Genomic DNA, 55,199 nt, shown 5'->3' with positions numbered 1-55,199 from the left:
CGGAGCAGGCCCGCACTTTCTCCAGCGCCTCCGTCATGGCGGCGCTGAGCGGCGCGAAGAGCTGCTCCTTTTTCTTGATGAGATGCAGCGCGGCACGTCGAGCCGAGCGGGGACCCAGCCCCGGCACCTTGGCCAGGAACTGTATCAGGCGTTCGATCTCGGGACCTGCGATGCGTTTGGACATGGGTGTCGGCGAATGGCGAGTGGAAGGCGGGAATCAGGAGAGCAGGTCTATTCTTGTTATGCTGCTACGCCATTCACCGAGCTATGCCTATTGGCTCAAGGTCAAAACGGCAATTTCATCCCCGGCGGCAGGGGCAGGCCGGCGGTCATTTCCTGCGTTTTCTTCTGCATGGCCACCTCGACCTTCACCTTGGCGTCGTTGTGGGCAGCCGGAATGAGGTCCTCGAGGATTTCCACCTCCTCTTCCTTGAAGAGCGAGGGATCGATCTGAAGCTTTTTCATCTCGAACTTTCCCGACAGCGTCACCTTGACGGCGCCGCCGCCCGACTGGCCTTCCACCTCCATCTGGGCGATCTCCTCCTGCATGGCCTGGAACTTGGCCTGCATCTCCTTCGCCTTGCCCATGAGGTTCATCAGGTCGCGCATGTTCGTCTCCAATCAGAATTCATCGTCATCGGCCGGATCCGGCTCCGGCGGAGGCAGGGTTTCAGCAGCTTCCTCCGCCGCCGCCTCCGGAATGCGCACATCGAGGATGCGCGCGCCGGGGAACTGCTGCAGGATCGCGGCGACGGTAGGGTCTGCGCGCGCGTCGGCGAGCGCCGTCTCGCGCCGGCCGCTCTCCTCCTCGGCAAGCGTCCTGCCGCCGGGCTCGTTGGAAAGCGACACGATCCAGCGGCGCCCGGTCCATTTCTGCAGGCGGCTCGTAAGGTCGCCGAGGAGCGTTTTCGGCGCATCCTCCGTGAGGTTGACGGAGAGCCGTCCCGGCTCAATTGCGACCTGCCGCACGCAGCGCTTGAGCAGAACCTTGAAGGCCATGTCACGATTGGCATCGGCCAGCTCGGCGATATCGGCCAGCGACTTCACGGGAACGCTGGCTTCCTCCGCTTGCGCGGGAGGGGCGGGCGGAGGAGGGGCCAAAGGCTCAGCGGGCGACGTCTGTATGAGCCGCATGGTCTGCCCGCCGCCGCCCGTCGGCATGCGCTGGGCGGAGACCGCCTGTGCGCCGGCGCTGCCGACCGGCAGTGGGTTGGCGGCCGCCGGACCCGGACTTGTGGAAGGATAACTGCCCGGCGAAGCGTTGTTCCCCGTAGGCAATTCTTCCAGCGCCTTCAGCGCCTCGTCGAGACTGGGCAGGTTGGCCGCATGGGCGATGCGGATCAGAACCATCTCGCCCGCCGCAATCGGACGGCTGGAACCCTGCACCTCCTGAATGCCCTTCAGGAGCATCTGCCAAGTGCGGGAAAGCACGCGCACGGAGAGGTTTCTCGAAAACTCCAGCCCTCGCGTGCGCTCCTCCTGTGAAAGCGAGGCGTCGTTCGCAGCTTCCGGCACGAAGCGGAGGCGCGTGACGAGATGGTTGAATTCGGCGAGGTCCGTCAAAACCGCCGCAGGGTCTGCCCCCGCGTCATATTGCGCTCGGAATTCGGCCAGCGCCGCCGCCACGTCTCCGCTCATCAGGCGTTCGAACAGGTCAATCACCCGCGCCCGGTCAGCGAGCCCCAGCATGTCGCGCACTGTCTCCGCCGTCACCCGGCCGGAGGAATGCGCGATCGCCTGGTCGAAAATGGACTGCGCATCGCGCATGGAACCTTCCGCCGCCCGGGCGATCATCGCCAGCGCCTCATCCTCCGCTTCCACTCCTTCCAGCGCGCCGATGCGTGCGAGGTCGGCCTTGATCAGGCCGGCATCGATGCGTCTGAGATCGAAACGCTGGCAGCGCGAGAGGATGGTGATGGGAACCTTGCGGATCTCGGTGGTGGCGAAGATGAATTTGACGTGCGGCGGAGGCTCTTCAAGTGTCTTCAACAGGCCATTGAAGGCCTGGTTGGAGAGCATGTGCACTTCGTCGATGATATAGACCTTGTAGCGGGCCGACACCGGTGCGTAGCGCACCTGCTCGATGATCTCGCGGATATCGTCGATGCCGGTATGGGATGCGGCATCCATCTCCATCACGTCGACATGGCGGCCTTCCAGGATCGCCTCGCAATGCTCGCCGGGCAGGGCAAGATCGATCGAAGGCCGGTCGACCGTCGGAGTCTTGTAATTGAGCGCGCGGGCGAGAATGCGGGCCGTCGTCGTCTTGCCGACGCCGCGCACGCCCGTCAGCATCCAGGCTTGGGCGATCCGGCCGGTGGCAAACGCGTTGGTGAGCGTGCGCACCATAGGCTCCTGGCCGATGAGACCGGAAAAATCGCGCGGACGGTATTTGCGCGCCAGCACCCGGTAGGCGCCGGCTTTCCCTCCCGCCGTCTGCGCGACATCATTCATCCGGCGTCCACGCTCCCTGTCGATGGTCTGGTGGCGAGTCGTCGCCCTCAAGGGCGAGTTTCCCCTTGGATGCACGGCCGCGTCAATGGGCAGCGGAACAGGTGGGGAGAGGCGGGAGGCTGGCACGATGACCCGTGCCGGAGCTCGTTAGGGCTGCTTCCTTCCGGACCTGACCCGGTTGGCGAGTGGCGCGTCCACCACCAACCTCCCGCGCTCCATATCGTCAATCCGGGCGGTAAATGCAAGGCCGGATGCAGGAAGGGCTTGCAGGCAGTCTTGCCGCACTCTAGCGTCTCCGGCGGCAAGCTATGGGGATAGGCATGCTGCCGGGCAGCAAGGGAGGGTTCGTGCTCGATCCGCGGCTGGAAGGGGAAAGCCTTCCAATCGTGTGGCTCGGACTTTGCGAACTGCGCCTGCGCGACGAGCGGCGCTGGCCGTGGCTGGTGCTTATCCCGCAGCGCCCGCAGGTCGAGGAAGTGCATGATCTGACGCCCCGCGACCAGGCGATGCTCTCCTTCGAGACCAATCTTGTCTCCAAGGCGCTGAAGGACCTCACCGGCTGCACCAAGATCAACTGCGGAGCGCTTGGCAACATCGTGCGGCAGCTCCATGTGCATGTGATCGCCCGCAACGAGGGCGACCCCGCCTGGCCCGGTCCCGTCTGGGGTTTCGGGGCGCGCGAGCCCTACCGGCGGGAGGAACTGCACCAGCTGGCGGAGAAGATCAGAAGCCACCTGTAAGGCCGCTGCCGGCGCGGTCGCGCTGCGCCTCGATCGCTTTCTTGAAAGGCCCGGGCTGGGTCTGGCGCTCTCCCCAGGGCGCGTATATCGGCCGGTGCTATGCCGCCCGGGCCTCCTCCCGCACCTGGTAGTCTTTCACCGCGGTGAAAGTGATCGCCTTCCAGCGATCGGCCTCGTATTTCAGGCCGAATTCATGCGGTGCCAGGAAGACCGGGTCTTCGTCGAGGTCCCGCGCGATGTCGCCGCGATGGGCCGTGATGAAGCGTTCGAGCTCCGCCTTGTCCTCGGCGGAAATCCAGCGGCAGATCGAAAAGCGCGCCATTTCAAAGTCGACAGGCAGGGCATATTCGTTCTTGAGCCGCTCGCGCAGGACGTCGAGCTGCAGCGCGCCGACGACACCGACGATGGCGGGCGAGCCGTCCTCCGGCATGAAGAGCTGCACCACGCCCTCTTCCGCCATCTGCTGCAGCGCCTCCTTCAGCTTCTTGGCCTTCATGGCGTCGGAAAGCCGCACGCGGCGCAGGATTTCGGGCGCAAAGTTCGGCACGCCACGGAAAAGGATGTCCTCGCCCTCGGTCAGCGTGTCGCCGATCCTGAGCGTGCCGTGGTTGGGGATTCCGACAACATCGCCGGCGAAGGCCTCGTCGGCGGTGATGCGGTTCTTGGCAAAGAAGAACTGCGGCGCGGAAAGGCTGATGGGCTTTCCCGTGCGCACCAGCTTGGCCTTCATGCCGCGCTCCAGCCTGCCTGAGCATACGCGCACGAAGGCGATGCGGTCGCGGTGGTTGGGGTCCATGTTAGCTTGGATCTTGAAGACGAAGGAGGTCATCTTCGCCTCCGTCGCCTCTACCTTTCGAGTATCCGCCTCCTGCGCGCGCGGAGCGGGGCCGATGGCGCCGAGCGCTTCGATCAGGTCGCGCACACCGTAGTTCCGGAGCGCCGAGCCGAAATAGACTGGCGTCAGGTGCCCTTCGCGGAACGCCGTCTCGTCGAACGGCTTGCAGGCCTCCTTGGCCAGCAGCATCTCCTCGACGAAAGCCTCGCGTTCGTGCTCCGGCAGCATGCCGGATACGGCGTCAACCTCCGGCCCGTTCACCTTCCTCGGCTCCACATCCTCGTCCGAGTGGCGGATCGTATTCTCCGCAAGGTTGTAGGTGCCCGAAAAACTCTTGCCCCGGCCGATCGGCCAGGTGATCGGCGCGGTGTCCAGCGCCAGTTTCTGCTCGATCTCGTCGAGAATCTCGAATGGATCGCGGCTTTCGCGGTCTAGCTTGTTGACGAAGGTGATGATGGGGATGTCGCGCAGCCGGCACACCTCGAAAAGCTTCAGCGTGCGCGGCTCGATGCCCTTGGCGGCGTCGATCACCATCACGGCCGAGTCGACCGCCGTTAGCGTCCTATAGGTGTCGTCGGCGAAGTCCTCATGGCCGGGCGTGTCGAGCAGGTTGAAGACACGGCCGTCATATTCGAAGGTCATCACCGAGGTGACGACGGAGATGCCGCGCTCGCGCTCGATCGCCATCCAGTCCGACCGCGTCTGGATACGGTTCTTCTTCGCCTTCACCTCGCCGGCGAGCTGGATCGCGCCGCCGAACAGCAGAAGCTTCTCGGTCAGCGTGGTCTTGCCCGCGTCCGGGTGCGAAATGATCGCGAAGGTGCGGCGGCGCGCCACCGCGTCGGCCAAACTTTCTGGCATATCCGGAAATCCTTTTGACGGCCGGCTCTTACCAGCCACGGCCGCACCTGTCGAATGGAAATCTCCCCGTATGTAGTGCCTGCCGGCGGGGATTGCAGGCCCGGATTGCCGTTGACCGATTAATTAGTAGATGCTAATGATTAGTAATGACTAATGAGTATGCGCAGATCACGGCGCTGGCTGACCCGACCCGAAGGGCGGTCTTTGAACTCGTGGCGGAGCGGCCGCGCTCCGTGGCGGAGATCACGCGGGCCCTGCCGGTCACCCAGTCGGCTGTCTCGCAGCATCTGAAGGTATTGCGGCAGGCGCAGCTCGTCCGAGCGGAGCCGAGGGGCGCCAGCAACATCTATCACATCGATCCCGATGGGCTGGCGCGCCTTCGCGCGGAGCTAGACCGGTTTTGGAGCAAGACGCTCGCCGCCTACAAGATGGCCGTCGAGCAACCACCAGAGGAGCCGAAATGAGCACGCATGCAGCAGACACCTCCGTGAGACGTTCCGTCGTGGTCGAGGCGCCCATCGAGCGCGCGTTCAAGGTCTTCACCGAGGACTTCGGCAGTTTCAAACCTGCCGAGCACAACTTGCTTGCCGTCCCGATCGCCGAGACGGTGTTCGAGCCGCGGGTCGGCGGCCATATTTACGACCGTGGGGTTGATGGCAGCGAGTGCCGCTGGGCGCGTGTGCTGGCCTACGAGCCGCCCCACCGCGTGCTGCTCAGTTGGGACATCAGCCCGCAGTGGCGGATCGAGACCGATTTGGACAAGACCAGCGAGTGGGAAGTCCGGTTCACCGCCGAAACGGCGAACCGCACCCGGGTGGAGATCGAGCACCGGAAGCTGGAACGGCACGGCGAAGGCTGGGATGGCGTGCGCGACGGCGTAGCGGCGGATCAGGGCTGGCCGCTCTATCTGCAGCGCTATGCCGACCTGCTGGCGCGCCAGACCTGAAGGCGCTGGTCGATCGGCTCGGGACGAAAAACCTTCGCCAGCCGACCAGGTGAGTACCAACGGGTCGCCGGGCGCGGGACAAGGCTCTCGGCTCGTGAAAAGCGTTGAAAAGCGCGGCGGCGGAGGGCGCCGGAATTGACGCTTCCGCCCTTCGGCGTCAGATAGGGGCATGGTCCCTTCACAAACCAATATGCCGGTCATCGGCCCGACTGTCGGCGTCGTGCGCCTGCCGCACGCTCAAGATCTCCCCTTGCCCTCCTACGAAACGGCGGGAGCGGCGGGCATGGATCTGCGTGCGGCCGTGCCGCAAGACCGGCAGATCATCCTTCTGCCGGGCAAGCGCGCGCTGGTGCCGACGGGCTTCATCCTGGAGATTCCTGAAGGTTTCGAGGGCCAGGTGCGGCCACGCTCCGGGCTGGCGCTTCGGCACGGCATCACCTGCCTCAATGCGCCCGGCACGGTGGACAGCGACTATCGCGGCGAGGTCCAGGTCCTGCTCGTCAATCTGGGCGAGGATGATTTTTCCATCACGCGCGGCATGCGCATCGCTCAGCTCGTCATCGCACCTGTGACGGTGGCTAGGGTCGAGGAGCGGCTTGGCGCCGGCGAAACGGCTCGCGGCGGCGGAGGATTCGGCTCCACCGGCACGCTCTGAAACCTGTCCTGTGCTGTCAGGATGCTGCCGTCTGGCCCTTGACTTGGCGCGGCTGGAAATCCTTGATCGCCCCTCCAGTCATTCGGAGGGACGGCCATGGCTGACATTGGATCCACCTTTCGCGCCCTGCACGAGCGCGCCTTCATCATACCCAATCCATGGGACATCGGCACGGCGAAGCTGCTTGCGGCGTTGGGCTTCAAGGCGCTCGCCACCACCAGCGCCGGTTATGCATTCTCGCGCGGGCTTCCCGACGGTGGCGTCGGCTTTGAGGAGATGATGCATCACTGCCGCGAGCTCGTTCAGGCGACGCCGCTGCCGGTCTCTGCAGACCTGGAGCGCGGCAAGGGCGACAGCCCGGACAGTGCGGCCGAGACGATCTTCGCGGCCGAGGCGGCAGGGCTTGCCGGCTGCTCGATCGAGGACTTTTCGGGCGATCCGGCGAATCCGATTTACGATTTCTCCCATGCGGTCGAGCGGGTGACCGCGGCCGTGGAGGCAGCGCGCGCCCTTGACCGCGACTTCGTCTTCACCGCCAGGGCGGAAAACTTCCTCCACGGCCGCCCCGATCTCGACGACACGATCCGCCGGCTGCAGGCCTTCGAAAAGGCGGGCGCGGACGTGCTCTACGCGCCCGGCCTGACCGAGGTTTCGCAGGTGCGCGCCATTTGCCAGGCGGTCAGCCGCCCCGTCAATGTGCTCGCTGTTGCGAATTTCTCAGTGGCCGAACTTGCGGAAGCAGGAGCCAGGCGCATCTCGCTCGGCTCCAAGCTCACCAATCTCGCCTTCGGGGCGGTCGAGCGTGCCGCCGGCGAGATGCTGGAAAAGGGGACGTTCACCTTCGCGCGCGAGATCACTCCCTTCGCTCGCCTGCAGGAGATGTTTTCCAGGCGGGACTAGGCGGCTCGCCTAACCGAAAGTCGGAGCGCGCGGACGGTTTTCACCGCCGCGCCGTCCCGCTATGGTGCGCCAGCCCATCGCGGCCCTGCGCCGCGGTGGTCGCGCTCCGTCAGGGAGTGCGGGATGGCGTTGGAGGAGAAGAACATGCTTGGCTTGAAGAAGAAACATCTGGCTGCCGGCGCTGTCGCGCTCGGCCTCGGCTTGCAGGCGGCCACTGCCGGCGCGCAGGAATTCATTAACGTGCTCACCGGCGGCACGTCCGGCGTCTACTATCCCTTGGGCGTCGCGCTTTCCGAAATATACGGCGAGAAGATCGAGGGATCGCGCACCCAGGTCCAGGCCACCAAGGCTTCGGTCGAAAACCTGAATCTGCTGCAGCAGGGCCGCGGCGAGATCGCCTTCGCGCTCGGCGATTCCGTCAAGCTCGGTTGGGAGGGCGACACGGAGGCCGGTTTCCCAGGCAAGCTCGACAAGCTGCGCGGCATCGCGGCGATCTATCCCAATTACATCCAGATCGTCGCCAGCACCGATTCCGGCATCAAGACGCTCGAGGATCTTAAGGGCAAGAGCCTTTCGGTTGGGGCGCCTGCGTCCGGCACCGAGCTGAACGCCCGCGCCATCTTCGCGGCCGCGGGCATGAGCTATGAGGATCTGGGCAAGGTCGAGTACCTGCCTTTCGCCGAATCCGTAGAGCTGATCAAGAACCGGCAGCTTGATGCCACGCTTCAATCGGCAGGTCTCGGCGTTGCCTCGATCCGCGATCTCTCCACCTCGCTCGCCATCACCGTCGTGGCGGTGCCGGCCGAAATCGTGGAAAAGATCGGCGCGCCCTATATGTCGGCCACCATCCCCGCCGGAACCTATGAGGGCCAGGCCGAGGATGTGAACACGGCTGCGGTCGGCAACATGCTGGTCACACACGCCGATGTCTCGGACGAGACGGCCTACCAGATGACCAAGCAGCTCTTCGAGAATCTAGACCGGCTGACCGCCGCGCACGCGGCGGCCAAGGAGATCAAGCTGGAAACCGCGACCGAGGGCATGCCGATCCCGCTCCATCCGGGCGCCGAGCGCTATTACAAGGAAAAGGGCCTGCTGTAAGCCGAGACGGCTCGTCCGGCTCCGCCCCCTCTGGCAACCGCCAGGCCGGAGGGGGTGCATCGCCCTGTTCCCTAAAGTCTAGGACCGCATGACCGACACCCCTCACCCGAAAAACATTCTCGCGCCCGCGGACGAGGTCCCGACCGAAGGGCTCCCCACGGGATGGGGCGCCGGTTTCTGGGGGACGGCGGCCTACTCCATCGCCATCGCCTTCTCCCTGTTCCAGCTCTGGACGGCGGCCTATGGCACCCTACCGAGCCAGGTCGTGCGGGCGATGCATGTGGGTTTCCTGCTGCTCCTCGGATTCGCGCTGCTCGGCAATCTCAGAACCGAATCCAAGGTGACGCGCTCCATCCTCTGGATCCTTGGCGTGCTCGGCTTTCTCACCGGCGTCTACAACTGGATCTTCTACCGGGATCTGCTGATGCGCGCCGGCGGCTTTCATACCACGCCGGATCTGATCGTCGGGGTGGTGCTGATCGTCCTGGTCTTCGAGGGCGCGCGCCGGCTGATGGGCCTGCCGCTCACCATCATCTCCGGCATTTTCCTGGCCTATTGCTTCTTCGGCCAGTACATGCCCGGGCCGTTCATCCATCGCGGCTACGATTTCGCGCAGATCATCGAGCATATCGGCTTCGGTACCGAAGGCATCTACGGCACGCCGATCTACGTGTCGGCCGCCTATATCTTCATCTTCGTCGTGTTCGCCGCCTTCCTTGAGCGCGCCGGCATGATCGCGCTGTTCAACGATTTCGCGCTCGGCCTCGTCGGCGGGGCGCGCGGCGGGCCGGCCCAGGTCTGCGTGCTGTCCTCTGCCCTGATGGGCACCATTTCCGGTTCGGGCGTGGCCAATGTGGTCGCGAGCGGCCAGTTCACCATCCCGCTGATGAAGCGCTTCGGCTTTCGCTCCGAATTCGCCGGCGGAGTCGAGGCGACCTCCTCGATGGGCGGCCAGATCATGCCGCCGGTCATGGGCGCCGTCGCCTTCATCATGGCCGAGACGCTAAACGTCCCCTATGCCGAAATCGTCAAGGCGGCGATCATCCCTGCCTTCCTCTATTTCGGCGTCTGCTTCTGGACCGTGCATCTGGAGGCCGGCAAGGCGGGCCTCAAGGGCATGAACAAGTCCGAATTGCCCAACCCTTGGGCGGCCCTGCGCAAGCACTGGCCGCTGGTGCTGCCGCTCGCCGTCCTGGTTTACCTGCTGTTTGCCGGCTACACGCCGATCTTCGCCGGCACGATGGGCCTGGCGCTCACCGTGGTGCTCATCCTCGGCACGCCGATTGCCGCTCTGATAGGCCCGTTCGCCTTCCGTGTGGTGTTCTGGATTGCGCTTGGCCTCGCGGCCGCCTCCTTCATCCGCTACGGCGTCGACCTGCTGGCGATCGTCCTGCTGGCTCTGATCGTCGGCTGCCTTGCCTTCAAGGGCGGCCGCGAGACGCTGCTGATCTGCCGCGAGTCGCTTGCCGAAGGCGCCAAGAATGCGCTGCCGGTCGGCATCGCCTGCGCCATTGTCGGCGTCGTCATCGGCACGCTGACACTGACCGGCATCGCCTCCACCTTCATCGGCGCCATCATCGCCATCGGCAGGGACAATTTGTTCCTGTCGCTGGTCCTGACAATGATCACCTGCCTCGTCCTCGGCATGGGCATTCCGACCATTCCGAACTACATCATCACCTCGTCGCTGGCGGGCCCGGCGCTGCTCGAACTCGGCGTGCCCTTGGTCGTCAGCCACATGTTCGTGTTCTACTTCGGCATCATGGCCGATTTGACCCCGCCGGTGGCACTCGCCGCCTTCGCGGCAGCGCCGATGGCCAAGACCTCTGGCCTCAAGATCGCCGTCCAGGCAACGAGACTCGCCGTTGCCGGCTTTGTCGTGCCTTTCATGGCCGTCTACACGCCGTCGCTGATGCTGCAGGAGGGCGGAGCGATCGCCGCGGCCTGGGGTTATCCGGTCGAGGTCCTCTATGTCGTATTCAAGGCTTCTCTGGGCGTGGCGCTGTGGGGCATGGCCTTCGTTGGCTTCTGGCTGCGCCCCATGGCGCTCTGGGAGCGCGTGACCGCCTTCGCCGCCGGCCTGCTTCTGGTGCTGGCGCTGCCATGGACGGACGAGCTCGGCTTCCTGCTTTCCGCGCTTCTCCTTGGCCTGCACTGGTACCTCGCGCGCGGCAAACGGGCCGAGCCGCCGCAGAAGCTCGTCGAGGAGTAGCGGTGTCGGCCTGCCTGTTCGCTGCCGGCAAGGCGCTGACGCTCGCTTCCGGCCTGTTCACGCTCTCCTGGATCCATTCGGTCGAAAAGCTTGAATGGCGGGAGACGTGGCAGGTTACGCCGGCTGGCCTGCAGATCATGGAAGCCCGGGTTAAAGGCTCGGGAGCCGGAATGGAGCCGCCGCCGGATGCGCGCATTCTCGATGGATGGTGGGTCTATGTTCCGAAGCTCGGTCCGATTCCGGAGCTTCGCCTTGCCGCATCCGGCGCCACCGGGAGCCCCTGGCGCCTCTGCGCCGACGGAAGGTGCCTTGACCTGGGCGCCGCACCAGGCGCCCCCGTCCTCCTGAGGTCCTGTAGCGTCGCCCGCTAGGCGTGAGCGGACTGGCCGCCGCCCCGACGCCGCGCGCAAGCCGGACCCGGCCCCCGCATATAGTGGCGCTCCGGATGATATCGCGGCGCGAAGAAGTCACGGACGGCCTTTACGCAGGCAACGATCAACTTGATGAACCCCATGGTCGCGTGTCCCGACTGTCTGAACGTCCCTCCGAGCGCAATTTAGTAAAAACGCATGAATACTCGGTGAACGCGTTTGTTAACTGGGCTCCAGAGACACCCGGTCCGTGGCGGAAAATGGGACTGATCTGGGCGCCGCTGTGGCGGTGGGACGATCTTTCACGACCGTGGCTGAAATGTCACAGACTGGGAGGCCGTACACACGGCGAAGGTTGGAACAGAGCAGCCCCGCGAGGTGTTAGACCCATGAGCCAGGGCGGAGGCAGTTGCCGCCCGGTCGAACACGAGAAGAAGAGGAACGAGACGATGGGTCTGTTTTCGAAAGAGATCAAGAGCATGGACGATCTATTCGTCCATACCCTGCAGGACATCTACTATGCTGAAAAGCAGATCATGAAAGCCCTGCCCCAAATGATCCAGAAGGCCAGCAACAGCCAGCTGAAGCAGGGCTTCGAGCATCATCTGAAGGAGACCGAAGGCCAAATCCAGAACCTGGAGCAGGTGTTCCAGAAGATGAATATGCAGGCCAAGGGCGTGAACTGCCCCGCTATCGACGGCATCATCGAGGAGTCGAACGAAATCGCCGGCGAGGTCGAGGATCCGCAGGTCCTGGACGCCGCCCTTATCGCCGCGGCGCAGGCGGTCGAGCACTATGAGATCACCCGCTACGGCACGCTCGTGACCTGGGCTGAGCAGCTCGGCCATAAGGAATGCGCGGAACTGTTGAAGAAAAACCTCGCCCAGGAAAAGGCCACCGACCAGAAGCTGACGCAGCTTGCCGAGAGCCGCATCAACCTGGCCGCCGCCGAGTAGCCTTCAGCTGACCATGTGCGCCTTTCTCCGCCCGCCGCCTGAGGCGGCTCGGGCGGAGGAGGGGTCACCGGATAAATATCTCGAATTTTCGCCGGCCGATCGGCGTGAAGCGCAGGATGCGGCTGTGCTGTTCCCGCTTTGCCCAATCCAGCCCCAGCATGCGGTCCAGCAGCGCCGCTCCAATGCCGCCTGCCAGATGCGCGCGGCGCACGCTCCAGTCGAGGCAGGTGCGGCACACCGGCCGGCGGTTCTTGCCAAGCCCGCCTAGGTCGATTCCGAAACGCGTAAAATAGTCCGCGCCTGCATCGCTGATCTCGGCGCGCTCGCCTTCGATTAGGATGAGACCTTTGGCGACGAAGCGGTCGAGCATCATCACCCCCATCTCTCCCGCCAGGTGATCGTAGCACACGCGCGCCTCGCGCAAGGCTTTGTCGCGCGGCCCGGGCAGGACGCGTTTTGGCCCTACCGTCGCCGCTACGCCCATGATGCTCTCCAGCATCGCTGCGACGCTTTGGTCTGAAAGCGCATAGTAGCGGTGCCGCCCCTGCCGCTGCATCCTGATGAGGCCACCGTCAGCAAGCTTGGCCAGATGCGCGCTGGCAGTGGGCAGGCCCACGCCGGCCTCCAGCGCCAGTTCGCTCGCTGTGAGCGCCGTTCCGCCCATGAGAGCGGCCAGCATGTTCGCGCGGGCAGGATCGCCTACGAGGCTGCCGATCTGCGCCAGGTCCGTTCCTGCTTTCATACTTCGATCCTAAGCAAACTATCGCCGTCAGACAACTGCTATTGCTTCTCTCGAAGGAGCAAGACGATGCAGACATCCCCCGCCGTCAAGCGGACCCAGGCCGGCCTCTGCCGCAGTCGCTTTCGCCGTTCTGTCTCCACTCTCCTCCGGTTCATCCTCCGCCTCGAGGCGCGCCGGCGGCAGCGCCTGCACCTTTCGGAACTCGACGACCACCTGCTCGCGGACATCGGTCTGAGGCCTGAGGACGTGCGCCGAGAATGCACAAGGCCGTTCTGGCGCTAGCTCATTCTATCAGTGGAGATGGGGCTATAGTTCGTCCGCCGTCGAAGGGTGGTTGAAGCCGTGGCCAACCACGCGGAGCGCTCATTCGAGGGCTCGAAGCCGCGCTAGTTCAGCGATACCTCATCGCCGGGAAAATCGAGCGAGAAGGCGGGAATTTTCACCTCCAGCATGCCGCCTTCTGCGGTTCGCATGGTGTAGTGCCCCACCATGATGCCGGAGGAGGTGCCAAGAGGGCAGCCGGACGTGTAGCGGAACGTGCCTCCCGGCTCCAGCTCGGGCTGCTCTCCCACCACTCCGTCCCCGCGCACCTCCTCCACGCGGCCCATCGCATCGGTGATGCGCCAATAGCGCGACAAGAGTTTCACCGTTGTCGAAGAGCGGTTGGCGATGGTCACCTGATAGGCCCAGAAGTAGCGGCTTTCGTCGGGGTCGGATCGTTCCGGCAGGAAGAACGGCTCGACGCAGACTTCTATACCGTGGGTTACCGCTCGATACATGGGCACTGTCCCCGCAAGGCTCCGATCTCGGCAGCACACCGATATGTGACAGGTGATATGTATCCCGCGGCGATATAGATCAATGTCATTGGGCAGGAGCGGGAGCAGCACCGTGATCGATGGCTGGGGGCGAAGGAAACTGGAGCCGCTTCTTTCAATGCTGGCGCGCCGCCTGGCGGATGCAGGCATCTCCGCAAACGCCATCACCGTCGCCGGCCTTGCCCTCGGCCTTTCAGCGGCGCTGGCCGTTGCCTTCGGCCACTTCTGGGCGGCGCTGGCGCTCATCCTTGTGAGCCGCCTCGGCGATGGGCTTGACGGGGCGGTGGCGCGCCTCAACGGCAGAACCGATCTCGGCGGATACATGGACATCGTCTTCGATTTCGCCTTCTATGGCGCCGTTCCGCTCGGCTTCGTGCTCAACGATCCCGAGGCGAACGGCCTCGCGGGTGCCGTTCTGCTCTTTTCCTTTTATGTGAACGGCGCAAGTTTCCTCGCCTATGCCGCGATTGCGGAAAAGCGCCGCATGTCCACCGAGGCGCGCGGCCAGAAGAGTTTCTTCTTCACGACGGGGCTGGCGGAGGCAGGCGAGACGCTGTCGGTCTTCGTGCTTGCCTGCCTGTTTCCCCGGTGGTTCCCGGCGTTTGCCTATGTCTTTACAGCGCTTACGCTCTACACCGCGGTCTCCCGCATCGTGCTTGCGAGGCTGGTGTTCCGCTGACCTAAACCTTCGAGAGTGCCTGGTCGAGATCGGCGATGAGGTCGCCGGTGTCTTCCAGCCCGAGCGAAAGGCGCAGCGTTCCCTGATGGATCCCCGCTTCCGCGCGAGCCTCTTCCGAAAGGTTCTTGTGCGTGGTGGTGGCCGGATGCGTTATCAGGCTCTTGGCGTCGCCCAGATTGTTGGAGATACGGATGATCCTCAGCGCGTTGGAAAAGGCGAAGGCGGCCTGCTTGCCGCCCTTGAGATCCAGGCACACAAGCGTCGAGCCGCCCTTCATCTGCCGCTTCACCAGGTCCGCCTGTGGGTGGTCGGGGCGGCCCGGATAAATCACCCGGGCGATCTTGGGATGCTCGGCCAGGTAGTCGGCCACGCGCGCCGCGCTTTCCATCTGCTGGCGCACGCGGACGGGCAGCGTCTCCAGCCCCTTGAGCAGCGTCCATGCATTGAAAGGCGAAAGGCTCGGCCCCGTGTGGCGGAAATAATCGTGCAGGTTCTCGTCGATCCAGGCCTTGTCGGAAAGCACGATCCCGCCGAGACAGCGCCCCTGTCCATCAATATGCTTGGTCGCCGAGTAAACGACCACATGGGCGCCGAGCTCGAGCGGCTTCTGCAGGAGCGGCGTCGCAAAGACGTTGTCGACCACCACGCGCGCGCCGATGCTGTCGGCCAGCCCCGCAATTCCGGCGATGTCGCAGACCTCCAAGGTGGGGTTGGTGGGGCTTTCGAGGAAGAACAGCTTGGTGTTCCTGCGCACCGCTCCTTCCCAGGCCTTGAGGTCCGTTCCGTCGACAAGGGTGGTCTCGATGCCGTAGCGCGGCATCAGAGTGTCGATGATCCAGCGGCAGGAGCCGAAAAGGGCGCGCGCCGATACGACGTGGTCCCCGGCCTTGAGCGAGCAGAGCAGGGCGGCGGCGACGGCGGCCATGCCGGAGCTTGTGGCGCGCGCGTCCTCCGCGCCCTCCAGCGCGCACATGCGCTGCTCGAACATGTCGACGGTGGGGTTCGCATACCGCGAATAGATGAAGCCCGGCTCCTCGCCCTTGAAGCGGGCTTCGGCGGCTTCGGCGGTTTCGTAGACGAAGCCCTGCGTCAGGAACAGGGCCTCGGATGTCTCGCCGAACGGCGAACGCAGCGTGCCGCCATGAACCAGGCGGGTCTGCGGCTTCCAGTCGTCTTCGAATCTTTTCGCCATAGCTCTGCTCAACAAAAAAACCGGCCGCGGAGAGCCGGTTCGAGCAATCGAGCACGGCCTTTTAGCGACTTGTTTAACGTGGCTGCAAGCCGACCGGCCAAATCACCACGGGATAATGCCTCTTTAGAGATGGCTTTGGCTTGCGTCAATCGCGGCGCACAGTAAAGGTCCAGTCAGGTTTCTCAAGGGGGAAAGCTTGGGCAGCACGGGCATCCTGCCGGATACCGAGATCGCGGCGCTGTTTGCAGGCGGCGCGCTCGCAGCGCCGCGCCCGCTCGACCCGGACCAGGTCCAGCCGGCGAGCCTCGACCTGCGGCTCGGCACCGTCGCTTACCGCGTGCGCGCGAGCTTCCTGCCGGGCCCCGGCTCGCGCGTGGCCGACAAGCTAGAGCGCTTGAGGCTGCACGAGATCAAGCTGGACGAGGGGGCGGTGCTGGAAACCGGCTGCGTCTACATCGTCCCCCTCATGGAGAGCCTTTCCCTCCCGCCCGACGTGTCGGCTTCGGCCAATCCGAAGAGCTCCACCGGTCGCCTCGATATCTTCACGCGCGTCATGACCGACAACGGGCATGAGTTCGACAAGATCGCGGCCGGCTATTCCGGGCCGCTCTATCTGGAAGTGAGTCCGCGCACCTTCCCGATCGTGGTACGCCCCGGTTCGCGCCTGTCGCAGATACGCTTCCGCCGCGGCAACGCGCTCCTCAGTGAAGGCGACCTTGCCGCCCTGCACGAGCGGGAAGTGCTGGTGGCCTCGGAGAAGCCGAACATTTCCGGGGGCGGCATTGCGCTTTCGATCGACCTTGAGGGCGGCGCCGGCGGTCTCATCGGCTATCGCGCCAAGCATCACACGAGCCTGATCGATGTGGAGCGGAAGGCAGCCTACGAGGTGCCGGAATTCTGGGAACCCCTTTACAATCATGGCTCGCGCGACCTCGTCCTCGATCCGGACGAGTTCTACATCCTCGTCTCACGCGAGGCCGTGCATGTGCCGCCCGCTTACGCTGCGGAGATGACGCCGTTCGACCCGCTCGTCGGCGAGTTCCGCGTCCACTATGCGGGCTTCTTTGATCCCGGGTTCGGCCACTCCGCGGCGGGGGGAACGGGCAGTCGCGCCGTGCTCGAAGTGCGCAGCCACGAGGTGCCGTTCATCCTCGAGCACGGTCAGATTGTCGGCCGCCTGATCTACGAGCGCATGAGCGCTCTGCCGCGCAATCTCTATGGCATGGATCTCAAATCCAATTATCAGGGCCAGGCGCTGAAGCTGTCGAAGCATTTCCGCGCGGCGTAAGGGGGCACTGGCGTGTGGCCAAAATGGAGCTTGACACGCGCCGGGTGCATCGCGATTTAATTGCCGCCGACGCGGGTGTAGTTCAGAGGTAGAACGTCAGCTTCCCAAGCTGAATGTCGTGGGTTCGATTCCCATCGCCCGCTCCAGTCTCTTTCTGGCGGGTTCGCGATCATCCAAGCCGGATCAGCCGCGCTCTTTCAGCTTCTGCACCTCGCGCTCCAGCATGGGCTGGTCGTCGCCGTACCTCTTGAGGAGATCCCGGGCCTGCTCAAGCGGGATGCCATGCCGCTCGGCCAGGTGCCTCACTTCATAGTCGTCTCCGCCGGCAACACGCGCCCGGCTCTCTGCATCGGTGAAGGTCTTGTCATCGCCCATGATCCGTCTCCTTTGCCAAAAGAACATTTGAAAGGGAGGCGGGTTCCGGGCCGTTCCGGTTCAAGCCGACAGCTTCCGATCGGTGCTGCTGAACCTTCGGTTTCATCCATCCTTTCCTCCGCTCCCGTTAATTCCGTTGCGCCGCCGCATGTCTTTTCATGGCGGGGAGCGGAGAAGATGGGAGGAGGAGCCTATGAATTCCCGGACAATTGCGAAGACCTCGATCGGCGCCTTGGCCGTTGCGGTGATAGGCGTGCTCGCCGCCTGGCCGGCGGCCGCCCAGCCGGAAGGAGTGGAGGCAGCGACGCTCGATCTGGCGCGCCAGCCGGCGCAAACGGGTTGGGCGACCCAGGACGGCGGCACGAGCGGCGGCGCAAGAGCGACCGACGACGCCATCCATGTGGTGGACAGCCGCGCCGAACTGGTGAAGGCCCTTGGCGGCGACAACGCGACGAATGCGGACAACGACACGCCGGCGATCATCCTTGTTTCCGGCACCATCGATCTGACCGAGGACGACAACGGCAACCCTCTCACGGCGGAGGATTTCGCCGATCCGGAATACAACTGGGAGGCTTACGTGAGAGCCTATGACCCGGCCACCTACGGCATGGAGAAAGAGCCAGAGGGGCCGCTGGAAGAGGCGAGGGCCCGCTCGCAGAAGAACCAGGCAGCCCACACGGTCATCAATATCGGATCGAACAAGACCATTTTCGGCCTTGGCGGTGACGCGGTCGTCAAGAACGGCACCTTCAACATCGACGGCGTATCGAATGTGATCGTCCGCAACATCCATTTTCAGGACAGCTACGACCTCTTTCCCGCCTGGGACGGGACCGACGGGGATGAGGGAAACTGGAATTCCGAATACGACCTCATCCAGGTGCGCGAGAGCGACCATGTCTGGATCGATCACAACACCTTCACGGACGGTGACCGGCCGGACGACCGCGAGCCGGAAGTCTTTGGGCGCCGCGTCCAGCACCATGACGGTGCGGTGGACATCGTCAACGGGTCCAACTTCGTCACGGTGAGCTGGAACCACGTCCAGAACCACGACAAGACGCATCTCATCGGCTCGAGCGACAGCCGCGAGACGGATCGCGGACACCTGAAGGTCACGCTGCACCACAATTTCTATGAGAATTCGAGCCAACGGAACCCGCGGGTGCGCTATGGCCAGGTGCACGCATTCAACAACCTCTATGTGAATTCCGGCGACACGCACTACACCCACAACTACATATTCGGGCTGGGCGTCGAGAGCGCGATCCTGTCTGAAGCCAATGTCTTCGAGATGCCCGCAAGCGTGCCCGAGGCCGAAATGCTCTCGCACTACAAGGGCACGGTCTTCCGGGACGAGGGCTCTCTTTTCAACGGAAAGCCGGCGAAGCTGCTGCAAGCCTTCAAGGAGGCCAATCCCGACCTGCAGATCAGCGAGGAGATCGGCTGGAGCCCGCCCTATGACTATACGATCGATCCCGTGGAGAAAGTAGCTGAACTGGTCCGCGGCGGGGCCGGCGCGGGGACCCTGGCCAAATAGGTTGAGCGGAGGGGGCGCTGCCGGGACGCGCACCCTTCGTCGGAGACCGAACTGTGTCACCCAAGCCTGATCCAGGCCGGAGCGTGGTCGCTGGCGCCGGGCAGGCCCCTGACGTCGCGATCCACACCCGTCTCGATCAGCCGCTCGGCGAGGTCGCGGGTGAGCAGAAAGTGGTCGAGCCGTAGCCCCGCGTCGCGCTCCCAGCGCTGCCGCTTGTAGTCCCAGAACGTGTAGATGCGCTGATCGGGATGAAGTGAGCGGATAGCGTCGGTCCAGCTCCTGCCGACAAGGCGCCGGAAGGCGGCCCGGCTTTCCGGCTGGATCAGCGCGTCATCGTCCCAGGATTTGGTCGGATAGATGTCGAGATCCGTCGGTGCGACGTTGAAGTCGCCGGCGAGGACGATCGGCGCGCCCGTTCTCCGTAAGGAGGTCGCATGGCGCTGCAGGCGCGCAAGCCAGGCGAGCTTGTAGTCGAATTTCGGGCCCGGCTGCGGATTGCCGTTCGGCGCATAGATCGAGGCGACCAGGACGCCGTTCACGGCCGCTTCGATATAGCGGGCCTGCTTGTCTTCCGGATCGCCGGGAAGCGCCTTTCTGGTAAGAATCGGCTCGCTTCCTCGCGCCAGGATGGCGACGCCGTTCCAGGTCTTCTGCCCGCGCCAGACGCCGTGATAGCCCTCCTTCTCCAATGCGGCGATGGGAAGCGCCCGGTCTTCCGACTTCAACTCCTGCAGGCACACGACATCGGGCTGCCTCTCGCGCAGCCAGGCGATCAGGTTTTCCAGCCGGCGGTTCACGTTGTTGATGTTGAAAGTGGCGATGAGCAAGATGATGCGCCCGTTGTTGGAATTGAGTTTAACGCGCAGGTCCGCCCCGCGTTCAGCCGCATTCGCGGGAGGTCGATGATGGCTCCGGATACGGGAACGAACCGGCACCACTATGCTTGATAGAGGAACGGGTTTGTTGCCTCCGCATGATCTACTTCACCAGCGACACGCATTTTGCCGATCCCCGCGTCCTGCGCATAGACCGCCGGCCGTTCGGGTCGATGGCGGAGCACGACGCGGCGCTCGTGCGCTACTGGAACGAGGTGGTCGGCCGGGATGACGAGGTCTGGCACCTGGGGGATTTTGCGCGCGGCGATGCCGAGGCGGTTGAGGCGCTGCTCGCTTCGCTCAACGGCCGCAAGCACCTGATCATCGGCAACAATGACGGACCGGCCACGGTCGCCGCGAAAGGCTGGGCGAGCATCCAGCACTACGCGGAGCTGCTGATCGAGGGCCAGCTCTTCATCCTCTGCCACTATCCATTCCGGACCTGGAACAAGATGGGCAAGAAGTCGGTCAATCTGCACGGCCATTCCCATGGGAAGCTCACGCCGATGCCTCGGCAGTTTGACGTGGGCGTGGACGCGCAGGGTCTGCGGCCGGCCACGCTGGATCAGATCATGAAGCGAAGGCGGGCAAGGGCAGGCTGAACGAGAGAAGGTTTCCGCAATCGCCACGTCGAAGCCGGCTGGCGGTCTGCCTTGTTCTGCGCCGTTGCGCTTGGCGGGCCGAGCCCATATGTGCAGGGGCGAGAAGAGATTCGGACAGGAGTGGATCGTGTCAGCACTGACGAGATTCCTTGGCGACAGCCCTTTGCGGGTTCTCATCAAATTCCTGATAGTATCCCTCATCGTCGGGTTCCTCATGAGCGTCTTTGACTGGACGCCGTGGGACGTGTTCGACGCATTGCGCGGCACGATCCTGCGCATCTGGGATATGGGCTTTGCTGCCATAGGCGACTTCCTGGGCTATATTGTCCTGGGCGCGGTGATCGTCATCCCGGCCTTCCTCATCCTGAGGCTCGTGAGCTTACGCCGCTAGCGCGGGCCCATTCGAAACCGCTGGAAGCGCCTTGTGCTTCCGCTTGGTGAAGGGCATTGAAGCTGCGCCTCCCTCACATTTGGAACGGCTCTTGGATCAAGCCCCTTCCCCCAACACCGCCGGACCGCCCTTCGTGGTGACGAACAGGCTGGTGCTTTCGGTCGCGGTGCCGATGACGCTCGCCTATCTCACCACGCCGCTGATCGGCGTCGTGGACACGGCGGTCGTGGGTCAGCTTGGAAGCGCCGCCCTGCTGGGCGGGCTTGCCGGCGGCGCGGTCGTTTTCGACGTGGTCTTCAGCACCTTCAACTCCCTGCGTTCGTCGACCACCGGCCTTGTCGCGCAGGCACATGGCCGGGGCGAGCCGGAAGAGGAGCAGGCGACGGTCATGCGGTCGCTGGCGGCGGCGCTCGGCATCGGCATTCTCCTGATGCTTCTGACGCCCGCCGTCGCGGCGCTCGGCGTGTGGTTCATCGATCCGGCGCCGGACGTGGCGGAAGCGATGCGCGCCTATATCGAGATTCGCATGCTGGCCGCGCCGCTGACGCTCATCAACTTCTCGGTCCTGGGATATCTGCTCGGGCGCGGCGAGGGAGGGCTGGGTCTGGCGCTGCAATTCCTGCTCAACGGCGCCAACATCGCGCTTTCGATCCTGCTCGGTCTGAAGCTCGGCTGGGGCCTGGAAGGCGTGGCATGGGGCACCGTCGGCGGCGAGCTGCTGGCCGCGGCGGCCGGGATTGCCCTCCTCACGCGCCGCTTTTCCGGCGCGAGGCGGCTGCCCCTGGCGCGCATCTTCGATGTGGCGGATATCGCGCGCATGCTGGCGCTCAATGGCGACATCATGATCCGCTCCTTCTCTCTCCTGGCGGCCTTTGCCCTCTTCACCCGCCAGGGCGCACAGCTTGGCACCGTCACGCTGGCCGCGAACGCGATCCTGATAAATTTCTTCCTCGTCGCCGGCTATTTTCTCGACGGTTTCGCGACGGCGGCGGAGCAGCTGGCGGGACGAGCCGTCGGGGCGCGGTACGAGCCGGCTTTCCGCCGCGCGGTGTGGCTAACATCACTGTGGGGCTTTGCTTTGGCCGGCGTGGCCGCGGCTGTCCTGCTGATCTTCGGCGAGGCTTTCGTCGGGCTCTTGACCACCGCGCCGGAGGTGCGCGAGCTTGCCATAGCCTTCCTGCCATGGGCGGCGCTGACGGCGGTAAGCGGCGTCCTTGCCTTTCAGATGGACGGGGTGTTCATCGGCGCCACCTGGTCGCGCGATATGCGCAACATGATGCTGCTCTCGCTCGCCATCTTCGTCCTCTGGCTCATTGTGGCTGGAGACGATTTCGGCAACCACGGCCTCTGGGCAGCGATCCACATATTCCTGGTCGCGCGCGGCTTGAGCCTGCTTGCGATGCTGCCGAAGCGGGCGCGCGAAACCTTCGCCTGAAAGGCCTCAGTCGAGCGGCCGGTCCGCCCAGTGCTGCAGATTGCTGTCGCGTATCTCAGCGATCGAGCAGAGGCCGTTCGCCTCGGCATAGGCATTGAGGCCGCGGACGGTCCGGCTCGGCAGGCCAGGGCCCTCGAAGATCATCCCGGTATAGAGCTGGACGAGGTCGGCCCCGGCGCGAATTTTTTCCAGCGCCGTCTCCGTTGAATGCACGCCGCCGACGCCGATGATGGGAAGCGCCGGCCCGACGAGGCGGCGCATTTTCGCAAGCACGATAGTCGAGCGCGTGAAGAGCGGCGCGCCGGAAAGCCCGCCCGTCTCGGTGGCGGCGCGATGCCGGAGCCCCGTCCGGGATAGGGTCGTGTTGGAGACGATGAGACCATCGACCTTTTTCTCAAGCACCTCCGCGGCAATGTCGGCCAGGCCTTCTTCAGACAGGTCGGGTGCGATCTTCAGGAAGACCGGAACCCTCCGGCCAAGCCTTTCCGCCTGCTCATCACGTGCCTCCATGACGCGCAGCAGCAGCTCCGCGAGGCTCTCACGCTCCTGCAGGGCGCGCAGCCCGGCGGTATTGGGCGAGGAGATGTTGACGGTGAGGTAGGAGGCCACCGCCGCGAAGGCGCGCACGCCCTGTTCATAGTCGGCGATGCGATCCGGGCTGTCCTTGTTGGCGCCGATATTGACGCCCACGACGCCCGCGCGGCCGCGGCGGGCGGAAAGCCGCGTGAGGGCCCTCGCATGGCCCTCATTGTTGAAGCCGAGCCGATTGATCACCGCCCGGTCCTCCATCAGCCGGAAGATGCGCGGCTTTGGATTGCCGGCCTGCGGCATCGGGGTGACGGTGCCGCATTCCGTGAAGCCGAAGCCGAGGCGAAGCAGCGCGTCCGGCACCTCGGCGTTCTTGTCATAGCCGGCCGCCATGCCGAGCGGGTTTGGGAAGCGTAAGCCGGCCACTGTGAGTTCGAGCTTCGGGTAGGCGGGAATCGCCGGACACAGGGGAATTCCCGATTTGAGGGCGGCAATGGAAAGGCCATGCGCCCGCTCCGGATCGACGGCGAAGAGCAGAGGCTGCGCAAGCCCGCCAAGCCGGCGTATCATGCTTCAAGCTCGGGAAAGACGTGCCGTCCGTCGGCACCGAGCGGCAGCGGTTCTACCCAGCGCACCGCCGAGACGGGAAGTGGTGCGTATAGATGCGGGAACAGGTCGCCTCCACGCGAGACCTCGTATTTGAGCGCGGAACCGAGCCGATCTTCGTCCACGGCGATGAGCACGAGATCGTCCTGCCGGGCAAAATGCTTCGCGGCCGTCTCGCGCAGCTGTGGGGCCGTCGAGAAATGGATGAAGCCGTCCGCGAGGTCGACCGGAGCCCCAGCAAACGCGCCCCGGCTCTCCGCTTCCCGCCACAGGGCGGCAGGGCAAATCTTGTAGATCAGTCGCGACATGACTGCGCTATAATGCCTGAATTGAACGGGTGAAAGACGCGGCCGACTGGAGTCGCCGCTTTTGCGGCCCAATCGCGGCGCATTTGCCTGCTAGGACAACTCGTTCTGGTGCTTCTGGGAGAATCCGATGCGGAGAGCAATTGTAGTCACTACTGGCCTGCTTGTCCTTCCTCTTTTCGGGGGCGCCGCTTGGGGCCAGAACGAGGAACGCTACCGGCTGGAGCGGACCGAGAACGGCTATGTGCGGATGGACACCCAGACGGGTGCGATGACCCTTTGCCAGGAGCGGTCGGGGGAGCTTGTCTGCAGGACAGCGACCGACGAGCCGACCGCAAATGCGGCCGGCGAAGCCGGCGGCTCCGACATCCAGGCGCTGCACGAGCGACTGACGGCGCTGGAGGAGCGGGTAAAAGCCCTGGAAGGGAGCAACGGGACAAACCTGCCGCTGGAGCAGGAATTCGAGCAGTCGCTGAACCTGATGGAGCGGTTCTTCCGCCGCTTTGTCGATATTGTGAGGGGGCTCGAGGCGGAACAGGAGCAGGCGCCCAGCGAGCAGGGCGCAGCGCCCGGCCAGCGCACCTGACACTCGCCTGCCTTGCAAACACCGCCGATCCCCGCATAATCGGGAGAATCCCGGCCGAGAAGAACAGAATCGCGCGGCCGGGACATCGGGAGGGCTTCTTGCCGGGCTACCGTTTTGTCGTCGCCGACGACCATCCGCTTTTCCGCGGCGCGCTGCAACAGGCGCTGGCCGGGTTCGGCGCCGATTGCGCGATCCTGGAGGCGGGCGATTTCGAGAGCGTGAAGGCGCTGCTCGCTGAGGATCCCGAGATCGACCTCGTGCTTCTCGATTTGGCGATGCCCGGCGCAAGCGGTCTGTCGGGCCTGGTGGCCCTGCGTGGCCTTTCTCCAGCGGTGCCGATCGTGGTGGTATCGGCGCATGACGATGCGCAGACCGTGCGCCGCGCGCTGGAGCTTGGGGCTTCCGGCTTCATCTCCAAGTCCGCGCGCATGGAGGAGTTGCGGCGCGCCGTGCGGACAGTGCTCGAGGGGGGTGTCTACGCGCCGGGAGGGATCGACCTCGGCGAAGAAGGCGACCCGGAGATATCTGACCTGATCGGCCGGATACAGACGCTCACGCCGCAGCAGACGCGCGTTCTCGCCATGCTGGCTGAAGGACTATTGAACAAGCAGATCGCCTATGAGCTGAATGTGTCGGAGGCGACGATCAAGGCGCATGTCTCCGCCGTGCTGCAGAAGCTGGGCGTGGACAGCCGAACCCAGGCGGTGATCCGCCTTTCGCGCATCGGCGCAAACCCTCTGTCCGACAGTGCGTAGGCTACTCGGCCGCGAGCACCTGGCGGTAGCGCATTAGCAGCGCACGCAGGGCGGCAGGCTTCAGGGGCTTGTTGAGCACGGTAACTCCCACCGATTCCGCCGCCGCACGGACTTCGCTCGTGCGGTCGGCAGTGATCAGCACTGCCGGAATTTCCGCGCCCCAGGCGCGCCGCAAGCGCCCGATGACGGAAATCCCGTTCTCGCGGTCGAGATGATAGTCGGCGAGGATGAGATCGGGCCGGTCTGCCGGAGAGAGGAATTCCGGTGCGGCGGTCGCCGTGCGCACGCGGCAGCCCCAGCCCTCCAGTAGCAGGCGCATCCCATCGAGAATCTGCTCGTCATTATCAATGCAAAGCACGTAGAGCCCAGCGAGCATCACATTGGGGCGGAGGAGCGGCGCGGGCTGTTCCGGGACGGCATCCGGCAGGGCGGTGCTGACCGGCAGGATCACGGAAAAGCGAGTGCCCTTGCCAGGCTCCGAGTGAAGCCGGATTTCGAGCCTTAGCACGCGGGCGATGCGGTCGACGATCGACAACCCGAGGCCCAGCCCCTGCGCTTCGCGCATCCCTTCTTCGAGCCGGGTGAACTCGCGGAAGACGGTGTTGAGATGATCGCCGGCAATTCCGATACCGGTATCGATTACCTGCAGTTCCACCAGCTCCCCGCGGCGGCGGATGCCGACGAGGACGCGCCCCTGCCGCGTATACTTGATTGCGTTGGAGACCAGGTTCTGCACCAGCCGGCGAAAGAGATTGCGGTCCGTCCGGACGGCAATGGAGGAAGGCAGGATGGTGAGACCCAGGCCCTTTTCCGCCGCAAGCGGCTGGAAATCGGTTTTTATCTGGGCAAGCAGTCCGTCGAGTCGGAAAACGCTTTCGGACGGCTTGAGGGCACCCGTGTCGAGCCGGGAGATGTCGAGCACCGCGCCGAGGATCGTCTCCACCGAATCGAGCGAGGATTCGATGTTGTCCACCAGTCCGCGCAAATCCTCCCGATCCGTTTTTTCCCGCAATGGAGTGCAGTAGAGGCGCGCAGCATTGAGCGGCTGCAGGATGTCATGGCCGGCGGCGGCAAGAAAGCGCGTCTTCGACAGGTTTGCCTCTTCCGCCAATATCTGCGCCTGCGCCAACTCCTCGTTTACGCGCATGAGCTCGGCGGTGCGGCTTGCGACCCGCTGCTCCAGCGTCTCGTTGGCGCGTTTCAAGGCCATATCCGCCTCAACACGGGCAGTGATGTCCGTATAGGTGGCGACGATACCGCCGCCCGGCATCATGTTGGAGCGGATCTCCAGCATCCGCCCGCTCCTGCCCAGCCGCAACTGCCAGGGAGCCCCGAAGGCGGTCAGCCGGTCGAGCACCGTCTTCTCGTCCTCCGGTGAAAGATCGCCGCGCGTGATCAGATGGTTGACGATCTGGCCGAGCGAGACGCCCACCTGGCCCATAGTGTCGGGCAGATCGAAGAGGGCGCGGAACTGGCGGTTCCAGCAGGTGAGGCGAAAATCCTTGTCGAAGACGGTGATGCCCTCTTCCATCTGATCGAGCGCCGTCTGCAGGAGGTCCCGGTTGTGCTGCAGCGCGATCGAGGCGTCGTCGAGCAGCTTCATGGCGTCGCGCGGCGAGGTGTCGTTGCGCTGGAAGAGCAATGACAGGATGAGGCGGGCCGAAGAGGACCCGACGGCGCTCGCAAGGAGCTGCTCGGAAAAGCGGATCACCGCCATGCTCGCCGGTTCGCTTCCGTTCAGCGGCCGGCCCTGCTCCGCCTCGAAGGAGAGGAAGGAGCGCTCCGTGCGCTCAACGCCCAGATAGCGAGCGATCGTATCCTTGAGATCGTTGACGGTGACGGCGGTGCGGAAGCGGCGAAGGCTCGGCATGGGCGTTGCTTCGCGCGGGACGAAGATCGAGGCCTGAATGCGCTCGAGCGGCTTTGCCGCCCGGGAAAGCGAGCCGAGGATGAAGAAGAGGGTGTTTATCGTCAGGCTCCACAGGACCCCATGGTTCAGCGGCTCGGCGACTGTGCCGAAGAGCGCCTGGGGCCGGAGCGCCGCGATGCCGAACGGTCCGTGGGTGATGATGTCCGTGCCGGCCGGCGCCAGAGACGGGAAGAGCAGCGTGTAAGCCCAGATCGCAAATCCCGCCGTCATGCCCGCCAATGCGCCGCGGCTGTTGGCGCCGCGCCAGATGAGCCCGCCGAGGAAAGCGGGCGCAAACTGCGCGATGGCGGCGAAGGAGATGAGGCCGATCGCTGCCAGCCGCGTATTGCCGGTCGTCTCGCGATAATAGAGGAAGGCGGTGAAGAGGATGACGAAGATCGCCGCACGGCGGATGTTGAGAATGACCGCCGACCGGTCCTGCTTCTCCCCTCCGTCGGGCCTCAGGAGTCGGCGGGCAAAGAGCGGGATCACGAGGTCGTTCGAGATCATGATGGACAGCGCGACGCTGTCGACGATCACCATGGCCGTCGCCGCCGAGAGCCCGCCGATGAAGGCGAGCAGCGCTAGAGTGTCATGCCCGGCAAGGAGAGGTATGGCGAGGACGTAGAGATCGGAATTCGTGCGGTCTCCGACGGCGTAAATCCCGGCGAAGGCGATTGGAATGACGAAGAGGTTGATGAGCACGAGGTAGAGCGGGAACAGCCATGCCGCGCGCTTGAGCTCGTCCGGTCCCCTGTTGGCGACGATCGTGACATAGAACTGGCGCGGCAGCATGATGATGGCGCAGGCGCTGAGGGTGGTCATCACCACCCAGGTGGCAAGCGACGTGGGATGGGTAAAGGCGCTCACCACCTCCGGCTCGGCGGCCACTTTGCGGGCAAGCTCCGCCGCACCCCCGAACAGCACGAAGGTGACTGCGATACCGATAACGAGGAAGGCCGTGAGCTTGACGACGGATTCCACTGCCACCGCGAGCACCAGGCCGTTCTGATGCTCCGTGGCGTCCGCGTGCCGCGTACCGAAGAGTACGGCGAACAGGGCAAGCAGCATGGCGATGAGAAGGGAGATGTCGCCGATGAAGAAATCGATGGCCGGCAGAGCCCCGTCGTAGTGCTCCACCATGAGGCTCACCGAATCCGAGATCGCCTTCAGCTGCAGCGCGATATAAGGGACGGTGCCGCAGGTGGCGATCACGGCCGCCATCGAGGCGATGGCGAAGCTCTTGCCGTAGCGGGCTGCGAGGAAATCGGCGATCGAGGTGATTTTCTCGCTTTTCGCCAGGCGGATGATCCGGCCGAGAAGCCGGTTGGCGAAGAGGAAGACGAGGATCGGCCCGATATAGATGGCGAGGAACTCGAATGCCCGTTCCGAGGCGAGACCGACGGAGCCGAAGAAGGTCCAGGACGTGCAGTAGATCGCCAGGCTCAACGCATAGATGAGCGGCCGCGAACCGGTCGCGGCGCGCCTGTCGCCAAGGCTTGCGATCACGAACAGAAGCGTGACGTAGCCGATGGCGATGATCGCGATCACCCAGCCCTGCACGGCGGCGGACCCTCCCAGCCAGCCGGATCGAAGCACAGGGCGGGCGGAAGGCGCAATGCTTCTTTCGCAGTGCGCCCGGCGCTTACCGACCGTCCACTATTTGTTATGCTCCCGCCATGGTCGAATCGCCTGCTGGAGGGGTCTGGGCATGTCGGGGATGGTCAACGAGTTCAAGGAATTCATTGCTCGGGGCAATGTCATCGACCTTGCCGTGGGCGTGATCATCGGCGGCGCCTTCGGCGGCATCGTGCGATCGCTGACGGACGATATCATCATGCCGGTCGTCGGCGCGGTCTTTGGCGGCTTCGATTTCTCCAACTACTTCTACCCGCTGGCCCCGGGCGTGACCGCGACCACTCTTGCCCAGGCACGCGAGCAGGGAGCCGTGCTCGCCTACGGCAATTTCATCACCGTGGTGCTCAATTTCCTGATCCTCGCCTGGATCATCTTCCTGATGGTCAAGGGGGTGAACCGCTTGCGCCGGAGGCAGGCGGAGACGCCGGCAGAGCCTGCGGCGCCGCCGCAGGATGTCCAGCTCCTGACGGAAATTCGCGATCTTTTGGCGACGCGGAACTAGGCTTCGTTCCGCAGCTCCCGGTCAGCCGCCCGACTTCGAGACGACCAGCGGAATGACGCGCTCCGACTGCGCTGCAGGCACTTGGCTCGAGTCGGTGAAACGGATCCCCAGCGCATCCCAGGTTTCCATCAGGGCGTCCCGCAATTCCTCGATCAGCGCGTCCGTGTGATAGGGAGAAGGCGTGATGCGCAGGCGCTCCGTACCGCGCGGTACGGTCGGGTAGTTGATGGGCTGGATGTAGATGCCGTGCCTTTCCAGCAGCCGGTCGCTCGCCTTCTTGCACAGTTCCGGATCGCCGACCAGCAGAGGCACGATATGCGTTTCCGACGGCATGACCGGTAGGCCGGCGGTGCGCAGGACCTCCTTGGTCCGGCGGGCCTGGCGCTGATGTGCGTTCCGCTCGGCGGACGACGTCTTCAGATGCCGGATGGAGGCCGTCGCGGCAGCGGCGATGGCGGGGGGCAGAGCGGTGGTGAAGATGAAGCCTGGCGCGTATGAGCGGACCGCGTCAATGACAGCCGCCGAACCGCTGATATAGCCGCCGATGACCCCGAACGCCTTGGCGAGCGTGCCCTCGATCACGTCGATGCGGTGCGCGAGGCCGTCCCGCTCCGTGATGCCGCCGCCGCGCGCGCCATACATGCCGACGGCGTGCACTTCGTCGATGTAGGTCATGGCGTTGTAGCGCTCGGCGAGATCGGCGATCTCGGCAATCGGCGCGATGTCCCCATCCATCGAATAGACCGACTCGAAGACGATCAGCTTGGCGCGTTCGCGCCCGGCCGCCTTGAGCAGGGTTTCCAGATGCCCCAGGTCATTGTGCCGGAAGATCTTCTTCTCAGCGCCTGAGCGGCGTACACCCTCGATCATCGAGGCGTGGTTCAGCTCGTCCGAGAGCACCAGGCAATTGGGCAGGAGGCGCGCGATCGTCGAAATCGACGCCTCGTTGGAGACGAAGCCCGAGGTGAAGACAAGGGCTGCCTCCTTGCCGTGGAGATCGGCGAGTTCGGCCTCAAGCTCCACGAGAGGATGGTTGGTGCCGGAGATGTTGCGCGTGCCACCGGCGCCCGAGCCCATGCGGCCCGCGGCTTCCTGCATGGCCGCCACCACATCCGGATGCTGGCCCATCCCCAGATAGTCATTGGAGCACCAGACGGTGATTTCCCGCGCCTGGCCGTGGGCGCGCCATAGGGCGCGCGGGAAAGCGCCGGCAATCCGCTCCAGATCCGCAAAAACCCTGTAACGCCGCTCCGCGTGGAGCTGATCGATCGCCTCGGAAAAGAACCGTCGATAATCCATGCCGCCTTCCTGGGTTATGGCCGGATCATAGACCGAGGGGTCGCGGGCGTCCACCGCCCGCCACCGGGCAAAATGCCACGCTCGCAGCCGGCTGCAGAATTCCGCTGGGGGGAGGGCAAACCGCCACGACTGTGAAACCTTGCGGTCGCGAAGAGGCTATTGCTGGAATTCTCTTGCCTCAAAGGAGGTGGCGAGCTTGCCGTCCCGCCAGGAGTAGCGGCCGAGACAGGAACTTGCCGCCTCGGTGGTCGTGCAGTTCGAGTTGGCAACCCAGACCTCGAGAGAGCTTCCCTCCTCTCCTTGCGCGAGCGAGGGAGCGCCGCCCATGATCGTGACCGGGTCGGCGAAATTGTCGCGCGAAAGTGCGAGCGCGATTTGGCATCCGCCATTGCCGCAATACGCCGTGGCGGCCGCGCTGCACTGCATGTTCTGCGGGTTCAGGACGAAATCCTGGACGCCGTCCTGGTCGAGGTCCGCCGTCATGACAGAGGGCGTATCGAAGCCCGCCGCCAACGTCCCGCCGATCTGGCTGCAGGATTTTGCATATCCATCGGCGATGGCGGCAACCGGACCGGGTAGATTCCCCGCCGACCATTGGGGCGCCTCGGATACGGCCTGTTCGCTCCTGAACCAGTCGCCGATGCCCCGCTTCAGGGCCTCGATCCGCGCTACATAGGCCTCGCGCAGGCAGGTTCCGTTCCCGCCGCAGGACTGGCGCTTTTTCAGGAAAGCCTCTGCGTCCTCCGCGCGCGCTGCGTTGCTTCCCATCAGAAGGGCAGCTTATCGAAAGTGAACCAGAGAGCTCCCATCTCCGTGTCGAGCTCCGATAGTTCAGGGTTTTTGCATATCGCAATCTCATCAGCGGCCTCGGCCTTTGCGCAATCGAAGCTCGCCGCCTGGGCTGCGGGAATGGCAAAGGCAAAGAAACCCAGAAAGAAGGGCGAAAACAGGAAACGGGGCATGGCACACCTGACTTGCTGGTTGCTTGCTGCCGACGGTACCGGCGGATGTCGAAAGGAAGAATGAATGCCCTCCGTCATATTGTCACCATGCAGTCGGCAAGCGATGCGTTTTGCAAGTTGTGCACGACGGCTCCGGCACGTCCTGCGTCCCCTGCGTGGTGGCGGCAGTTCTAGGAACGGGATCCGCGTGGCGGCGCGCCTCTATGCGGTCGGGCCCTCAAGGCGACATGTGCCATTGGCTCGTGGGCGGGCGGATTTGCTGTCGCGGAGCGCTGGACAGGGAGGATTCTCGTGCTATAACCCACGCGCTTTCGGCGGCCTGCCAACCCGCCAGCCGGCCAGGAAGGGCTTCTCCCGCCTGCGCAGGTCAAGCCCAGGTAGCTCAGTTGGTAGAGCAGCGGACTGAAAATCCGCGTGTCGGTGGTTCGATTCCGCCCCTGGGCACCATCTCCCTTCGTCCCGTGGCGCGCGATCCCCCTTTGCCTCACCTAGCACGGCGAACATTCAAGTGCCGCAGAATGTCTGATAGACGCGCTCGGCGGGCGGAGGCGGCTCCGCATACTCCGCGAACTCCGGCTGGTCTTCGTAGGGCTTCGAAAGCACATCGAGGAGCCGCTCGAAGGGCGCGAAATCCTGCGCTTCCACAGCGGCTTTCAGGGCAGCTTCCACGCGGTGGTTGCGCGGAATGAAGGCGGGGTTGGCGCCGCGCATCGCCCCGCGCCGCTCCTCGGCGGCCCGGTGCTCGTCGGCCAGTCTGTGGCGCCACCGCTCCGCCCATTCGTCATAGGCGGCAGGGTCCTGGAACAGGGACCGTACCGCGCTATCCCCACCCGGGCCGAGGCTTGCGTCGCATAGCCTGCGGAACGTGAGCGTAAAGTCCGCCTGGTTGGCGGCCATCCGGGAAAGCAGGTCCTGCGCCAGCGCGAGATCGCCTTCCTGCTCGGTGAAGAGGCCGAGCTTGCGCCTCATGCCGGCGAGATAGGAGCGGTTGTACCGCTCGGCATATAGAGTCATCGCCTCGGTCGCCTCGCCGACCGCCTTCTCCCGGTCCTCATCGAGCAGCGGCAGCAGGCACTCGGCAAGCCGGGCCATGTTCCACTGCGCGATGCCCGGCTGGTTGCCATAGGCATAGCGGCCGAACTGGTCGATGGAGCTGAAGACAGTCGCCGGGTCGTAGGCATCCATGAAGGCGCAGGGGCCGTAATCGATTGTCTCGCCGGAAACCGCAGTGTTGTCAGTGTTCATGACCCCATGGATGAATCCGATAAGCATCCATTGCGCCACGAGATCGGCCTGACGGGTAACGACGGCGTCGAGAAAGGCGCGATAGGGCCTGCCGCTTTCCGTAAGCTCCGGATAATGGCGCTCGATGGCGTAGTCGGCCAGGCGCCGGACCGAATCGAAATCGCCGCGCGCGGCGAAGAACTGGAATGTGCCGACCCGGACATGGCTTGCGGCGACGCGCGTGAGCACCGCGCCAGGCAATGCTTTCTCGCGGTAGACGCGCTGGCCCGTCATCACCGCCGCAAGCGCCCGGGTCGTCGGAACGCCGAGCGCCGCCATTGCCTCGCTCACGATATATTCGCGCAGGACCGGGCCGAGCGCGGCACGCCCGTCGCCGTTCCGGGAGAACGGCGTCAGGCCGGAACCTTTCAGTTGGATATCGCGGCGAACGCCATTTTTGTCGACGACCTCGCCCAGCAGAATGGCCCGCCCGTCGCCCAGCTGGGGCACGAAATGGCCGAATTGGTGTCCCGCATAGGCCATCGCGATCGGCTCGGCTCCTTCGGGTACGCGCGTGCCGGCATGGACGTCCAGTCCCTCCGGGCTGGCAAGCGCATCGGGATCGAGCCCCAATTCATGGGCAAGCTGGCGATTGACCTTGACCAGGCGCGGTGTGGAAACGGGCGTCGGTGCGACACGGGCATAAAAACGGCTTGGCAGCCGTGAGTAGGAGTTGTCGAACGGGATGTGAATTGTCATTTTTTTCAAGCGGGCAGCCGCGGCTGAGTGGCGGCCGAGCTCTCCTATTCAAGTGCACCGCGGGCTGCTTCCGCCAGTTCCGGCAGGTAGTTGCTCGCCGTGCAGCTTCGGTTTTCGTTCGACCTCACCTCGAATTCCGTCTGCGGGCAGACCTGGTCGGCGATCTCCGGCGGAAGATGCACAGACAGCGGAACCTCGACTTCGGAAATGCCCAGATCCTTGGCGATCTGCTGCTTTATTTCTTCCCTGCCGAGCGATACTTCAACACCGTCTTGAAGCGCGCCTTCGATCTGCTGCTCCGTCTGCGCGGAAGGCGCTGTTGGCGCAGCAGGTGGCGCCTCCTGCGCCCGCAAGGACGGGGAGAACGCCCCGGCAAGCACCGTTGCCAGGGAAAGCAGCACAAGGTCGCTCCGCCTCGTTTTCATCAAACCTGCTCCAGCTCTTTGCTAGCCAAATCGCCGGCGGCCCGAAGCGTTCCGCGCATTTTCAACGTACATAAATCTCTGAGCGCGCGCGCGCGAAGTCATGCTCCTTCAGGAGAGAGACGATCGCGGCGGCGATCTTTCCGCCGCCCTGCACTGAGGGCTCGATGGCGTTCGCGAAATCGGCGTCCTCGCTGCAGATGAGGCGCAAGTCGAGCAGGGGAACACCGGCCCAGGCAGCGACGCGGATGATCCCGTCGTTGAGAACGGCAAGGGCGGTGGTTCCGACGCGCCTTTGCAGCGGATCTTCGAAGCGCGGATCGTAGATGGTGCAGAAGGCCGAGGGCAGGCCTTTGCTCTTGACCAGTTCCACCACGCCCGCATAGGCCGCGGCAAACTCCTCGCGGACCTGCGCCAGGCGGGCGAGGCTCTCGCCGATGCTGGCCGACGCCTCGCTCGGCACTGAGGAGTAGCCCAGCGCGTCGTTGCCGCCGATGCTGATGACAAGGTGGGTTGCATCCGAGGGAAGGCGCTTCAGCTGATCCGCGATATCGGCCATGACATCGCCATCCACGGCCACGAGCGTGGCGCGCCAGCCATCCGGCAGCCGACGCCTCAATTGCGCGATGACGTCCGGGCCGCCCTGGACATAGGCGGCATTGGCGAAGACGGAATCGCCGAGAAGGACAACGTGGTTCATTGTACTGTCGGTACTCCTTGCGGCGGCTGGGGAAGAGGCGGCGGCCAGGCCAAGGAGCAGGGTACGGCGCGAAAGCCGCCAACCTGCTTGCTTAGCTGCATCCGGCAACGGCTCTCCTCAACTCGAGGGCTGGCTGTTCGGGTCATTGCTGCCAAGCTCGGGCAGCATTCCGGTGCCCGGCGTGGAATCGGCGTTGTTGAGCTCGGGGTCGGTCTCTGTCCGCCGATGCGCGTTGGGCGGCGCAGCCTCTACCTCTTCGTCCTGCCCGCGAAATTGGTGCTCCACATCCCGAATGCTGTCCGCGGGCAGGACGAAGAGGTAGCGGAGCGGCTCTTGTCCCGTATTGCTGGTCCGATGCCAGGCTCCACCGGGAATGAATAGCGCAGTTCCCGCGCGCAGCGGGTGGCCGATATCATCAACCTCGCACCGGCCTTCGCCGTCCAGCACGAAATAGAGTTCGGCAGGGCCGTGGCGATGCGAAGGGAGAACCTCACCCGGCGCGAGTTCGGCGAGCCCGGCGCACAACTGCTGACTGGATGTCCGGTCCCCCGAAAGGAGAAGCTTCCATTGCACCCCGGCATCTCCGGGAGGAGCGGCTCCGTTCCATCTCTCCCAGGGAAGTTTGTCAGGATCGACAAAAACAGCCATCCGCGCCTCCTTTCATCCCTTCAGCAACGGGCGGCGATGAAAAAGGCTCCGTAGGCGGTGACCACTATTCAAGACCGTGAGCGGTATGCCGCCCTGCAGATCGCGAAAGAGGAAAGAGCGCCCGCCAGGAAGCGTTGGGAGATGCCGACCCCAGGACAAGTGAAGCGCACACCCTCGCATCCGGCTGCACCATCGCGCCACGATGGTTCGGGCGTTGTGACGCTGGCGGTGCTGCGGACCCTTTCAGTCGTGAAGCTGCCGGGAGATCGGCGCGCCGATGGAGAAGTCGCGGAAGGTCACCTCGAAGCCCTCACGCTCCGGCGAGCAGCACATGACGCCGACCTGCATCGCCGGCGCAGGACGCAAATAGGCAAGTCGCGCCAGCTTCCAATGGCCGTCGGCGGGGTCGATATACTGCACCCGGATGGCTTCGCCATGGCGCGTCAGCCGGATCCGCACGTCGTCCGCCGCGCCGCTGAACTTCAGCAGTGACCAATCCGACTGTCTATTGGTCACCACCACCGAGAGATAGTTTTCGCCGTCCGTCTGCTCAATGCCCGTCTTGACCCAATGATGCGCGTCCAGCCGCACCATCAGCCCAGCCTGGTCGTAGAGCACTTCGTAGCGACCATGAATGGTCACCTCGGCGGTGAAGTCGCCTTCCACGCGCTTGCCGTAAAAATGGCCGCTGTCACGATGGAAGCCATAGAACGTCCCCTGCCAGAAGTCCGTATTCGCGCGGGTGCGCGCCATGATCTCCGTTTCGCCAATCTCGAAACGCGGCGGCGGGTTGAGCCAGCGGAAACCTTCCTTCAGATCCATCGAACATTCCTCTTCCATGCCGCCCACTAGTCGGTGCCTAACGTAAACGCCGGCATTGCGCCGGCGTTCACGCGAGTGCCGAAGGAGCAGGGGCGGGACCTCTCTCGCTCTGCTCAGAACCCGTTCTTCAGAATGTCCGCTGCGTTTTCCTTTGTCACCTTCATGGTCGGAAGCACCACCGTCTTTTCCACCTTTTCGCCGTTCAGATGCTTGATCGCCTGGCGAAGGCCTTCCGCGCCGGGGGTGGCGTAGAGGAAGGTGGCGGTCAGCTCGCCATTGGCCACCCAGGTCACGCCCTCGTTCGGCAGTGCGTCGATGCCGATGAACTTGATATCCTTCTCGCGGCCCGCGTCTTTGGCGGCGAGATAAGCGCCATAGGCCATAGGATCGTTGTGGCCGTAGACCAGATCTATGTCCTCATGGTTGCGCAGGGCGGTGGCCATGATGTTGTAGGCCTCGTCCTGTTTCCAGTCCGCCGACTGCTGGTCGAGCAGGTACTTGATGCCGGGTTCCTTGTCAGTATGTTCATGGAAGCCCTCGTGACGGTCATGCGCGGGCTGGGTGCCCAACCCGCCCCATATCTCGACGACATTGCCCTCGGCCTTACCCTTGCCGCCCAGGAGCTCCACCGCATATTCCCCGGCCGCCCTGCCGATCAGCTTGTTGTCTCCGCCGACAAACTGTGTGTACTGGTCGGTGTCGACGTTGCGGTCGAGAACAAAAACGGGGATGCCTGCATCGACGGCCTTCTGGACGACGCCGGTGAGGCCGGCCGATTCCTTCGGCGAGATGAGCAGGGCGTCCACCTCCTGGCGGATCAGGTTCTCCACATCAGCCACCTGCTTTTCCGTCCGGTCCTCCCCGTCGGTGATGATCAGTTCGACCTCCGGATGCTTCTCGGCCTCGGCGATGATGTCCTTGTTGAACTGAGCGCGCCAGGGCTCGATGGTGGTGGCTTGCGAGAAGCCGATGGTGAATTTCTTCTCCTGGGCGAGCGCATCCAGCGGGGAGACAAGAGCGGTTGCTGTGGCGAGCGCAGCGCTCAAGAGGGCGGTGCGCAGCAGTTCACGACGTTTCATTGGCGTTTCCTCCGATGTTGTTTGATAGGCTTTCCTGCGACGCCCGCTCTCCGGCGGGAGTTCCCGGTTGCGCTGCCCGCAGGCCCGGCAGGCGCAGAAAGGATAGGAGTTCGGCGGCATTGCGCTCCTGAACGAGCACCGTGCCGATGATGATCAGCCCCTTCAGCACCAGCTGAAGATTGGAGTTGATGTTGTGGAGCTGCAGGATGTTCGACAGAAGCCCGAAGATGACGACCCCGCAGAAGGTGCCGGCGAGGCTCCCGCGGCCGCCCATCAGGCTGGTGCCGCCAATCACCACAGCGGCGATGGCGTCGAGCTCGAGCCCGGCCCCGGCATCCGGCTTGCCCTGCCGGTATTGCGCCACATAGAGCACGGCGGCTATGCCGGCGAGGAGGCCTGAGATGGCATAGGTGGCGATCTTCACCTGCCCCACGGGAATGCCCGACAGTCGCGCAGCCTCCTCATTGCCGCCGATCGCATAGATATACCGGCCAAAAGGCGTAAAGCGCAGTACCGCCCCATAGATGAGGATTGCGGCGATGAAGAACAGCCCCGGCATCGGCACCACACCGAAGACAAGCGAGCGCAGCACGTCGAAGTCGGCAGTTGCATTCGTGCCGGTATAGACCGGCAGAACCGCATTGTTCTGTCCGGCCGTAAGCCGCGCAATCCCGAGCGCGGTGACCATCATTGCCAAAGTGACGATGAAGGGCTGCAGCCGGCCTGCCACGATGATCGCCCCGTTTATCGCCCCGAACATGAGGCCGACGCAGGGCGCCACGATGAGCACCCCGAGCACGCCGAACTTGGTCTGCACCTGCGGCAACAGGAACCACAGGAGCAGGCTGCAAAAAAGCACGCCGACGAGGGCGGGGATCGCCACACCCTGAATGGGGTTCAGACGGATATCCCTGCCCAACTCTTCGCCGCGGCGCGCCTTTTCGCGGTTGATGAGGATGAAGCGGGTGAGCGCTGCGCCGACCAGTAGGGCAAGCAGGCCGGCTGCCGGCAATCCCATCAAAGCCGCCGGCGTGGTGCCCTCAATGGTGAGCAGCATGGCGCAAACGACGGTGCTGATGGCCAGAAGCGAGCCGACCGACAGATCGATGCCGCCGGTGATGATGACGGCCGTCATGCCGGTGGCAATCAGGCCCGTGGTCGACACCTGTCTCAGCACATCGAGCAGATTGCCGTGGGAGAGGAAGATGTTTTTGCCGGAGGAGGTGACGGGCGAACTCAGCACGCCGATCAGGAAAATCGCGGTGAGGCCCCAATAAAGCTTGGTGCGGGACAGGAGTTTCAGCGCACTCATGCGGCCATTCCCTTCCGGCTGCGCGGGGCGGCAAGCTGCATGACGCGCTCCTCGGTCGCCTCCTCCCGGGGAAGAAGACCGCTTTGCCGCCCCTCGGACATCACCAGGATCCTGTCTGAAAGGAGCAGCAGTTCAGGAAGTTCGGAACTGACGACGATGATGGAAAGGCCGCCGCGCGCCAGCTCGAAAATGAGGTCGTAGATCTCGCGTTTCGCGCCGACATCGATGCCGCGCGTGGGCTCGTCGAGCAGCAGCACGCGCGGTCCCGTCGCCAGCCACTTTCCAATGACCACCTTCTGCTGATTGCCCCCCGAAAGGGTTCCCGCGGGCTGTTCCACGCCGCTGCAGCGCACGCTAAGCGTCTCGACCGCATGCCGGGCGAGCTCTGCCTCGCGGCGGAAAGAGCGCAGGCCAAGACGGGAGAGCCTCGACACCAGCGGGAGCGCCACATTGTCCGTGATCGACGCCTCGAGATGCAGTCCTTGCGTCTTCCGGTCTTCCGTCACCAATGCGATGCCCAACCGGCGCGCTTCGCGCGGGGAGCTGATGGAGACGGGCACGCCGTCCAGCACGATCTCCCCGCCCGCCCGCCCGTTCGAGCATCCGAAGATCGCCTCCAGGATTTCCGTGCGCCCGGAGCCGAGCAGGCCGCCAATGCCGAGGATCTCGCCCGCGCGGAGATCGAAATTCGCGCCCGACAGCACCTGCCGCCAGCCGTTCCGATGCGGAATGGACAGCGAAAGGTCGCGCACCGAGATGACGACCTTGTTGCCGATCAGGCGGTCTTCATGCCGCGCCTGCAGCAGCTCGCGGCCTACCATCGCGGCAATGATCTCATCTGCCGTGGTCTCGGCCATCGGCTTGGTGAGCACGTGGCGCCCGTCGCGGAAGACGGTGACGCGGTCGGCAAGTTCCAGGACCTCGTCGATGCGGTGGGAAATATAGATGATCCCCACCCCGTCGGCCGCGAGCTGGCGTATGACCTTGAACAGGCGTTTGCATTCGGCCGGGGAAAGCGCCGAGGTGGGCTCGTCCATGATGAGGATGCGGGCCGAAATGGAAAGGGCCTTGGCGATCTCGACCAACTGCTGTTCGCCGACCCGCAGCGAGGCCACCCGCGCATCCGGATCGATGTCGATGCCGAGCCGGCCGAGCAGTGCACGCGCTGCCCTGCTGCTTGCCCGCCGGTCGATGAAGAGGCCGCCGATCAGCCGCTCCCGTCCGAGAAAGATGTTGTCCGCGACGCTGAGCTCGGGAACGAGGTTCAGCTCCTGGTGGATGATCGCGATGCCCGCTGCCTCCGCCTCGCGGACACTGGAGAAGTGCACGGACGAACCGTCGAGGCGCATTTCGCCCTCATAGTCCGGGTAGACGCCCGACAGAATCTTCATCAGGGTTGATTTGCCGGCACCATTTTCGCCCATCAGCGCGTGGATCTCGCCCCGCACGAGTTCGAAATCGACCGCGCGAAGCGCGGCAATGCCGCCAAATCGCTTTGATATGCTGCGCGCAGAGAGCATTGCCTCCCCGCCACCAACAAAGGCCCCGTTCGCGCCCGTCACTGGCCCGCCAGCGTCCTCATGCATCCGCGATCCCCCGCGTCCTCGATGTGGTGCAGGGTGTTCCCCGCAAGTTCGGGGCGTCAGACGGAACAGCGCGGTGCCCGAGGCCGAAGCGCAAGGCGGCGTTGGCCGCGAGGGTGGCGGGCTGCGCCACCGAGCAGGCGCGCAAATTCGGTCTGTTTGATTGCTGCATCACGACAAGGGTGGCCTCCCAATCCAGCCTTTGTCAGGAGAGCTCGACGTTATTCTAAACGTTTCGGCCGAGTCAAGCATGGCCGGAGCCATACGGCGCCCATGATTGCTCAGAGAGCTAAAATCGCGTAGTGATCGCCGTCAGACCCGCGAAACGTTTTGAGGAAATGGACGAAGCGAAGCGCATTCGGCGCCCGAGATCGACAGGGCCGACGATGCTGGACGTGGCGGAGGCAGCGCGCGTGTCGGTCGCCACCGTGTCAGCGGTGGTGAACGGAACCGTTTCCGTGAGCCCGCAACTTCGCGAGCGCATCGAAGCGGCCATTCAGGCGATCGGTTACAAGCGCAATACCATCGCTCGCAGTCTCAAGTTGGGCAAGACGCGCACCATCGGCCTGACGGTGGCCGACATCACAAATCCGTTTTTCACAGACGTGGTCTCGGCCATCCAGGGTGTGCTGCACGAGGCGGGCTATGCGGTCATGCTCTGCAGCAATGATGAGGATGCTGCAGCCCAGCTCGAGCATGTGAGCCTATTGCTGGACCGGATGGTCGATGGTCTCATAGTGGCGCCGGCGGGAGACGAGGTCAAACTGAAGCCGGTCTTGCAAAGCGCCGGCGTCCCAATTGTGCTGATCGACCGCGTGTGTGACGGCGTCGACCTGGACGCGGTCATCCTCGACAATCGGCGAGCCGCCTGCGATGCGGTGACATATCTGCTGGATCTCGCTCACCGGCGGATAGGGTATGTCTCGGGACCGCTTGATACATCTACCGGGCGGGAGCGGCTGCAGGGTTATCGCGATGCGCTGGAAGCCGCGGGCGTTCCCTACAGGCAGGAACTCGTCAGATTCGGAAATTTCCGCGAGGCCGATGCCTATCAGGCAACCATGGAGTTGCTGGCCTTCCCTGAGCGCCCAACTGCGCTCTTTGCCGCCAACAACCTGATGGTGATCGGCGTGATGAAGGCGATAAGGGATTTTGGGCTTTCCTGCCCGGACGACATCTCCGTGGCCTGCTTCGACGATTTTCCCTGGGCGGACGTGTTTCAGCCGCAATTGACGACGGTCGCCCAGCCCGTACGGGCGATCGGCGAGAACGCTGCCAAGCTGCTGCTCGAGCGGCTGGGCGGCAGCGAGGCCCATTTCCCGCGCCACCTCTCCCTTCAGGGGAGGCTCGTGATTCGCAACTCCTGCCGGCCCTGCCTGGTGCATAACGTTCTATAGCGGCCGCCTTCGGCCGCCCGCCGGTCACCTCAATGAAACGCGATAAGGCAACCCGACACCGCGGCGTAACCACCACGGCCCAGCACGCCCTCTGGTCGGTACAAGCTCATGCAACGGTGAATGGAGTATTCCAGGGCGAATGACGGCTGTTTAGCTTACCGGGCGCGATAGACGCGCCGCCATATCGAATAGCCAGGCGAAAGAAGGAACACGCTAGAGGAAGGCCAGGAGATTTACCTCCTTGCCGCAGCCGCATCCTGCCATCCAAGTCAAAGGATCGTGCCTCTACAATCCCGCGAGGAGCCGGCAATATGTTTACCCGGTATAGTGGTAAAAGCACTTGACACTCTGTGGCCGGTACTTCTTATAGATGGTGTTACGACTTTGACGCGAATGTAAACAGGGGCGATGGGTTTTCGGCTGGACGACCGGAGGGGGCGGCGAGGGCTCGGGACCTCACCGGGTCATCGTGAAATCCGATCTTGCGGGCGGTTGCACCGCCTTCCATGCTCGTCTGCGGGGGAACTAGAGGGTGCCACTGCGGTAGGGTGCGGCGATGCCTGTACATCGAGAGGAACCGCAGTCGGCAGTGTATTCACACATGTTTACTGAAGCGCCGGAGGGGTGACAACAACCGCCTGTTTAGCCCCCCTATGGAGGGGATGTTGTGACGAACAAGAGACACAGCAGCGGTCACTGGAGCAAAGTGCGGGCTGTGCGTTGCTCGGTGGTCTTGAAGGGGAAGGGGGGGCGGCGCCGGTTTCGTCCGGACTCCGACCGACAGGCGAACAGTCCAGATTCTTCTTCATTGAGTGGAAGGGGTGGAAGCGAATGCAAGATGAAGATGATGCCGCGTTTAGAGGGGAGGCCGAGGAGTGGACGCGCGGATCTCCCGTCGATTCTGTCAAGCTGACCTGCAAAATTGTCGCCGCCTATGTATCCAATAACGCGCTGCCGAGTCGCGAGCTTCCTAACCTGATTTCGGACGTGCACAATTCACTTGGGCAGCTTAAACTTGACGGGGAGGGCGCGCCGGCTCGCGACCTTAAGCCTGCCGTCCCTATCGAAGAATCGGTGCAGCGCGACTTCATCATCTGCCTGGAGGATGGCAAGAAGAAGAAGGTGCTCACGCGCTATCTAAAAAAGGCGTACAACCTGACGCCCAAGGAATACCGGCAGAAGTGGCGGCTCTCGGAGGACTACCCCATGGTCGCTCCGGCCTATAGCGAGCTGCGTTCCCAGATCGCCATGCAGAAGGGCTTCAACACGCGCATGAAGCACTAGCGACTGATCAGCGGATGTGGAGAAGTCCCGTATTGGGGGGCGGAGGCACGAAAGCCCTCGGCGCTGGAAGGAAGAAGAGGGCCGTCCGCCCTCGCGGCGCTTCCGATCCCCGTACGGGAAAAGACATCCGCTCACGAATTCGGCGGAATTCCGAAAAGCCCCCTCGGTCCGCCGAAAAAGGGAGAAGAGGTCCGACACGCCCCCCAGGGCCTCTTCTCCCCCTTTGCCTATTAGCTCTATGCGACGTGAAGAACTGGTCGGCGTGGCGCCGAAGATATGCCCTTTATCGAACATCCAGCGAGAGGTTCAGCGTCTCCGAGATTCTGCACCCCGTCTCCAGAAGCACGCGGCAGAATACGTAAACGTCCTTTTGTTGCCTGGCGGCAGCAGTGTGAAAGCGCCTGCGCTCGTCACCGGTCAAGTATTTGCGCCTGCCGCCCCGCTGGATTACGCTCCGAACTCCGCTGATTATGGTATACATATCCCTTAGAAACACCGTCCACGGGAATGGCTGACCCGATTGTTTTGTAAACGATGCGGATAGTGCTCTTTCTCGTCAAGCCAAGAGGCGCGCGGGGTGTACGGATGCTCCGACCGCCGTTCGCCCGTTGACGCCAGGCCAGAAGCTATCAGGCCGCGGAGACGCGCGGCCATTGCTGCCGTCCGGTTGGGCAAGCGCGCGCGATTGCTGCGCGGGTGCTTGAAGGGAGATTGCGTCGTCGACCGGAATTGCCCCTTTATGTCACCTCTTTGGCATGCGCTTGCCCGGCATGCCACTGCAAGGGGGAGAGAGGCCATGGTCGACGCCGCGATCGCTTTGTTCGGTACCACAAGCACAAGCCCGGAGCGGCGGGAGCTCCGCGCCGGTCCTGTGACGGCCATATTCGAGGATGGCGGCCTCCGCTGGATCAAATTCGCCGGGACGGAGGTCCTGCGGGCTGTCTCCTTCCTGATTCGCGACAGCGCCTGGGGCACCGCAAATCCCCAGATATCAAACCTCCGAATCGACCAGCAGGAAGAGCAGTTTTCGGTGCATTTCGATGTCCGCTGCCGGACCAAGGACGGCGCAATCGACTGGCGCGGCGAAATCGAGGGTGCGCTCGACGGACGCATCCGCTTCAGCGCCGTTGCCCGGCCGGAGCAGGATTTCCTTACTTGCCGCACCGGCTTTGTCGTTCTCCACCCGCTTGAAGGTGTGGCCAGTCGCCCTGTAACGGTAGGTTACGTCGATGGCACGTCGGAGCAGTCGAGCTTCCCCGAGTTCATCGCGCCTTACCAGAATTTCAAAAACATCCGCTCCCTAACAATTGAGCTGCCGCCCGGCATCAGCGCCACATGCATGATGGAGGGCGACGCGTGGGAGATGGAGGATCACCGCAACTGGACCGACGCGTCGTTCAAGACCTATGTGCGGCTGCTGGAATGGGGCTTTCCTTATGTCGTGAAAGCCGGCGACGAGCTTCGGCAGAGCGTCACCCTGACATTCTCGGGTGCCGCAAGGGGTAGCCGGGCCGCCGCGCTTCCGCGCCAGCCATACCCCGTGACCCTCCGGCAGGACGGCCCGGATCAGTGGAAAATGCCGCGGATCGGTCTCAGCCTGCCGCGAGGTCGGCTGAATGAAGCACAAAGTGTGGCGGAGCTCATTCGGCAGGTCAGGCCCGCCTTCCTGCACTGCCGCCTGGACCCGTCCGCGGGCGAGGGTAGCGAACTGCTGACGCGCTATCGCGATACTGCCGCTCTCATCGGGAGCCCCATGGCCTTGGAAATAACGGTGTCCAATGGCAAAGAGCCGCGCGCCGAGCTTGAAGGCGTCGCTCGTGCCCTGGAAAGAGCGAATATTGAGCCTGAGGCGGTGGTCGCAGTGCCGGCCAAGCCGCTTCTCCAGATGAATCCGGTAGGCGAGGCGGACCGCGCGGCGATTGCCCGCATACCCGAGGCGGCGCGAGGGGTCTTTTCGAATGTCCTGGTCGGCGGCGGCGTTTTCGGCTTTTTCGCTGAGCTCAACCGCAACATGCCGCCCGCGGCGCCGCTCGATTTCGTGACGCATCTCACCTCGGCGCTGGTCCACCACAGCGACGATGATTCGGTCATGGAGACGCTCTCCACGATCGAGGCGGTCATCAAGTCTGCCAGTATGCTGAGCGGCGGAAAGCCCCATTGGCTGGGGCCCGCAAATATCGGGCTCGATGACAATCCCTACGGGCCCGCCACGCCCAATCCGGACAACGGGCGTTATACGATGGCGCGCATGGATCCGCGTCAGCGCGGTGTGTTCGCCGCCGCCTGGTCGCTCGGCTATATTGCCGCCGCGGCGCGCGCGGGTGTCGAGCGCCTGATCATGGGCGCGCCGGCGGGCGAGCTCGGGATCGCATACGCCAGCACCGAATATGATCAACCTTATTTTGATCATATGCCCGACGCTGCCGTCTATCCGCTCTATCACGTGTTGCGCGAGGCCTCCCGTGCGGCTGGCGCTCCCGGGCTGGGCATCGTTCCGGATGATCCGCAGCGCATCGCCGCGCTTGCCTATGGAGGTGAGGGTGGCCTTGTCCTCTGGGCCGCCAATCTGACCGCCTCGCCGCAAACTGTGGTCCTGCCGGAGGGATTTTCGGGCGGCGGGATACGAATGCTAGATCAGGAAAGCTTTGCTGAAGCCGTCGGTGACCCCGGCTATTTCCAGCGCGACGACGATCCGCCGGCGGGGAGCTCGATTGCCCTCAAGCCATATGCCGTGATGCGCGTGCGGGCGATCATCAGCGGCGGCTCGCGCCCTGTGTAGCGGGCCTCCAGCCAAACTGGCCTCGCCTTCTGCGGCCCCGAGGCGGGCGATGTCGAGCTTCACGAGGACGGGACAGGGACGGCGATTCCGGTGTCCATATGAACCGAGGATCGCCTCTCTGCGGTGCTGCGGCAGGGGGAGCGGTTTTTTAACGCCGTCCTTGATATGCTGTTTTCCGCGGGAAGCAGGCCAAAGCTAAGCTCTTTCCGATAAGAAAGGTCGGGTCTGCCGTAGGATGGGAATGCAAGGCAACGCACCGCAGGATCGTTCGGGCGTCGCGAAACGCCCTACGGGCATCGTGATCCTTGGGGGCGCGCACGGCACGCTGGCGCTGGCGCGCAGCCTTGGCCGCCAGAAAGTTCCGGTGTGGTTGATCAGCAACGACAACCCGCTGCCCAGTTGGTCCCGCTATGTGCGCCGAACGCTGCATTGGCGAGGGCCGGGCGATCCGGACGCGGTACCGTTTCTTCTGGAGGCGGCGAAGGAATGCGGTCTGGCCGGCTTTCTCCTCGTGCCTGCCGGCGACGCGGAGGTGCGGCTCGTCTCGCAAGCGATTGGCCCGCTTTCGTCCGCCTACAGGATCCTTCTGCCTCCTTGGGAAGACCTGAGATGGCTTTGTGAGAAGCCACTTCTATATCGCCGTGCAGCCGAGCTCGGCGTCGACTTCCCGCCCACCTATCATCTCGCTTCTGTGGAAGAGGCCGCCAGAGTCGAGGTTCGCTTCCCGGTTGTCCTGAAGCCCAATATGGGCGGAGGCCATGACGACTTCTCGCGGGCGAAGGTCGCCCGCGCCGATGATCGCGCATCCTTTGCGGCTGCCTTTGAGCACGCCGCGCGGCAGATTGGGGTGGAGAATGTCGTCGTTCAGGAGCTCATTCCCGGCGGGGGAGAAAGTCAGTTCTCCTATGCCGCGCTGTGGAGGGCGGGCCAGCCGGTGGCTGAGTTCACGGCCCGGAGGACAAGGCAATATCCAATCGAGTTCGGCTACACCAGCACCTTCGTCGAGGTGGTGGAGGAGCCGCAGGCGATCGAATCGGCGCGGCGCCTCCTCGGCTCTATCCGGCATGAAGGACTGGTCGAGGTGGAGTTCAAGCACGACGCGCGCGACGGGAAACTGCGTGTGCTCGACGTCAATCCGCGCCCGTGGTCTTGGTTCGCGCTTGCCGCCGCCGCCGGTGTCGATCTCGGCGCCATGCTCTGGAAGGCTGCCGAGGATGGTGAGTTGGCGCCGCCGGCGCCCGCCCGAACCGGGGTGTCCTGGATGTATCTCGTGCGCGACATGGCGGCAGCCGGGAGATTGGTTCCCGCCGGGCGGCTGACGGTCGGGGCCTATTTGCGGTCCTTTGCTTCCGTGCGCGCCTGGGCGACATTTTCGCCAGCCGACATTATGCCGGCGCTGATCGACATCCCGCTCACTGCCTGGCGCGTGCTGACAAGGCGCTTCTTCAAGATCTATTGAGCCTCGGCGGCAGATTGGCGGGGAGCCCACGGATGTCGACACGACGATCGTTCAAATACGCACTGATCCGGACAGGCCTCGAGGTCATAGCTCTATCCCGTGCGCACTCCTGGTGGCCTTCGGCCGCCGGCCGCGGCGTGATCTTCACGCTGCATCACGTCAGGCCCTCGCGCGGGCTCTCCCCCGACCCCAATGCGGGGCTAGCGGTGACGCCCGAGTTCCTGGACGACGCGCTCGGCCTCTGTCTGGAAGCCGGGCTCGTTCCGGTAGCCGTGGAGGATCTGCCGCGGCTTCTTGCAGACTCCTCCGACATACGCAGCTTCGTAAGCTTCACGCTCGATGACGGATACCGCGACAACGCTGAGCATGCCGCGCCGGTGTTTCGCAAGCATGGTGTCCCCTACACGATCTTCATCACCGCGGGCTTCGTCGAGAGGTCTCGCTCGATGTGGTGGCAAACGGCTGCTGCGCTCCTGGCCGAGAGGGAGCGGATCGATTTCGATTTCGGCGCCGGCAGTGAACGCCTCGAAGTGAGTACGCCCGCTCAGAAGCTGGCCGCCTATGACCGTTTTGCCAACTTTGTCGAGACGATCGACGAGGATGAGGCTGTGAGGCGCATTGATGATCTGGCGCTGCGCTGCGGAATAGATCCGTTGGCGATCGTGTCCGATCTGACCATGGACGCCGACGAATTGCGCGCCCTGGCGGGAGATCCGCTCGCCAGGTTCGGCGCACATACGCTCACCCACGTCAACTTGCGCCGCGTGAGCGATGCCCGGCTTCATGAGGAGATTGCATCCTCGGCGAAAGCCGTCGAGAACTATGTCGGCCGGTATCCGGCTTCATTTGCCTACCCGTATGGGTTTCCTGCCGCTGTGGGAGCCCGGGAGATCGACGCGGCGGCGCGCGCGGGCTTTGCGGTTGCCGTCACCACGCAGCCGGGCGTGCTGACCGAGCAGAACCTGCACCGTCCGACCGCCTTCAACCGCGTTTCGCTCAACGGCCATTTTCAGAAGAGGCGCTATGTCGAGGCGTTGTTGTCCGGCCTGGCGTTCAAGTTCATGTAGCGGGAAGCGGGTCACGCCCTCCGGTAGCGGAAGACGGCGTAGTCGATCGTCCGCACCGCATCGAGAAAATGCGGCATGGGCGGAACGTTCAGCTCGTCAAACACTCCAGTCTCGCGGATCGCCGGTCGTGCCCAGTCGATCGCACGATGGCTGGAGCTCCCGTATACGACAAAGCAGCCCCTCGGATACCGCTCGAGCGAAGAGACGAGATTCCCGAGCACGATGTCGAACAGGTCTTTGGAAAAGGGATTGTAAAAATAGACGAGCAGGGGCGTCTCCGGAAAGTCGTAGGTCGTGGCATCTGCCTCGACGACAAAGATCGCGCGGCACTTCTGCTCGGGATCCCTATACTGCTCGACATTGCGCCGGGCGATCTCCACCAGTTCGCGTGCGAATTCCACGCCGACGACAGCGCGGAACGGGTAATGCGAGGCCAGGAGGAGCGTGCGCGACTTGCCCGAGCCGATGTCGATGAACGTATAGTCCGACAAGTTGGACGGCAGGTTTTTCATGATGAAGCGGAACGACTTGGGTGAGGTGCAGACGCACTCGTTCCCCTTGTCCCGGTTGGGGCCGACGACATCGAGCGAATCCAGCCGGATGGAACCTGCCGTGTCGACCCCGTATTTGCGGTCCCAATTCCGGGCAAGGCGGTCGGCGACCACATGCCTCACATTGCGCAGAACGAACCGACCGCTTTCGGCGATGCCGTGGCGGCGGACCAGCCGCAGAGGCTCGAGCGGCCCGCGCTCCCGTATGAAGCCGATGGCTCGTCCCAGGCGTCCCGCCGACCTGTCCTGAAGGCCGCCTCGGTCGCCATTTCTCGTTTCGCGGCTTGCCATGGAGCGCCCTTGCTCAATCCAACGGGTTGTACTTTAGCTCCTATTCCTAAACGAACCGCCTCCGCCGTCAAAGCGCACACGGGTAGGCGGCGCCTGCCTTGTCTTGAGCCAACTGCCGCTAGGCCGATTTAAGGCGCGTACCGCGCAGCAACCCCTGCGCCTCGAGCACCGGATAGGCGAGCGTGGCGAGCAGCGAGTTGATCTGCTTGAAATCGCGAATCGTATCGAGATGGATCGAGCTCGTTTCCAAACTCTGCTCGGCGCCTTTGCGAAGGCGCTCGAAATGGCGCTGGCTCATCGTCTTCTCGACATCGCGCAGCCGGTCCTTCTCCGCCACCAGCTTGCGCGCCGTCTCCGGGTCCTGCGTCACCAGCAGATTGAAGGCAAGTCGAGCATTGGCAAGCACCGCGGCATGGAAGTCGGAAAGCTCGCGCCAGCCCTCTGGCGTGAATTCGACGCCTCGTTCCATCTTTCGTCTCACATGCGCAAGCAGGTTGCGGACGATGATGTCCCCCACTTGCTCCAGCTTGACGCAAACGCCGAGAAGTTCCTGGCACCGGTGCGCCTCGTCCTTTGTCATGTCCTCCCGGCTGATGCGGGCAAGATAGAGTTTTATTGCCGCATGGCGGCGGTCGAGCGAGTCGTCGAGATCAGCAAGCGCCTGGATCGCCTCCCGGTCCGGCTTTTCGTAGAGTTCGAGAACGCGGCAAAGCATGAACTCGACCGTCTCGCACATGCGCACCGCCTCGCGTGTGACGTTGGCGAGCGCCTGCTGCGGATGCTCCAGCGCGTTCTCGTCCAGGGCGGTGCTTTCGCTCAACAGTGCGTTCTGCTTCTCTTCCGGGGTGGGGCCCGGCGATAGCGCCACCAACGCTTCCGTCGCCCGCAGCACCAAACCGGAAAGGGGGATGCCTGCAACGAGGATGAGCAGGTTGAACGCGATATGCGCATGGATGACCTGGTCCGCCGCATCGCTCCCGAGCAACGCCAAGGGCGGGTTGAAGAACATCACTGCGGCAAGCCCCAGCACCGAGCCGACGCCGCGCATGAGGAGGTTGCCGAGGGGAACGACACGGCATTCGGCCGGCGCGCCGCGCGTCAGCATCGGCGCGATGAAGGAACTGCCAAGATTGACGCCGAGCACCATCACCACGCCCAGCTCCGGCGTGACGATCCCCCGCGCGGCGAAGGTGGCGAGCAGCAGGACGGCGGCGATGCTCGAATGGAAGAGATAGGTGACGACGGCGGCAAGCAGGAAGGCGGTGATCGGGTCGGATGAGAGATAGCCGACGATCAGCGGCACGAGCCGGCTCTGGCGCAGCGGCTCCGCGGCCTCTCCCATCATCTGCAGGGACAGGATCAGAAGGCCGATGCCGACGAGGATACGCCCCGCCTGGCGCCACGAGCGGCGCTCCGTGGCCATGAATATCCCGGTGCCGGCGAGAAGGCAGAGGGGCACGAGCAGCGCCAGATCGAAGCTCAGGATCTTGACGACGAGCGCCGAACCGACCTCCGCGCCGCGCACGGCAAGGATGCCGGCCAGGCCCGTCACCACGCCCGAACCGGCGAATGAGCCGACGAGGAGGGTCACCGCGGTCGAGCTTTGCAGCGCGACGGCGAGAGCCAGGCCCGCCGCGGTCGCGAGCAGCGGGTTGCGCAGCGTGCGGCGCAGCCGCTGCTTCAGCGCCTCGCCATAAGCCCGCTCCACGCCGGTGCGCACCATGCGTGTCGCCCAAAGCAGCAACGCGATGGCGCCGGCCATATGCAAAAAGAAGACGGACCCGCTCATTCAGCTCGTTTCCCGATCATGCCCCGGCAGGGGCCTTCCAGACGGCAAAATGGTTTGCCGTCTTCCTAAACGCGAGTCTTCCGAAGACGCTGCGCCCGACGGAAAAACATTTGACGGGCGGCATCGTGCATGGGACTGTACACGTGTGCAATATAGAGGGATCAGCCTGAAATAAAAAGAATGCACACGTGCACATCTGTCATCTGACTGTCAGGGAAGGGCACTAGGGAGGAAGCCGTGGGCTCGGCCATCAACTTTCGCCGCCACGGTCCTGGTTGCCGCCCTAAACCTGACGGAAAACGCAAGGAGGAACGTACGAGATGACGAAGCATCTATTGAGGTCCACCGTCGCGGCGGTGGCTCTTGCTTCAAGCGCGACTTATGCCTTGGCGGAGGATGTGACCATCCGCGTCTGGGCGGGCGGCAGCAGCCCCAATGACGTCTACCGTGTCGACGCGATCGACATTGCCGCCGATCTTCTGGAGCGCGAGGCGGCGGTGCGCGGCGAGGAGCTGAACATCACCGTCGAGAAGAAGGTGGACAACACCTGGGACGATTTCAAGCAGGCCGTAACGCTTGCCGCCGAGGCGGGCAACGTGCCGCACATCCTCGTGACCGGCCATGAGGATATCGGCCCCTGGTCCCAATCCGGGCTGATCGTGCCGATCGAGGACTACGTCAATCTCGACGCCTGGCCCATCAACGACATCTACGAGAATCTGCTCGAAGTTGCGTCCTATGGCGGGGTCGTCTACGGCCTGCCGCAGGACGCCGAGGCGCGGCCCTTCTTCTTCTGGAAGGAGTACATGCGCAAGATCGGCTATACGGACGCCGATCTCGACGGGCTGGCGGACAAGGTCCAGAGCGGCGAGTACACGCTCGCCAATGTGCTGGAAGACGCCAAGAAGATGGTGGACCAGGGCGTGGTGCCCGCTGGTTACGGCTTCTATCCCCGCCCCAACAACGGCCCGGACTACTGGCAGTTCTACACGAGCTTCGGTGGCGTCATGGAAGAGGACGGCAAGCTCGTCCTCGACAAGGCTGCAATGCAGCGCTTCTACCAGTTCTTCGTCGATGCCGTCGCCGCGGGCGTGACCCGCAAGAACCATATCGGCACGCCGAACGACCAGTGGTGGGCGGAAGTGGCGAGCGGCAAGGCCGGCATTTGGCACGGTGGCACCTGGCACTATGCGCGCTACACCAACCAGGAAGGCCTGAAGGATTTCTTCGGCAGCATCTCCTTCTCGCTGATTCCGGCAGGCGAGGGCGGCAAGGCCAACACGCTCACCCATCCGCTCGTCTATGTGCTGACCAAGCAGGACAACGAGGATGAGGTTGCGATCGCGGCGGAACTGGTGAAGATCGCCTCCGAACCGCGCATCAACACACTGCATGCCATCAAGTCGGCGCATCTGGGCATCACCAAGCAGCAGTCGAACATCGACCTCTACTCCAATGACCGCTGGGCGCGGGAGGCGACCGAGCGCCTGCTGCCGCACGCCAACGCCATGCCCAACAACGCCGAGTTCGGCACCTACTGGAATGCCATGTGGGCTGGGCTGGAAGCATCCTGGACGGGCCAGAAGACGCCTGAGCAGGCGGTGCAGGATCTGGAGGCCGAACTGAAGAACAGCCTGGGCGAAGGCATCGTCATCCGCTGAGCGGAAAAAGATGAGCGCGTCCCGCGATATCGTCGAGGCCGCCGCGGTGCCCGCGGGCGCTGCGGCCGCTTCGGCACATCCTCCGCGCTGGCGTGCCGGCTGGCTGAACAGCTCGCGCGGCTTGGGTCTCATTCTCCTGATGCCCGCCCTCGTGCTGGTGGTGCTGTTCTTCCTGATGCCCGTCGTTCTGACCGGGGTCTTTGCCTTCACCAATATGAGCACTGCGACCGGGATCAGCGGCGGCACCTACCAGGTGACCCCCGGCGCACTGCGCGAGCTGGCTGACCGTCATGGGATGGACGAGCTTGCCGAAAAGCTCGGCCAGCCTTCCTTCGTGGTGGACGAACAGGGGCTGAAGGCGCTTGAGGAGATGGGCATCGAGCCCGCGATCATCGCCGACCTAAGAGAAGGCCACCTCGGCGAGACCCATGCCTCGCGGCGCGAATTCGAGCGCATGCTGCGCGACCTGCCGGAGCGGCCGGACACGCGGACGGTGAAGCGCATCTCCGGCGAGTTCAGCCGCTCGCTTGCCAATTCACGGTTCTCGAGCAGGGAGAGCCTGCTCGCGGCGGCAGAGGGGGTGGATCCCGAACTCACAGAGGAAGAGAAGACGGCTCTCGTCCAGGCTACCTATACGGGTTGGGTCTGGACCGCGGACAATTTCCGCCGCATGGCCTCCTCGCGCGACACCGTCCGCATCCTCCTCAACACGATCTTCTTCGTGGCGACGACGCTGATCATCTTCAACACCGCATTTGCCATGCTGCTGGCGATCACGACGCACTACATCCCCGAGCGCCCGGCCGGCATCTTCCGGATCATTTGGTTCCTCCCGCGCATCTCGCCGGCGGTGATCTATGTGCTTTTGTGGAAGTGGTTCGCCTGGGATACGGGGTTTTTGAGCGCCTTCCTGGACAATTTCGGCATCCGCCCGCGCAACTGGATGCTCGATACGGCGGCGAACGCCTGGTTCTTCGTCATCGTCATCAACGGCTTCGTCGGCGCCTCGATGGGGATGGTGATCTTTTCCTCCGCCATCAAGGCCATTCCGGAATCGCTGTTCCATGCGGCGAGCGTGGACGGCGCTTATCGCTGGCAGCAGGTGCGCCACATCATCCTGCCGCAGCTCAAATGGCCGATCCTCTTCGTCACCTGCTACCAGACGCTGTCGCTGCTCACCTCGATCGAGCAGACGCTTTTGGCTACTGACGGGGGCCCTGGCGGCGCGACGGAGATCTGGTCGCTGGCCATCTACCACACCGCGCTCAACAACTATGCGGGCAACCTGCAATATGGCTATGGCGCGGCGATGGCGCTGGTGCTCGTGGTGATCGGCATCGTCCTGTCGCTCATCTATCTCAGGGTCTTCAATTATCGAGCGCTGGTGGCAAAGCCGCGCATCGAGCTCTAGGGGCGGCCATGACGGGACATCTGAAAAGCTGGCCGTTTGTCCTCGCGCTCTCCATCATCAGCGCGCCGATCGTGCTGATGTATTCCTACCTCTTCATCGACACGATCACGAACTCCCCGCCGGGTTCCTTCATCCCGCACGAATTCACGCTGGAGCATTGGCGCTTTCTTTGGGAGACCAGGCCCGGCAAACCAAGCATCTGGCGGGTGACGCTGAATTCCTTCCTGTTCGCTTCGTCGAGCTGTCTCGTGGTGCTCGTGGTCTCCTCCACGGCGGGCTATGTGCTCTCGCGGCTCAACGTCCCCGGCCGCGCCTTCTTCCTGGCCGGCGTCATGGTGCTGCACGCCTTCCCGGCCGTCACTTTGATCGTGGCCATCTTCCTCGTTCTGCAGATGGTCGGGCTCTACAATTCTCTGATCGGCGTGATCCTGGTAAAGGCGGCGATCGACATGCCCTTAGGCATCTGGATCATGAAGGGCTTCTACGACACGGTTCCCTGGGAGATCGAGATGGCCGGCATTGCCGACGGGGCGAGCCGCTTCACCGTCTGGCGCAAGCTGGTCCTGCCGCAGGTGAAGCCGGGGCTTTTTGCGCTGGGTCTCTTCGCCTTCCTGCTTGGCTGGAGCGAGTTCATCCTGCCGCAGGTGCTGGCGCCCGGCGGCGACGTGCAGGTGCTCTCCGTCTATCTGGCCGGGCTGATCGCCGACGACAACAATTTCGACATGGCGATGTTCAAGTCGGTCGGGCTCTTCTACATCGCGCCCGTCCTCATCCTGTTCCTCTTCTTCCAGAAGTATCTGATGAACATCTACGGGGGAGGCACCAAGGGCTGATGCGTATCCTGCTTGACCACTTCTCGAAGTCCTTCGGCTCCGTCCGCGTGATCGACGACATGACGCTCGAGATAAAGGATGGCGAGATGCTGGCGCTTCTCGGCCCGTCCGGCTGCGGCAAGTCGACCACGCTCTTTGCCATCTGCGGCATCCATAAGGTGACGTCCGGCCGCATCCTCTTCGGCGACCGCGACGTCACCAATGTTTCCTCGCAGGAGCGCAATGTGGGCGTGGTCTTCCAGTCCTACGCCCTCTACCCGCACATGACCGTGCGCGAGAACATCGCCTTTCCGCTGCGCATCCGCAGCCTTCCCGAAGCCGAGATCAAGCGGCTGGTCAATGAGATGGCAGGGCTCGTGCACATCGGCAGCCTGCTCGATCGCCGGCCGGCCGAGCTTTCCGGCGGGCAGCAGCAGCGCGTGGCGCTGGCGCGGGCGTTGGTGCGCCGGCCCAACGTGCTTCTGCTCGACGAGCCGCTCGCCAATCTCGACGCCAAGCTCAGATTGGAAATGCGCTCGGAGATCCGTCGCATCCAGCTCGAGACCGGCATCACCGCCATCCTGGTCACGCACGACCAGGTGGAGGCGATGAGCATGTGTGACCGCATCGCCATCATGAACAATGGGCAGATCATCCAGATCGCCACGCCGCAGGAAATGTACCGCAATCCCCGCACCGCCTTCGTCGCTGGATTCTTGGGCAATCCTCCCATCGCCTTCATCGATGCGGTGGCCAGAGACGGTATGCTTGCAGTCGAGAATGCCGACATCCGCCTGCCCATCCCGCGCGAGGCAGACCGGGTCCCCGAAGGTACACCTGTGGTGGTCGGCATCCGGCCGGAGAATCTCGGCACGGAGGGTGATGCCGCCATCCGCGGGCGCGTGAGCTTCATCGAAACCCAGGGGCGAGAAAATCTCTACGACATCACCCTTGCGAACGGAAAGGTTCTGCGCTCGATCCAGCGGGTGCGCGACGATGTCTCGCTGCATGACGAGGTGGAGTGGCGCGTCAGGAGCGACCAGCTTTTCCTGTTCGCCCAAAACGGGGAGCGGCTTTGAGCGACAACG

54 protein-coding genes, 2 tRNA genes, 1 other RNA gene and 1 riboswitch (2 of these 58 only partly in view) are annotated in these 55,199 nt (G+C 64.0%); of the genes, 31 read left to right on the top strand and 26 right to left on the bottom strand.

The genetic code is table 11. From position 1 onward, the window contains the following. The 4 genes from recR to ffs all read right to left on the bottom strand — a co-directional run. Window positions 1-184, bottom strand: the 5' end (the start) of a protein-coding gene (recR, locus tag RIN79_RS04790) for a recombination mediator RecR (protein WP_309083469.1). It extends 422 nt beyond the left edge of the window; the window shows 184 of its 606 coding nt (coding positions 1-184); its start codon is at window positions 182-184; its stop codon lies beyond the left edge, outside the window. A gap of 101 nt (window positions 185-285) precedes the next feature. Further along, the gene (locus tag RIN79_RS04785; RefSeq protein ID WP_309083468.1) at window positions 286-609 is read right to left on the bottom strand and encodes a YbaB/EbfC family nucleoid-associated protein; all 324 of its coding nucleotides are present in this window, start codon (window positions 607-609) and stop codon (window positions 286-288) included. A 12-nt stretch (window positions 610-621) separates the two neighbouring features. Beyond that, window positions 622-2,454: a DNA polymerase III subunit gamma/tau gene (locus RIN79_RS04780; protein ID WP_309083543.1), complete on the bottom strand. Its 1,833-nt coding sequence runs from the start codon at window positions 2,452-2,454 to the stop codon at window positions 622-624. A 111-nt stretch (window positions 2,455-2,565) separates the two neighbouring features. Continuing rightward, an RNA gene (gene ffs, locus RIN79_RS04775) (signal recognition particle sRNA small type) lies at window positions 2,566-2,663 on the bottom strand. A gap of 111 nt (window positions 2,664-2,774) precedes the next feature. On the opposite strand from ffs, the gene RIN79_RS04770 reads away from it, so the two are divergent. Continuing rightward, window positions 2,775-3,194 (top strand): HIT family protein, encoded by a 420-nt coding sequence (locus tag RIN79_RS04770; protein ID WP_309083467.1) that lies wholly within the window; start codon window positions 2,775-2,777, stop codon window positions 3,192-3,194. Window positions 3,195-3,291: 97 nt separating this feature from the next. Here RIN79_RS04770 and RIN79_RS04765 read toward each other — a convergent pair whose 3' ends face one another. Further along, entirely contained in the window at window positions 3,292-4,890 is a 1,599-nt protein-coding gene (locus RIN79_RS04765) for a peptide chain release factor 3 (RefSeq protein ID WP_309083466.1), read from the bottom strand. A gap of 146 nt (window positions 4,891-5,036) precedes the next feature. On the opposite strand from RIN79_RS04765, the gene RIN79_RS04760 reads away from it, so the two are divergent. The 8 genes from RIN79_RS04760 (at window position 5,037) to RIN79_RS04725 (ending at window position 12,031) form a co-directional block, all read left to right on the top strand. Beyond that, window positions 5,037-5,354, top strand: coding sequence for a metalloregulator ArsR/SmtB family transcription factor (locus tag RIN79_RS04760; protein ID WP_309083465.1), 318 nt, complete (start codon window positions 5,037-5,039; stop codon window positions 5,352-5,354). Next, window positions 5,351-5,836: an SRPBCC family protein gene (locus RIN79_RS04755; RefSeq protein ID WP_309083464.1), complete on the top strand. Its 486-nt coding sequence runs from the start codon at window positions 5,351-5,353 to the stop codon at window positions 5,834-5,836. Before RIN79_RS04760 ends, RIN79_RS04755 begins: the two co-directional genes overlap by 4 nt. A gap of 169 nt (window positions 5,837-6,005) precedes the next feature. Then, window positions 6,006-6,491, top strand: a complete 486-nt coding sequence (gene dut, locus RIN79_RS04750) for a dUTP diphosphatase (RefSeq protein ID WP_309083463.1) — start codon at window positions 6,006-6,008, stop codon at window positions 6,489-6,491. A 96-nt stretch (window positions 6,492-6,587) separates the two neighbouring features. Then, window positions 6,588-7,391 (top strand): isocitrate lyase/phosphoenolpyruvate mutase family protein, encoded by an 804-nt coding sequence (locus RIN79_RS04745; RefSeq protein ID WP_309083462.1) that lies wholly within the window; start codon window positions 6,588-6,590, stop codon window positions 7,389-7,391. 144 nt (window positions 7,392-7,535) lie between these two features. Further along, window positions 7,536-8,492: a TAXI family TRAP transporter solute-binding subunit gene (locus RIN79_RS04740; RefSeq protein WP_309083461.1), complete on the top strand. Its 957-nt coding sequence runs from the start codon at window positions 7,536-7,538 to the stop codon at window positions 8,490-8,492. A gap of 88 nt (window positions 8,493-8,580) precedes the next feature. Then, on the top strand, window positions 8,581-10,704 hold the full coding sequence (locus RIN79_RS04735) for a TRAP transporter permease (protein ID WP_309083460.1): 2,124 nt from the start codon (window positions 8,581-8,583) through the stop codon (window positions 10,702-10,704). 2 nt (window positions 10,705-10,706) lie between these two features. Continuing rightward, on the top strand, window positions 10,707-11,075 hold the full coding sequence (locus tag RIN79_RS04730) for a DUF1850 domain-containing protein (protein WP_309083459.1): 369 nt from the start codon (window positions 10,707-10,709) through the stop codon (window positions 11,073-11,075). Between the two features lie 449 nt (window positions 11,076-11,524). Then, window positions 11,525-12,031, top strand: coding sequence for a ferritin-like domain-containing protein (locus RIN79_RS04725; protein ID WP_309083542.1), 507 nt, complete (start codon window positions 11,525-11,527; stop codon window positions 12,029-12,031). A 64-nt stretch (window positions 12,032-12,095) separates the two neighbouring features. On the opposite strand, the gene RIN79_RS04720 is transcribed toward RIN79_RS04725, so the two are convergent. Next, window positions 12,096-12,773 (bottom strand): winged helix-turn-helix domain-containing protein, encoded by a 678-nt coding sequence (locus RIN79_RS04720; protein ID WP_309083458.1) that lies wholly within the window; start codon window positions 12,771-12,773, stop codon window positions 12,096-12,098. A gap of 66 nt (window positions 12,774-12,839) precedes the next feature. Here RIN79_RS04720 and RIN79_RS04715 point away from each other — a divergent pair, with 66 nt between their 5' ends. Beyond that, window positions 12,840-13,055, top strand: a complete 216-nt coding sequence (locus RIN79_RS04715) for a DUF1127 domain-containing protein (protein ID WP_309083457.1) — start codon at window positions 12,840-12,842, stop codon at window positions 13,053-13,055. Window positions 13,056-13,159: 104 nt separating this feature from the next. Here RIN79_RS04715 and apaG read toward each other — a convergent pair whose 3' ends face one another. After that, window positions 13,160-13,552 (bottom strand): Co2+/Mg2+ efflux protein ApaG, encoded by a 393-nt coding sequence (gene apaG, locus RIN79_RS04710; RefSeq protein WP_309083456.1) that lies wholly within the window; start codon window positions 13,550-13,552, stop codon window positions 13,160-13,162. Between the two features lie 112 nt (window positions 13,553-13,664). On the opposite strand from apaG, the gene RIN79_RS04705 reads away from it, so the two are divergent. Next, the gene (locus RIN79_RS04705) at window positions 13,665-14,270 is read left to right on the top strand and encodes a CDP-alcohol phosphatidyltransferase family protein (RefSeq protein WP_309083455.1); all 606 of its coding nucleotides are present in this window, start codon (window positions 13,665-13,667) and stop codon (window positions 14,268-14,270) included. A 1-nt stretch (window position 14,271) separates the two neighbouring features. On the opposite strand, the gene RIN79_RS04700 is transcribed toward RIN79_RS04705, so the two are convergent. Further along, on the bottom strand, window positions 14,272-15,462 hold the full coding sequence (locus tag RIN79_RS04700; RefSeq protein ID WP_309083454.1) for an O-succinylhomoserine sulfhydrylase: 1,191 nt from the start codon (window positions 15,460-15,462) through the stop codon (window positions 14,272-14,274). Window positions 15,463-15,503: 41 nt separating this feature from the next. Further along, window positions 15,504-15,581, bottom strand: a riboswitch (SAM riboswitch). 77 nt (window positions 15,582-15,658) lie between these two features. Between RIN79_RS04700 and RIN79_RS04695 the strand changes: the two genes are divergently transcribed. Both RIN79_RS04695 and RIN79_RS04690 read left to right on the top strand, forming a co-directional pair. Further along, window positions 15,659-16,750, top strand: a complete 1,092-nt coding sequence (locus RIN79_RS04695; protein ID WP_309083453.1) for a 2'-deoxycytidine 5'-triphosphate deaminase — start codon at window positions 15,659-15,661, stop codon at window positions 16,748-16,750. Between the two features lie 71 nt (window positions 16,751-16,821). Next, window positions 16,822-16,896: transfer RNA gene (locus RIN79_RS04690), tRNA-Gly, on the top strand. Between the two features lie 37 nt (window positions 16,897-16,933). Here RIN79_RS04690 and RIN79_RS04685 read toward each other — a convergent pair. Beyond that, window positions 16,934-17,125 carry a DUF3606 domain-containing protein gene (locus RIN79_RS04685; protein WP_309083452.1) on the bottom strand — a complete coding sequence of 64 codons (192 nt, stop codon included), beginning with the start codon at window positions 17,123-17,125 and terminating at the stop codon, window positions 16,934-16,936. 193 nt (window positions 17,126-17,318) lie between these two features. Between RIN79_RS04685 and RIN79_RS04680 the strand changes: the two genes are divergently transcribed. Beyond that, window positions 17,319-18,668 carry a hypothetical protein gene (locus RIN79_RS04680; protein ID WP_309083451.1) on the top strand — a complete coding sequence of 450 codons (1,350 nt, stop codon included), beginning with the start codon at window positions 17,319-17,321 and terminating at the stop codon, window positions 18,666-18,668. Between the two features lie 56 nt (window positions 18,669-18,724). On the opposite strand, the gene xth is transcribed toward RIN79_RS04680, so the two are convergent. Next, a complete protein-coding gene (gene xth, locus RIN79_RS04675) occupies window positions 18,725-19,495 on the bottom strand; it encodes an exodeoxyribonuclease III (protein ID WP_309083450.1) in 771 nt (256 codons plus the stop codon). Between the two features lie 146 nt (window positions 19,496-19,641). Here xth and RIN79_RS04670 point away from each other — a divergent pair, with 146 nt between their 5' ends. The 3 genes from RIN79_RS04670 to RIN79_RS04660 all read left to right on the top strand — a co-directional run bounded on the left by RIN79_RS04670 (window position 19,642) and on the right by RIN79_RS04660 (window position 21,971). Then, window positions 19,642-20,145 carry a metallophosphoesterase family protein gene (locus RIN79_RS04670; RefSeq protein ID WP_309083449.1) on the top strand — a complete coding sequence of 168 codons (504 nt, stop codon included), beginning with the start codon at window positions 19,642-19,644 and terminating at the stop codon, window positions 20,143-20,145. A 127-nt stretch (window positions 20,146-20,272) separates the two neighbouring features. Next, window positions 20,273-20,536 (top strand): DUF6460 domain-containing protein, encoded by a 264-nt coding sequence (locus RIN79_RS04665; protein WP_309083448.1) that lies wholly within the window; start codon window positions 20,273-20,275, stop codon window positions 20,534-20,536. A 91-nt stretch (window positions 20,537-20,627) separates the two neighbouring features. After that, window positions 20,628-21,971, top strand: coding sequence for an MATE family efflux transporter (locus RIN79_RS04660; RefSeq protein ID WP_375165874.1), 1,344 nt, complete (start codon window positions 20,628-20,630; stop codon window positions 21,969-21,971). Between the two features lie 6 nt (window positions 21,972-21,977). Here the strand turns inward: RIN79_RS04660 and RIN79_RS04655 are convergent, their stop codons facing one another. Continuing rightward, window positions 21,978-23,069 (bottom strand): quinone-dependent dihydroorotate dehydrogenase, encoded by a 1,092-nt coding sequence (locus tag RIN79_RS04655; RefSeq protein ID WP_309083447.1) that lies wholly within the window; start codon window positions 23,067-23,069, stop codon window positions 21,978-21,980. Next, entirely contained in the window at window positions 23,066-23,413 is a 348-nt protein-coding gene (locus RIN79_RS04650) for a DUF952 domain-containing protein (RefSeq protein ID WP_309083446.1), read from the bottom strand. The genes RIN79_RS04655 and RIN79_RS04650 overlap by 4 nt, the downstream gene beginning before the upstream one ends. A 127-nt stretch (window positions 23,414-23,540) precedes the next feature. Between RIN79_RS04650 and RIN79_RS04645 the strand changes: the two genes are divergently transcribed. Together RIN79_RS04645 and RIN79_RS04640 are read left to right on the top strand one after the other, a co-directional pair. Next, a complete protein-coding gene (locus RIN79_RS04645) occupies window positions 23,541-23,996 on the top strand; it encodes a hypothetical protein (RefSeq protein ID WP_309083445.1) in 456 nt (151 codons plus the stop codon). 98 nt (window positions 23,997-24,094) lie between these two features. Further along, on the top strand, window positions 24,095-24,751 hold the full coding sequence (locus tag RIN79_RS04640) for a response regulator transcription factor (protein WP_309083444.1): 657 nt from the start codon (window positions 24,095-24,097) through the stop codon (window positions 24,749-24,751). A gap of 1 nt (window position 24,752) precedes the next feature. Here RIN79_RS04640 and RIN79_RS04635 read toward each other — a convergent pair whose 3' ends face one another. Then, on the bottom strand, window positions 24,753-28,223 hold the full coding sequence (locus tag RIN79_RS04635) for a PAS domain-containing hybrid sensor histidine kinase/response regulator (protein ID WP_309083443.1): 3,471 nt from the start codon (window positions 28,221-28,223) through the stop codon (window positions 24,753-24,755). Window positions 28,224-28,380: 157 nt separating this feature from the next. Here RIN79_RS04635 and mscL point away from each other — a divergent pair, with 157 nt between their 5' ends. Next, complete coding sequence (mscL, locus tag RIN79_RS04630; RefSeq protein ID WP_309083540.1) at window positions 28,381-28,800, top strand: large conductance mechanosensitive channel protein MscL; 420 nt, start codon at window positions 28,381-28,383, stop codon at window positions 28,798-28,800. Window positions 28,801-28,821: 21 nt separating this feature from the next. Here the strand turns inward: mscL and hemA are convergent, their stop codons facing one another. The 3 genes from hemA to RIN79_RS04615 form a co-directional block, all read right to left on the bottom strand. Then, window positions 28,822-30,099, bottom strand: coding sequence for a 5-aminolevulinate synthase (gene hemA, locus RIN79_RS04625; RefSeq protein ID WP_309083539.1), 1,278 nt, complete (start codon window positions 30,097-30,099; stop codon window positions 28,822-28,824). Between the two features lie 156 nt (window positions 30,100-30,255). Further along, on the bottom strand, window positions 30,256-30,867 hold the full coding sequence (locus RIN79_RS04620) for a hypothetical protein (RefSeq protein WP_309083442.1): 612 nt from the start codon (window positions 30,865-30,867) through the stop codon (window positions 30,256-30,258). Then, window positions 30,867-31,139, bottom strand: a complete 273-nt coding sequence (locus RIN79_RS04615; RefSeq protein ID WP_309083441.1) for a hypothetical protein — start codon at window positions 31,137-31,139, stop codon at window positions 30,867-30,869. Before RIN79_RS04615 ends, RIN79_RS04620 begins: the two co-directional genes overlap by 1 nt. A gap of 293 nt (window positions 31,140-31,432) precedes the next feature. Between RIN79_RS04615 and RIN79_RS04610 the strand changes: the two genes are divergently transcribed. Further along, window positions 31,433-31,508, top strand: a tRNA-Phe gene (locus RIN79_RS04610). A gap of 57 nt (window positions 31,509-31,565) precedes the next feature. Here the strand turns inward: RIN79_RS04610 and RIN79_RS04605 are convergent. From RIN79_RS04605 to RIN79_RS04570, 8 genes are all read right to left on the bottom strand, one after another. Further along, a complete protein-coding gene (locus RIN79_RS04605; RefSeq protein WP_309083440.1) occupies window positions 31,566-33,044 on the bottom strand; it encodes a protein adenylyltransferase SelO family protein in 1,479 nt (492 codons plus the stop codon). 44 nt (window positions 33,045-33,088) lie between these two features. After that, entirely contained in the window at window positions 33,089-33,469 is a 381-nt protein-coding gene (locus tag RIN79_RS04600) for a hypothetical protein (RefSeq protein WP_309083439.1), read from the bottom strand. A gap of 61 nt (window positions 33,470-33,530) precedes the next feature. After that, window positions 33,531-34,166 carry an SGNH/GDSL hydrolase family protein gene (locus RIN79_RS04595; RefSeq protein ID WP_309083438.1) on the bottom strand — a complete coding sequence of 212 codons (636 nt, stop codon included), beginning with the start codon at window positions 34,164-34,166 and terminating at the stop codon, window positions 33,531-33,533. A 117-nt stretch (window positions 34,167-34,283) separates the two neighbouring features. Beyond that, complete coding sequence (locus tag RIN79_RS04590; RefSeq protein ID WP_309083437.1) at window positions 34,284-34,814, bottom strand: cupin domain-containing protein; 531 nt, start codon at window positions 34,812-34,814, stop codon at window positions 34,284-34,286. Window positions 34,815-35,057: 243 nt separating this feature from the next. Then, on the bottom strand, window positions 35,058-35,636 hold the full coding sequence (locus RIN79_RS04585) for a DUF1349 domain-containing protein (protein WP_309083436.1): 579 nt from the start codon (window positions 35,634-35,636) through the stop codon (window positions 35,058-35,060). A gap of 113 nt (window positions 35,637-35,749) precedes the next feature. After that, window positions 35,750-36,715 carry a substrate-binding domain-containing protein gene (locus RIN79_RS04580; protein WP_309083435.1) on the bottom strand — a complete coding sequence of 322 codons (966 nt, stop codon included), beginning with the start codon at window positions 36,713-36,715 and terminating at the stop codon, window positions 35,750-35,752. Then, complete coding sequence (locus RIN79_RS04575; protein WP_309083434.1) at window positions 36,702-38,027, bottom strand: ABC transporter permease; 1,326 nt, start codon at window positions 38,025-38,027, stop codon at window positions 36,702-36,704. Before RIN79_RS04575 ends, RIN79_RS04580 begins: the two co-directional genes overlap by 14 nt. Continuing rightward, window positions 38,024-39,547: an ATP-binding cassette domain-containing protein gene (locus RIN79_RS04570; protein ID WP_309083538.1), complete on the bottom strand. Its 1,524-nt coding sequence runs from the start codon at window positions 39,545-39,547 to the stop codon at window positions 38,024-38,026. The genes RIN79_RS04575 and RIN79_RS04570 overlap by 4 nt, the downstream gene beginning before the upstream one ends. Before the next feature lie 449 nt (window positions 39,548-39,996). Here RIN79_RS04570 and RIN79_RS04565 point away from each other — a divergent pair, with 449 nt between their 5' ends. The 5 genes from RIN79_RS04565 to RIN79_RS04545 all read left to right on the top strand — a co-directional run bounded on the left by RIN79_RS04565 (window position 39,997) and on the right by RIN79_RS04545 (window position 47,596). Beyond that, window positions 39,997-41,007: a LacI family DNA-binding transcriptional regulator gene (locus RIN79_RS04565; RefSeq protein WP_309083537.1), complete on the top strand. Its 1,011-nt coding sequence runs from the start codon at window positions 39,997-39,999 to the stop codon at window positions 41,005-41,007. Window positions 41,008-41,838: 831 nt separating this feature from the next. Then, window positions 41,839-42,291, top strand: coding sequence for a MucR family transcriptional regulator (locus RIN79_RS04560; protein ID WP_309083433.1), 453 nt, complete (start codon window positions 41,839-41,841; stop codon window positions 42,289-42,291). Between the two features lie 796 nt (window positions 42,292-43,087). Further along, window positions 43,088-45,070, top strand: a complete 1,983-nt coding sequence (locus RIN79_RS04555) for a hypothetical protein (protein WP_309083432.1) — start codon at window positions 43,088-43,090, stop codon at window positions 45,068-45,070. A gap of 241 nt (window positions 45,071-45,311) precedes the next feature. Beyond that, entirely contained in the window at window positions 45,312-46,529 is a 1,218-nt protein-coding gene (locus tag RIN79_RS04550) for an ATP-grasp domain-containing protein (RefSeq protein ID WP_309083431.1), read from the top strand. A gap of 32 nt (window positions 46,530-46,561) precedes the next feature. Beyond that, window positions 46,562-47,596 (top strand): polysaccharide deacetylase family protein, encoded by a 1,035-nt coding sequence (locus tag RIN79_RS04545; protein WP_309083430.1) that lies wholly within the window; start codon window positions 46,562-46,564, stop codon window positions 47,594-47,596. An 11-nt stretch (window positions 47,597-47,607) separates the two neighbouring features. Here the strand turns inward: RIN79_RS04545 and RIN79_RS04540 are convergent, their stop codons facing one another. Both RIN79_RS04540 and RIN79_RS04535 read right to left on the bottom strand, forming a co-directional pair. Continuing rightward, entirely contained in the window at window positions 47,608-48,438 is an 831-nt protein-coding gene (locus RIN79_RS04540; RefSeq protein WP_309083429.1) for a class I SAM-dependent methyltransferase, read from the bottom strand. Window positions 48,439-48,556: 118 nt separating this feature from the next. Then, window positions 48,557-50,227 (bottom strand): Na/Pi cotransporter family protein, encoded by a 1,671-nt coding sequence (locus RIN79_RS04535; RefSeq protein ID WP_309083428.1) that lies wholly within the window; start codon window positions 50,225-50,227, stop codon window positions 48,557-48,559. A gap of 320 nt (window positions 50,228-50,547) precedes the next feature. Here RIN79_RS04535 and RIN79_RS04530 point away from each other — a divergent pair, with 320 nt between their 5' ends. The 5 genes from RIN79_RS04530 to RIN79_RS04510 all read left to right on the top strand — a co-directional run. After that, entirely contained in the window at window positions 50,548-51,888 is a 1,341-nt protein-coding gene (locus RIN79_RS04530; RefSeq protein WP_309083427.1) for an extracellular solute-binding protein, read from the top strand. A gap of 103 nt (window positions 51,889-51,991) precedes the next feature. After that, the gene (locus RIN79_RS04525) at window positions 51,992-53,299 is read left to right on the top strand and encodes a sugar ABC transporter permease (RefSeq protein ID WP_309083536.1); all 1,308 of its coding nucleotides are present in this window, start codon (window positions 51,992-51,994) and stop codon (window positions 53,297-53,299) included. An 8-nt stretch (window positions 53,300-53,307) separates the two neighbouring features. Next, a complete protein-coding gene (locus tag RIN79_RS04520; protein WP_309083426.1) occupies window positions 53,308-54,132 on the top strand; it encodes a carbohydrate ABC transporter permease in 825 nt (274 codons plus the stop codon). Then, window positions 54,132-55,190: an ABC transporter ATP-binding protein gene (locus tag RIN79_RS04515; protein ID WP_309083425.1), complete on the top strand. Its 1,059-nt coding sequence runs from the start codon at window positions 54,132-54,134 to the stop codon at window positions 55,188-55,190. Before RIN79_RS04520 ends, RIN79_RS04515 begins: the two co-directional genes overlap by 1 nt. After that, on the top strand, window positions 55,187-55,199 hold the start of the coding sequence (locus RIN79_RS04510) for a glycerophosphodiester phosphodiesterase (protein WP_375165873.1). The gene runs 752 nt beyond the window's last position; 13 of the gene's 765 nt are visible here — the first part of the coding sequence; the start codon lies at window positions 55,187-55,189; the stop codon falls past the right edge of the window. The genes RIN79_RS04515 and RIN79_RS04510 overlap by 4 nt, the downstream gene beginning before the upstream one ends.

It is taken from the genome of Chelativorans sp. (assembly GCF_031180965.1).
Taxonomy (GTDB): Bacteria; Pseudomonadota; Alphaproteobacteria; order Rhizobiales; family Rhizobiaceae; genus Chelativorans.
Note: the sequence above shows the minus strand (reverse complement) of the source record. Positions and strands in the feature narration are given on the sequence as shown.

What these genes read in the sequence shown, in the direction of transcription:
- RIN79_RS04785 (WP_309083468.1), bottom strand. Translation starts at nt 609, where the DNA reads ATGCGCGACCTGATGAACCTCATGGGCAAGGCGAAGGAGATGCAGGCC.
- RIN79_RS04780 (WP_309083543.1), bottom strand. Translation starts at nt 2,454, where the DNA reads ATGAATGATGTCGCGCAGACGGCGGGAGGGAAAGCCGGCGCCTACCGG.
- RIN79_RS04770 (WP_309083467.1), top strand. Translation starts at nt 2,775, where the DNA reads ATGCTGCCGGGCAGCAAGGGAGGGTTCGTGCTCGATCCGCGGCTGGAA.
- RIN79_RS04765 (WP_309083466.1), bottom strand. Translation starts at nt 4,890, where the DNA reads ATGCCAGAAAGTTTGGCCGACGCGGTGGCGCGCCGCCGCACCTTCGCG.
- RIN79_RS04760 (WP_309083465.1), top strand. Translation starts at nt 5,037, where the DNA reads ATGACTAATGAGTATGCGCAGATCACGGCGCTGGCTGACCCGACCCGA.
- RIN79_RS04755 (WP_309083464.1), top strand. Translation starts at nt 5,351, where the DNA reads ATGAGCACGCATGCAGCAGACACCTCCGTGAGACGTTCCGTCGTGGTC.
- dut (WP_309083463.1), top strand. Translation starts at nt 6,006, where the DNA reads ATGGTCCCTTCACAAACCAATATGCCGGTCATCGGCCCGACTGTCGGC.
- RIN79_RS04745 (WP_309083462.1), top strand. Translation starts at nt 6,588, where the DNA reads ATGGCTGACATTGGATCCACCTTTCGCGCCCTGCACGAGCGCGCCTTC.
- RIN79_RS04740 (WP_309083461.1), top strand. Translation starts at nt 7,536, where the DNA reads ATGCTTGGCTTGAAGAAGAAACATCTGGCTGCCGGCGCTGTCGCGCTC.
- RIN79_RS04735 (WP_309083460.1), top strand. Translation starts at nt 8,581, where the DNA reads ATGACCGACACCCCTCACCCGAAAAACATTCTCGCGCCCGCGGACGAG.
- RIN79_RS04725 (WP_309083542.1), top strand. Translation starts at nt 11,525, where the DNA reads ATGGGTCTGTTTTCGAAAGAGATCAAGAGCATGGACGATCTATTCGTC.
- RIN79_RS04720 (WP_309083458.1), bottom strand. Translation starts at nt 12,773, where the DNA reads ATGAAAGCAGGAACGGACCTGGCGCAGATCGGCAGCCTCGTAGGCGAT.
- RIN79_RS04715 (WP_309083457.1), top strand. Translation starts at nt 12,840, where the DNA reads ATGCAGACATCCCCCGCCGTCAAGCGGACCCAGGCCGGCCTCTGCCGC.
- apaG (WP_309083456.1), bottom strand. Translation starts at nt 13,552, where the DNA reads ATGTATCGAGCGGTAACCCACGGTATAGAAGTCTGCGTCGAGCCGTTC.
- RIN79_RS04700 (WP_309083454.1), bottom strand. Translation starts at nt 15,462, where the DNA reads ATGGCGAAAAGATTCGAAGACGACTGGAAGCCGCAGACCCGCCTGGTT.
- RIN79_RS04685 (WP_309083452.1), bottom strand. Translation starts at nt 17,125, where the DNA reads ATGGGCGATGACAAGACCTTCACCGATGCAGAGAGCCGGGCGCGTGTT.
- RIN79_RS04680 (WP_309083451.1), top strand. Translation starts at nt 17,319, where the DNA reads ATGAATTCCCGGACAATTGCGAAGACCTCGATCGGCGCCTTGGCCGTT.
- RIN79_RS04670 (WP_309083449.1), top strand. Translation starts at nt 19,642, where the DNA reads ATGATCTACTTCACCAGCGACACGCATTTTGCCGATCCCCGCGTCCTG.
- RIN79_RS04655 (WP_309083447.1), bottom strand. Translation starts at nt 23,069, where the DNA reads ATGATACGCCGGCTTGGCGGGCTTGCGCAGCCTCTGCTCTTCGCCGTC.
- RIN79_RS04650 (WP_309083446.1), bottom strand. Translation starts at nt 23,413, where the DNA reads ATGTCGCGACTGATCTACAAGATTTGCCCTGCCGCCCTGTGGCGGGAA.
- RIN79_RS04645 (WP_309083445.1), top strand. Translation starts at nt 23,541, where the DNA reads ATGCGGAGAGCAATTGTAGTCACTACTGGCCTGCTTGTCCTTCCTCTT.
- mscL (WP_309083540.1), top strand. Translation starts at nt 28,381, where the DNA reads ATGGTCAACGAGTTCAAGGAATTCATTGCTCGGGGCAATGTCATCGAC.
- hemA (WP_309083539.1), bottom strand. Translation starts at nt 30,099, where the DNA reads ATGGATTATCGACGGTTCTTTTCCGAGGCGATCGATCAGCTCCACGCG.
- RIN79_RS04620 (WP_309083442.1), bottom strand. Translation starts at nt 30,867, where the DNA reads ATGGGAAGCAACGCAGCGCGCGCGGAGGACGCAGAGGCTTTCCTGAAA.
- RIN79_RS04615 (WP_309083441.1), bottom strand. Translation starts at nt 31,139, where the DNA reads ATGACGGAGGGCATTCATTCTTCCTTTCGACATCCGCCGGTACCGTCG.
- RIN79_RS04605 (WP_309083440.1), bottom strand. Translation starts at nt 33,044, where the DNA reads ATGACAATTCACATCCCGTTCGACAACTCCTACTCACGGCTGCCAAGC.
- RIN79_RS04600 (WP_309083439.1), bottom strand. Translation starts at nt 33,469, where the DNA reads ATGAAAACGAGGCGGAGCGACCTTGTGCTGCTTTCCCTGGCAACGGTG.
- RIN79_RS04595 (WP_309083438.1), bottom strand. Translation starts at nt 34,166, where the DNA reads ATGAACCACGTTGTCCTTCTCGGCGATTCCGTCTTCGCCAATGCCGCC.
- RIN79_RS04590 (WP_309083437.1), bottom strand. Translation starts at nt 34,814, where the DNA reads ATGGCTGTTTTTGTCGATCCTGACAAACTTCCCTGGGAGAGATGGAAC.
- RIN79_RS04585 (WP_309083436.1), bottom strand. Translation starts at nt 35,636, where the DNA reads ATGGATCTGAAGGAAGGTTTCCGCTGGCTCAACCCGCCGCCGCGTTTC.
- RIN79_RS04580 (WP_309083435.1), bottom strand. Translation starts at nt 36,715, where the DNA reads ATGAAACGTCGTGAACTGCTGCGCACCGCCCTCTTGAGCGCTGCGCTC.
- RIN79_RS04575 (WP_309083434.1), bottom strand. Translation starts at nt 38,027, where the DNA reads ATGAGTGCGCTGAAACTCCTGTCCCGCACCAAGCTTTATTGGGGCCTC.
- RIN79_RS04570 (WP_309083538.1), bottom strand. Translation starts at nt 39,547, where the DNA reads ATGCTCTCTGCGCGCAGCATATCAAAGCGATTTGGCGGCATTGCCGCG.
- RIN79_RS04565 (WP_309083537.1), top strand. Translation starts at nt 39,997, where the DNA reads ATGCTGGACGTGGCGGAGGCAGCGCGCGTGTCGGTCGCCACCGTGTCA.
- RIN79_RS04560 (WP_309083433.1), top strand. Translation starts at nt 41,839, where the DNA reads ATGCAAGATGAAGATGATGCCGCGTTTAGAGGGGAGGCCGAGGAGTGG.
- RIN79_RS04555 (WP_309083432.1), top strand. Translation starts at nt 43,088, where the DNA reads ATGGTCGACGCCGCGATCGCTTTGTTCGGTACCACAAGCACAAGCCCG.
- RIN79_RS04550 (WP_309083431.1), top strand. Translation starts at nt 45,312, where the DNA reads ATGCAAGGCAACGCACCGCAGGATCGTTCGGGCGTCGCGAAACGCCCT.
- RIN79_RS04545 (WP_309083430.1), top strand. Translation starts at nt 46,562, where the DNA reads ATGTCGACACGACGATCGTTCAAATACGCACTGATCCGGACAGGCCTC.
- RIN79_RS04540 (WP_309083429.1), bottom strand. Translation starts at nt 48,438, where the DNA reads ATGGCAAGCCGCGAAACGAGAAATGGCGACCGAGGCGGCCTTCAGGAC.
- RIN79_RS04535 (WP_309083428.1), bottom strand. Translation starts at nt 50,227, where the DNA reads ATGAGCGGGTCCGTCTTCTTTTTGCATATGGCCGGCGCCATCGCGTTG.
- RIN79_RS04530 (WP_309083427.1), top strand. Translation starts at nt 50,548, where the DNA reads ATGACGAAGCATCTATTGAGGTCCACCGTCGCGGCGGTGGCTCTTGCT.
- RIN79_RS04520 (WP_309083426.1), top strand. Translation starts at nt 53,308, where the DNA reads ATGACGGGACATCTGAAAAGCTGGCCGTTTGTCCTCGCGCTCTCCATC.
- RIN79_RS04515 (WP_309083425.1), top strand. Translation starts at nt 54,132, where the DNA reads ATGCGTATCCTGCTTGACCACTTCTCGAAGTCCTTCGGCTCCGTCCGC.